The sequence below is a fragment of the Bacteroides sp. 1001136B_160425_E2 genome (assembly GCF_015559655.1).
Lineage (GTDB): Bacteria > Bacteroidota > Bacteroidia > Bacteroidales > Bacteroidaceae > Bacteroides > Bacteroides luhongzhouii.
On sequence record NZ_JADMQH010000022.1, the window covers coordinates 57,672 to 104,347 of the forward strand.

30 protein-coding genes and 1 tRNA gene (1 of these 31 only partly in view) are annotated in these 46,676 nt (G+C 40.9%); 9 read left to right on the forward strand and 22 right to left on the reverse strand.

Annotated elements, in window-relative coordinates; all coding sequences use genetic code 11:
- Window positions 1-543 carry the 3' end of an FtsX-like permease family protein gene (locus I2I04_RS19430; RefSeq protein WP_195655721.1) on the forward strand. The gene continues 684 nt to the left of window position 1, outside the view, so 543 of the gene's 1,227 nt are visible here — the last part of the coding sequence; the start codon falls outside the window, past its left edge; its stop codon occupies window positions 541-543.
- 165 nt (window positions 544-708) lie between these two features.
- On the opposite strand, the gene I2I04_RS19435 is transcribed toward I2I04_RS19430, so the two are convergent.
- Together I2I04_RS19435 and I2I04_RS19440 are read right to left on the reverse strand one after the other, a co-directional pair.
- Complete coding sequence (locus I2I04_RS19435; RefSeq protein ID WP_143259286.1) at window positions 709-1,719, reverse strand: 2-oxoacid:ferredoxin oxidoreductase subunit beta; 1,011 nt, start codon at window positions 1,717-1,719, stop codon at window positions 709-711.
- Between the two features lie 4 nt (window positions 1,720-1,723).
- Window positions 1,724-3,574, reverse strand: coding sequence for a 2-oxoacid:acceptor oxidoreductase subunit alpha (locus I2I04_RS19440; RefSeq protein WP_195470735.1), 1,851 nt, complete (start codon window positions 3,572-3,574; stop codon window positions 1,724-1,726).
- A gap of 203 nt (window positions 3,575-3,777) precedes the next feature.
- Between I2I04_RS19440 and I2I04_RS19445 the strand changes: the two genes are divergently transcribed.
- Window positions 3,778-3,849 (forward strand) — tRNA-Arg (locus I2I04_RS19445).
- A 171-nt stretch (window positions 3,850-4,020) separates the two neighbouring features.
- Here the strand turns inward: I2I04_RS19445 and secDF are convergent.
- The 5 genes from secDF to I2I04_RS19470 form a co-directional block, all read right to left on the reverse strand.
- Window positions 4,021-7,038 (reverse strand): protein translocase subunit SecDF, encoded by a 3,018-nt coding sequence (gene secDF, locus I2I04_RS19450; RefSeq protein ID WP_195655722.1) that lies wholly within the window; start codon window positions 7,036-7,038, stop codon window positions 4,021-4,023.
- A 165-nt stretch (window positions 7,039-7,203) separates the two neighbouring features.
- Window positions 7,204-9,288 carry a M3 family metallopeptidase gene (locus I2I04_RS19455; protein WP_195655737.1) on the reverse strand — a complete coding sequence of 695 codons (2,085 nt, stop codon included), beginning with the start codon at window positions 9,286-9,288 and terminating at the stop codon, window positions 7,204-7,206.
- A gap of 31 nt (window positions 9,289-9,319) precedes the next feature.
- A complete protein-coding gene (locus I2I04_RS19460; protein ID WP_195470733.1) occupies window positions 9,320-10,405 on the reverse strand; it encodes an endonuclease/exonuclease/phosphatase family protein in 1,086 nt (361 codons plus the stop codon).
- A 4-nt stretch (window positions 10,406-10,409) separates the two neighbouring features.
- Window positions 10,410-11,315: a rhomboid family protein gene (locus I2I04_RS19465; RefSeq protein ID WP_195655723.1), complete on the reverse strand. Its 906-nt coding sequence runs from the start codon at window positions 11,313-11,315 to the stop codon at window positions 10,410-10,412.
- Window positions 11,296-11,973: a rhomboid family intramembrane serine protease gene (locus I2I04_RS19470; RefSeq protein ID WP_143259311.1), complete on the reverse strand. Its 678-nt coding sequence runs from the start codon at window positions 11,971-11,973 to the stop codon at window positions 11,296-11,298. The genes I2I04_RS19465 and I2I04_RS19470 overlap by 20 nt, the downstream gene beginning before the upstream one ends.
- 221 nt (window positions 11,974-12,194) lie before the next feature.
- Between I2I04_RS19470 and I2I04_RS19475 the strand changes: the two genes are divergently transcribed.
- On the forward strand, window positions 12,195-12,467 hold the full coding sequence (locus I2I04_RS19475; protein ID WP_004296482.1) for an HU family DNA-binding protein: 273 nt from the start codon (window positions 12,195-12,197) through the stop codon (window positions 12,465-12,467).
- A gap of 83 nt (window positions 12,468-12,550) precedes the next feature.
- Window positions 12,551-14,368: an arginine--tRNA ligase gene (gene argS / locus I2I04_RS19480; protein ID WP_143259281.1), complete on the forward strand. Its 1,818-nt coding sequence runs from the start codon at window positions 12,551-12,553 to the stop codon at window positions 14,366-14,368.
- 437 nt (window positions 14,369-14,805) lie between these two features.
- Here argS and I2I04_RS19485 read toward each other — a convergent pair whose 3' ends face one another.
- Both I2I04_RS19485 and topA read right to left on the reverse strand, forming a co-directional pair.
- Window positions 14,806-16,890 carry an LruC domain-containing protein gene (locus I2I04_RS19485; RefSeq protein ID WP_195655724.1) on the reverse strand — a complete coding sequence of 695 codons (2,085 nt, stop codon included), beginning with the start codon at window positions 16,888-16,890 and terminating at the stop codon, window positions 14,806-14,808.
- Window positions 16,891-16,970: 80 nt separating this feature from the next.
- Window positions 16,971-19,316, reverse strand: coding sequence for a type I DNA topoisomerase (gene topA / locus I2I04_RS19490; RefSeq protein WP_195655725.1), 2,346 nt, complete (start codon window positions 19,314-19,316; stop codon window positions 16,971-16,973).
- 339 nt (window positions 19,317-19,655) lie between these two features.
- Between topA and I2I04_RS19495 the strand changes: the two genes are divergently transcribed.
- Both I2I04_RS19495 and I2I04_RS19500 read left to right on the forward strand, forming a co-directional pair.
- Window positions 19,656-20,261: a DsbA family protein gene (locus I2I04_RS19495; protein WP_004323869.1), complete on the forward strand. Its 606-nt coding sequence runs from the start codon at window positions 19,656-19,658 to the stop codon at window positions 20,259-20,261.
- A 58-nt stretch (window positions 20,262-20,319) separates the two neighbouring features.
- A complete protein-coding gene (locus I2I04_RS19500) occupies window positions 20,320-21,243 on the forward strand; it encodes an Rpn family recombination-promoting nuclease/putative transposase (RefSeq protein WP_195655726.1) in 924 nt (307 codons plus the stop codon).
- Window positions 21,244-21,345: 102 nt separating this feature from the next.
- Here the strand turns inward: I2I04_RS19500 and I2I04_RS19505 are convergent, their stop codons facing one another.
- The 3 genes from I2I04_RS19505 to I2I04_RS19515 all read right to left on the reverse strand — a co-directional run bounded on the left by I2I04_RS19505 (window position 21,346) and on the right by I2I04_RS19515 (window position 26,697).
- On the reverse strand, window positions 21,346-23,067 hold the full coding sequence (locus tag I2I04_RS19505) for a TonB-dependent receptor (RefSeq protein ID WP_195655727.1): 1,722 nt from the start codon (window positions 23,065-23,067) through the stop codon (window positions 21,346-21,348).
- Window positions 23,068-23,087: 20 nt separating this feature from the next.
- Window positions 23,088-26,105: a tetratricopeptide repeat protein gene (locus I2I04_RS19510; RefSeq protein WP_195655728.1), complete on the reverse strand. Its 3,018-nt coding sequence runs from the start codon at window positions 26,103-26,105 to the stop codon at window positions 23,088-23,090.
- A gap of 70 nt (window positions 26,106-26,175) precedes the next feature.
- On the reverse strand, window positions 26,176-26,697 hold the full coding sequence (locus I2I04_RS19515) for an NUDIX hydrolase (protein ID WP_143259274.1): 522 nt from the start codon (window positions 26,695-26,697) through the stop codon (window positions 26,176-26,178).
- A 212-nt stretch (window positions 26,698-26,909) separates the two neighbouring features.
- Here I2I04_RS19515 and ahpC point away from each other — a divergent pair, with 212 nt between their 5' ends.
- Together ahpC and ahpF are read left to right on the forward strand one after the other, a co-directional pair.
- Complete coding sequence (gene ahpC, locus I2I04_RS19520; protein WP_143259273.1) at window positions 26,910-27,476, forward strand: alkyl hydroperoxide reductase subunit C; 567 nt, start codon at window positions 26,910-26,912, stop codon at window positions 27,474-27,476.
- A gap of 85 nt (window positions 27,477-27,561) precedes the next feature.
- Window positions 27,562-29,112 carry an alkyl hydroperoxide reductase subunit F gene (gene ahpF / locus I2I04_RS19525; RefSeq protein WP_195655729.1) on the forward strand — a complete coding sequence of 517 codons (1,551 nt, stop codon included), beginning with the start codon at window positions 27,562-27,564 and terminating at the stop codon, window positions 29,110-29,112.
- 198 nt (window positions 29,113-29,310) lie between these two features.
- Here ahpF and I2I04_RS19530 read toward each other — a convergent pair whose 3' ends face one another.
- The 10 genes from I2I04_RS19530 to rbsK are packed head-to-tail and all read right to left on the reverse strand — an operon-like array spanning window position 29,311 to window position 45,042.
- Window positions 29,311-30,288, reverse strand: a complete 978-nt coding sequence (locus I2I04_RS19530) for a fibronectin type III domain-containing protein (protein ID WP_195655730.1) — start codon at window positions 30,286-30,288, stop codon at window positions 29,311-29,313.
- A 23-nt stretch (window positions 30,289-30,311) separates the two neighbouring features.
- A complete protein-coding gene (locus tag I2I04_RS19535) occupies window positions 30,312-31,319 on the reverse strand; it encodes a GRP family sugar transporter (RefSeq protein WP_008642584.1) in 1,008 nt (335 codons plus the stop codon).
- A gap of 18 nt (window positions 31,320-31,337) precedes the next feature.
- Entirely contained in the window at window positions 31,338-32,858 is a 1,521-nt protein-coding gene (locus I2I04_RS19540) for an alpha/beta hydrolase-fold protein (protein ID WP_195655731.1), read from the reverse strand.
- 1 nt (window position 32,859) lies between these two features.
- Complete coding sequence (locus I2I04_RS19545) at window positions 32,860-34,458, reverse strand: alpha/beta hydrolase (RefSeq protein ID WP_195470723.1); 1,599 nt, start codon at window positions 34,456-34,458, stop codon at window positions 32,860-32,862.
- A gap of 12 nt (window positions 34,459-34,470) precedes the next feature.
- The gene (locus I2I04_RS19550; RefSeq protein ID WP_195470722.1) at window positions 34,471-36,018 is read right to left on the reverse strand and encodes an ADP-ribosylglycohydrolase family protein; all 1,548 of its coding nucleotides are present in this window, start codon (window positions 36,016-36,018) and stop codon (window positions 34,471-34,473) included.
- A 6-nt stretch (window positions 36,019-36,024) separates the two neighbouring features.
- Window positions 36,025-37,632, reverse strand: coding sequence for an ADP-ribosylglycohydrolase family protein (locus I2I04_RS19555; RefSeq protein WP_195470721.1), 1,608 nt, complete (start codon window positions 37,630-37,632; stop codon window positions 36,025-36,027).
- Between the two features lie 12 nt (window positions 37,633-37,644).
- Window positions 37,645-39,609 carry an ADP-ribosylglycohydrolase family protein gene (locus tag I2I04_RS19560; RefSeq protein WP_195655732.1) on the reverse strand — a complete coding sequence of 655 codons (1,965 nt, stop codon included), beginning with the start codon at window positions 39,607-39,609 and terminating at the stop codon, window positions 37,645-37,647.
- 19 nt (window positions 39,610-39,628) lie between these two features.
- Window positions 39,629-41,158 carry a RagB/SusD family nutrient uptake outer membrane protein gene (locus I2I04_RS19565; protein ID WP_195655733.1) on the reverse strand — a complete coding sequence of 510 codons (1,530 nt, stop codon included), beginning with the start codon at window positions 41,156-41,158 and terminating at the stop codon, window positions 39,629-39,631.
- A 15-nt stretch (window positions 41,159-41,173) separates the two neighbouring features.
- Window positions 41,174-44,107: a SusC/RagA family TonB-linked outer membrane protein gene (locus tag I2I04_RS19570; RefSeq protein WP_195655734.1), complete on the reverse strand. Its 2,934-nt coding sequence runs from the start codon at window positions 44,105-44,107 to the stop codon at window positions 41,174-41,176.
- A gap of 20 nt (window positions 44,108-44,127) precedes the next feature.
- Entirely contained in the window at window positions 44,128-45,042 is a 915-nt protein-coding gene (rbsK, locus tag I2I04_RS19575; protein WP_195655735.1) for a ribokinase, read from the reverse strand.
- A gap of 143 nt (window positions 45,043-45,185) precedes the next feature.
- On the opposite strand from rbsK, the gene I2I04_RS19580 reads away from it, so the two are divergent.
- Window positions 45,186-46,202, forward strand: a complete 1,017-nt coding sequence (locus I2I04_RS19580; protein WP_195655736.1) for a LacI family DNA-binding transcriptional regulator — start codon at window positions 45,186-45,188, stop codon at window positions 46,200-46,202.
- Window positions 46,203-46,676 lie beyond the last annotated feature (474 nt).

The window sequence follows — 46,676 nt, forward strand, 5'->3', positions numbered from 1 at the left end:
TCTGCGATGGAATTGAAATTAAAGCCTGATGCAAATACTTCATCGGTACAATCTGAAATAGAAAACATGCTGGGTGATGATTTTGTTGTTCAGAATCGTTATCAGCAGCAGGCAGATGTTTTCCGTATTATGGAGATAGAGAAACTAATCTCTTATTTGTTCCTCACTTTTATTTTAATGATAGCCTGTTTTAATGTGATAGGTTCCCTTTCTATGTTGATCTTGGATAAGAAGGATGATGTAGTAACCTTGCGGAGTCTTGGAGCTAGTGATAAACTCATTTCCCGAATATTCCTCTTTGAAGGACGTCTCATTTCTCTTTTTGGTGCTATTTCCGGTATTGTCTTAGGCTTAATCCTATGTTTTATCCAACAGAAATTCGGTATAATTTCATTGGGAGGCGGTGGTGGTACTTTTGTTGTAGACGCCTATCCTGTCAGCGTTCACGCTTGGGATGTCGTATTAATCTTTATCACAGTTTTGGCAGTTGGCTTTCTCTCTGTATGGTATCCTGTACGTTATCTAAGTAAGAGGCTTTTATAGTTAAAGATGTTTTGAATTGTCTTGAGAAACATAGTAAGAATATTTTTAGTTATTCTGTGAATGCTTAAAAAGGTAAAGCAAGTTGATGACGGCTCATAAATAAAGGCGTAGAAAGAAAACTAACTCTCAATCTACGCCTTTACTATTTTATGTGTTAAAGCAGTGTTATTTTACTTCCCAAGTATCATTAGTCATCAACAGCTCTTGGAAATTATGATATTTCTTTTTGCCTTTGATTTCTTCGATTTGTTCTGTAACTGCATCGTTGTAGGTCGGAGCCTCTACATCGCGGATAACACCAAGTGCAATCGGGAAGTCGGGACCTTCCATTAAAGCCAGTTTCAATTGAAGAGTATTATCCTGGCAATGAGCGTCATGAACCAGAATATCTTTTTCTGTAATGCCGTTCTCACCCAATTTTACTACTTTCAATCCAAATCCTTCCTGCATCAATCCGAACTCCTTGTTTTCGCCAAATAACATCGGCTGTCCATGTTCCAGATAGATAGCATTCTTGGCACGTCCTTCTTTTGTTGCAACGCTGGCGTGAGTCCCGTCGTTAAAAATAACGCAGTTTTGCAGAACTTCTACAACAGAGGCACCTTTGTGATTAGCAGCTGCTTTCAATACTTCTACAGAAGCAGCACCATCTACTGCAATGCAGCGTGCAAAGAAACGTCCGCGGGCACCAAAAGCTAGCTCTGCCGGATGGAACGGGTCTTCTACTGTTCCATAAGGGGATGATTTGCTGACGAATCCACGTTCTGAAGTCGGTGAATATTGTCCCTTTGTCAAACCATAGATACGGTTGTTCAACAGAATCATGTTCAAGTCAATGTTGCGGCGAACGGCGTGGATGAAGTGATTGCCACCAATTGCCAAACCGTCACCATCACCGGAAATCTGCCAGATAGTCAAATTAGGGTTGGCTACTTTAGCTCCTGTTGCAATGGCAGCAGCACGTCCGTGAATCGTATGGAAACCATATGTATTTACATAGTAAGGCAGACGGGAAGAACAACCGATACCGGAAATGACGGCAATATCGTGCGGAGCTACTCCCAGTTCGGCCATAGCTTTGTGCAGTGAGTTCAGGAAAGCGTGGTCACCGCATCCCGGACACCAGCGAGGTTGGCCTGATTTATAATCTTGTACGGTATATACTTTATCGCTCATCTTTTTATTCCTCCAATAATTTAGTAAATGCATCTATCAATTCTCTCGTAACGAAAGGTTGTCCTTTCACTTGGTTGAACTGGCTGATGTTCAATCCGGGCACTTTCATGCGCAGGTAACCTGCAAATTGTCCCAAATTCTGTTCAGCTACTACGACCTTCTTATATTTACGCAATACATCGGCAGTGTTCTTAGGCAACGGATTGATGTACTCGAAGTGTGCGAATGCCACTTTCTTTCCATGATCACGCATAAAGTCCATAGCCAGACGGAGATGGCCATAAGTACCACCCCAACCTACAATCAATAAGTCTGCATCTTCGTCACCCAATACTTCGAGTTCGGGGATATAGTCTGCAATCTTATCCACTTTAGCTTGACGCAGGTGGACCATCTTATTGTGGTTTTCCGGTTCGGTAGAGATAACACCTGTTTCGTTGCTCTTTTCAAGACCACCGATGCGATGCATGAATCCTTCGGTTCCCGGAATTGCCCAGTAACGTACACCGTTTTCTTCATTGCGTAGGTAAGGAGTCCATTTCCCGGCCATGTCCGGAGTTACATATGGAGGATTAATGGCAGGATATTCATCCAGATTAGGAAGTTTCCAAGCTGCGGAACCGTTGGCGACGAAAGCATCAGTCAGCAATACAACCGGAGTCATGTGTTCCAAAGCTATTTTGGCAGCCATATATGCAGCATCAAAGCAGTTGGTTGGTGAAGTTGCGGCAATAACTGGCATCGGGCTTTCACCATTACGTCCGTAGAGGGCCTGCAATAAGTCTGTCTGTTCAGATTTTGTGGGGAGACCGGTAGACGGACCACCACGTTGTACGTTTACAATCACCAATGGAAGTTCACCGATCACAGCAAGATTCATAGCCTCACTTTTCAAACAAACACCAGGGCCGGAAGTGGTTGTTACAGCCAAGGCACCGGCAAAAGCGGCACCAACTGCAGAAGCACAACCTGCGATTTCATCTTCGCACTGTACGGTTTTTACTCCCAATGATTTATGTTTAGCTAATTCGTGCAGAATATCAGTGGCCGGAGTGATAGGGTAAGAACCCAGATAGAGTTCCAGACCAGCTTTTTCTGCTGCGGCAATCAGTCCGTAAGCGGTTGCTTTATTACCGTTGATATCTGTATAAAGTCCTTTTGATTTCGGAGCTTTGCTTTCAATCTTATAAGTAGAGACAGAAGCATGAGTGTTGGCTCCGTAGTTGAAACCATCGTTCAATACCTTAATATTAGCTTCTGCAATTTCGGGTTTCTTGGCAAATTTCTCACGCAGCATTTTTTCAGCTGCGGCAAGGTTACGATTGAACAACCAGCAAACCAATCCGAGTGCAAACATATTTTTGCAACGGAGAATCGATTTGTTATCCAGTCCGGAGTCTTTCAGGCTCTCTTTGCACATGGAAGAGATCGGAACTTCCAATACTTCCTGTTTTACTCCTAATTCTTCAAAAGGATTGTTGGTTTTGAATTGTGCCTTTTCCAAATCTCTGGCTTCGAATGAGTCGGAGTCGGTAATGATAAGTCCTTGCGGTTTACAAAATTTGATTTGTGTTTTCAAAGCGGAGGGGTTCATAGCCACCAATACGTGGCAACGGTCTCCGGGAGTGTAAACTTGTCCGGCACCGATGTGGACCTGGAAACCGGAAACACCGGTTAGCGAACCTTGCGGGGCGCGGATGTCTGCCGGATAGTCAGGGAATGTACAGATGTCATTTCCTACTGTAGCCGACACGTTCGAGAAGATGTTGCCGGCCAGCTGCATACCATCGCCGGAGTCGCCGGAGAAACGTACTACTACTTCCTCCAATTCTTTAACCATCATTTCGTCTGCCATAACTTTAATTACTATATTTAATTTAAAAACTGATTTTACTTTCAATTTGTGAGCGCAAAGGTCGGAAAGTTAATCGAATTATCAAAATAAATCGTACTTTATTGTCCTATTGACGCCAATTATTTGAAATATCTGAAAGGAACCTGTATTTTTATTCTTGTTAAATCGACAGAAACCGTTATCTTTGCAAGCAAATTTGAAGCGGCCTTGTAGTTCAACGGATAGAATAGAAGTTTCCTAAACTTTAGATAGGGGTTCGATTCCCCTCGGGGCTACTACAGAAGAATCTATGGGAGTGTTGTTTTGCTTTCATGCTGTATCAAGTTTTAAGTGTAACAATAGCTTCTTTTAAGATGAACGTCTTATAGCTTCTATTTGTTTTAATAATCAATAGAAAAAGCCTCTACCGAATGTTCGGAAGAGGCTTTTTCTATTTCTGGAACTTATTATTCTTCCGTAGTTGCTGCTACGACTTTTTTATTCTTCATCATGTTGTATGCAATCGGAGATGCAATAAACAGTGAAGATAATGTACCGATAACAACACCCAGGATCATTGCGAATGCAAAGCTGCGGATTGAATCACCACCAAGGATGAAAATACACAGCAACACAATCAATGTACTTAATGATGTATTGATGGTACGAGCCAGAGTTGTGTTCAGAGAGTCATTGAACAACACACGCTTGTCACGTTTCGGATATAAACCGAAGAACTCACGTACACGGTCGAAGATTACCACCTTATCATTAATAGAGTAACCGATAGCTGTCAGGATAGCACCAATAAATGTCTGGTCGATTTCCAATGAGAACGGCAAAATACCCCAGAATAAGGAGTAAGCACCGATAATCATAATGGTATCACTTGTCAGAGCTACAATAGAGCCTACACTATAAGCAATGTTGCGGAAACGGATCAAGATATATAAGCCGATGGCGATCAATGCCAGAACTACAGAGTAAATAGCACCTGTCTTGATGTCGTCTGCGATACTCGGACCTACTTTTTGTGAGCTTACGATACTACCACCTGTATGATTGTCACGGTCAATGAAAGTCGCTAAAGAAATGTTCTGCGTCAATACCGGTTTCAGAGTCTCATATAGGTATGATTCGATTTCAGAGTCCACGTTGTTACCTGCATCTTCGATACGGTAGTTCGTGCTGATACGTACAGTTTTCTTATCTGTACCGATAGCGATAACGCTTACATTAGCATCGCCAAATTTACTAGAGATCAATTCACGAACTTGTTCCGGTTCTACAGGGTTCTCAAATTGTACCTTAAAATTACGTCCACCGGTGAAGTCGATACTCTGACTTAAACCACGGATGGCAAATGAACCGATACAAACGATGATGACTGCACTGACGATAATAAGGGATTTTTTGTTTGTACCCATAAAATCGAAATGTGTATTGGTCATCAAGTTCTTTGAAATCTTGGTTGTGAATGTCAGGTTCAACCACTTGTCTTTACTCATGAAGTGTTCATAAACCAGACGAGTCATGAATACAGCAGTAAAGAAGGATACAAGAATACCGATAATCAAAGTCGTAGCAAAACCACGAATCGGACCAGTACCAAAGTTAAACAGGATGATACCTGTGATGATAGATGTCAAGTTAGAGTCGAAAATAGCCGAGAATGCGTTGGAGTAACCATCGGCAAGTGCTTTTTTCACACCTTTACCTGCGCGAAGCTCTTCTTTTGTACGTTCATAGATAAGTACGTTCGCATCCACTGCCATACCCAGTGACAATACCATACCGGCAATACCGGACATTGTCAATGCAGCTTGGAAAGACGAAAGAATACCCAGTGTAAAGAAGAAGTTGAGGAGTAGTGCTCCATTGGCTACCATACCCGGGATGAATCCATACATAGAGCACATGTAAATCATCAACAGAATCAAAGCAACGACGAATGAGAAAATACCTGCGTTGATAGATTCCTGACCCAGTGACGGACCAACGATATCTTCCTGTACAATATGAGCCGGAGCCGGCATTTTACCTGATTTCAATACGTTTGCTAAGTCTTTTGCTTGTTCAGGAGTGAAATGACCTGTAATCTGTGAACGTCCACCTGTGATTTCAGAGTTTACGTTTGGTGCAGAATATACATAGTTATCAAGAACGATAGCAATTGAACGACCGATATTTTGTTTGGTCAACTGTGCCCAGCGACGTGCGCCGTCAGAGTTCATCGTCATGCTGACAGCCGGTTTGCTGTATTGGTCGAATTCATCTTTCGCATCTGTTACTACGTCACCTTCCAACGGAGCTTTGCCGTTACGTTCGGTAGACTTGATAGCGTATAATTCGAAAGTCTGTCCTTTCTTGTCAAATTCAGAAGGAGAAACGCCCCATTTCAGACGAAGGTCTTTCGGAAGTTCTGCTTTGATTTCCGGCATAGCCAGATACTTGTTGATGTCAGCAGTATCTTTATAGTTAGCGTAACCGATAACAGGTCCCTGTCCGCTAGAGTTCAACTGCAGGATAGCCAGGAGAGGATATTGCTTTTTAACTTCTTCTAGGTTGGCTGTAGATTTGTCATCAGCGGCAACGTCCCCTTTCAAAGCTGCGGCAAGGCTGTCGGCGGCACTTACGTTCTTAGCCGGAGTAGCTTCTGCGAGTGCAGCTTCTTTGGTAGAGTCTACGGCAGTAGAGTCTGCAGTTGTTTCCTGCGCTAATATAGCACGCAATTTAGCATCAGCAGATTGCATGGCAGGAAGAACTTCTCTAGCTGTATAAGTTTCCCAGAATTCCAGGTTGGCAGAACCTTGGAGAAGTTTTCTCACACGTTCCGGCTCTTTGATACCCGGCAATTCCACCATGATACGACCCATTTTGTCTTCCAGACTCTGGATGTTCGGTTGAACAACACCAAAACGGTCGATACGGGTACGAAGCACGTTATATGAGTTTTCAACAGCAGCTTTTACTTCTGCTCTCAATACTTTTTCAACTTCTGCATCCGATGATTTCTGGTTAACTTTGTCTTTCAACTGTTGTGTTGCGAAGAGTTCGGAAAGTTTTGCGTTAGGAGCAGCTTTGTGGTATTCTCTGACAAACAGAGTGATGATATCATCCTGACTGTTTACAGCTTGTTTTGCAGCTTCTGCCAATGCTTTGTTGAAAGCCTCATCCGGCTTGTTGTCAGCCAGTGCTTTAATAACATCAGGTACAGAAACTTCAAGGATAACGTTCATACCACCCTTTAGGTCCAAACCTAAACTAATCTCCATCTCACGACATTGTTTCAGCGTCCAGTTACCCAACCACACTTTCTCATTTGAGAGAGAGTCGAGGTAGTCTTGTTCTACTTTCGGGTCGCCATTCGCAATTTCTTTCGCCTTATTGGTATAATGGCGTGTTGCGAAGGAGAAAGAGAGATAGAACACACATACCAGTGTGAGTAATACCGCAAAAACCTTTACAAATCCTTTGTTTTGCATTTTACTTTTAATTTATGATGATTACTTTTTTAATTTAATTTTCAGTTAAATTCTGTCGTACACAAGTTCTTTTTGCCGCATACAAGGCTGCAAATATAGTTTTTTTTTCACATTCATGTGTAATAAGCCCTCAAATATTTGATGTTTAAGGGCTTTTTTGCTGAATTATTTCATTCCTCTGTTTTTCAGTAGCGGTTCCAAGCTTGGTTCCGCTCCACGGAAATTCCGGTAAAGCGTCATTGGGTCTTCGCTGTCCCCTTTCTCCAATACGTTGTGGCGGAAGAGGTCGGCGGTGTTTTTATCAAAGATTCCATGTTCTTTAAAGGCTTCGAAAGCATCGTTATCCAGTACATTGGCCCATAGATAGCTGTAGTATCCGGCTGCATATCCGCCGATGATATGATTGAAGTAGGTCACGCGATAACGTGGTGCTATTTCGGGGATCAGATTGAGCTTGTCCATCGCTTCTTTTTCGAATGCAAGCATGTCTAGATTCTTTACATCTGTCATCGTGTGCAAATTCATGTCGAGGATGGCGGCAGCCAATAATTCAGTGGTCATGAAGCCTTGATTGAAAGTCTTCTGTTGCAGTATCTTTTCAATAATATCGTCGGGTATCACTTCTCCTGTCTGATAATGTTTGGCATACATTTTCAGCACTTCCGGCTCAGTTGCCCAGTGCTCATTGATTTGAGAAGGAAGTTCTACAAAATCGCGTACTACATTAGTGCCTGATGTTCCTTTGTATTCGCATTTTGTCAGCAGTCCGTGCAGAGCATGACCAAATTCGTGGAACAAAGTTTCTACTTCATCCATTGTCAGCAGGGAAGGGGTGTCGCCTACCGGTTTGGTAAAGCTGCAAACGTTGCATACTAATGGGCGGGTATCTCCTTGTTGTTCGCGGTAGTTGCTCATCCATGCGCCGCCACTTTTTCCGGAGCGTGGGAAATAATCGACATAGAAGATTCCTAGTTGTGATCCGTCTGCGTCTTTCACTTCAAAGACTTCCACATCAGGATGATAGGTAGGGATACCTTCGAGCTTGGTAAGGGTGATGCCATATAGCTTGTTGGCTACGGCGAAAGCACCATCGCGCACATTCTCCAGTTTGAAGTAAGGTTTTGTATCCTCTTCAGACAGGTTGTATTTTTCTTTCCGCAGTTTTTCGGTATAATACCACCAGTCCCATGCTTCCAGTTTTTCTCCTTTGCCCTCTTTATCCATTAATTTTTGAAGTTCGGTAGCTTCTGCCTTTGCTTTTGGCAGTGCATAGCTCCAAAGGTTATTCAGAAGGCTCATTACGTTGTTGGCGTTCTTTGCCATCGTTTCGTCCAGAACGAAGTTTGCATAGCAGTCGAAACCTAATAATTTAGCTTTTTCCAGACGGAGAGAAACGATCTTACGGATATTTTCCTTGTTATCGTTTCCGTCATTGTTGTTACCACGGTTGATGTAAACTTTGTATATTTTTTCCCGAAGCGGGCGATTTTCTGAATATTGCAGGAAAGGCAGGCGGCTGGCATTATGTAGGGTGAATAGCCATTTTCCCGGTTGTCCGGCTGCTTTTGCTTCTTCAGCGGCGCTTTGGCGGAACCATTCGGGTAATCCTGCCAGATCTTCTTCTTTGTCAACAAAGAGTTTGAAAGCATTATTTTCATTCAGTATATTGTTGCTGAAAGTAATGCCAAGTGTAGAAAGTTCCTTGTTGATTTCGCGGAGGCGGGTTTGGTTTTTGGCATTAAGGTTTGCTCCGGAACGGACAAATCTTTTATAAGTTTTGTCCAGCAGACGTTCTTGTTCTGACGTCAGGTTCAGTGAGTCCTTCTTTTGATAGACATCGTTTACACGCTTAAATAGCTTCTCATTCAGGGAGATATTGTCATTATGTTCCGAAAGAACCGGTGCCAGTTTGATGGAAAGTGCGGTCAGCGAATCTGTCGTTTCCGCATCTGTCATATTGAAAAAAATGGCACTCACGCGGTCCAGGATAGGCGCGCTGTTGTCCAAAGCTACAATTGTATTTTCGAATGTCGGAATTTCCGGACTTTCGATGATAGCTTCGATGTTTTGATTCTGCTCTTCTATACCTTTCAAGAAGGCGGGCTCATAGTGCTCCAATTTAATCTTGTCGAAAGAAGGAACACCATACTGGGTTTGAAACTCTGTAAAGAAAGGATTGCTTTCTGTTTTCGTAGCACAGGAGTACATCATACAACTTACTGCTAAAATGGTTAGTGTCTTTTTAATCATCATAAGTGTTTTTTATTAGAGTTTTCAGTTCTTATCGTTTACTGATATAGCACCAGATCGGGTAGTGGTCTGATGCTTTGATAGACCGGTCTACAGTGCAATTGTAGGCTTTCAGGTTGGGGCTGATCAAGATATTGTCTATGCGGAAATAGAACTTGTTCAGATTGTAGGAGATGCCCAATCCTTTACCGGACTGTGTGAATGCATCGTCTAGCTTCTGAGTCAGGATGCGATGCGTATACGAGATAGAACCGTCGTTGAAATCGCCGCATACTATGGTTGTCGGATATTTACATTCTGCAATGGCTTTAGCCACAGAATCTGCTTGTGAAGCCCGGATAGCCGATGCTTCCGCCAGTTTTCTGATTAATTGCCTAAGTCCGGTTTTTACTTTCTTGGCATTCGGGTCTTTAATCATATCCTCATACATCCCTCTGTCTTCTTTGGTGAGTTTGTTGGATTCCAGGTGGTTGTTGATTAATGTAAGAGTATCGTTATTTACATTCAGTACATATTTCATGGAACCGTTATAATTGCTTTCATATTCGATGGGATGTATTGAAAGTATAGGAAACTTGGAGAAACAGGCTAGTTGCACATCTCCTTTCCCTTGTTGGTGGATGGATTGGTAAGGATAAGCTTTCAATGCTTTTTTAATGTCCTGTTCCGTCAGGTATTTCTTGTTGGTAGCAGTGTTATATTCTTGCAGGCAGATAATATCGGCGTTGCTATCTACAAGATAAGATAATACAGGGTTCTTTCCATCTTTCTTCTCCAGATTACTGAAACTCATCACGTTGTAAGATAGGATTTTGATGCTTCCTTCCGGTATGGTTTTAGAGGTGGAGTTAAAAGGAATATAAGTCCGTATCTGCGGAATACAAATCAGAAAACCGATGGCAGGCAAGAGCGCATACCGGTAATTGACGAATGCCCAGAAGCCGATAAAAATCAGATTGATCGTCAGGAATATCGGAAATGCAAGTCCCAAGCTGGAAGCAAGTGGGTTTATTTTCGGGTTAAGGTAAGGGCTATAAGCGCTTAATATCAACGTTCCCACAAAGAGAGCGTTGACAGCAAGTATCAGATATGTGACAAATTTGCCAATATGTTCCATTCTTTTATCTTTTGCTTGCGTCGAACAAGCTTTTCTTTTCTTCAGTTGTCAGACTGTCGTAACCGGATTTTTTTAGTTTTTCCAGGATACGGTCCACTTCATCAGACTGTGCTTTTTTGTGGGCATTGTAATCATAATCCTTCTCGCGACCGGTGGCACTATTTCCATAGTGTACTTTCATTTTCGGTTTCCGTTTCCATGTTTTCTTCTGAAACAAGGAGACGAAACCATCCAGAATCCAGTTGATCCAGGAAGTTAAATCAGTTCCTTTATTTAGGCTGGCGGCAAACCAAAGTCCTGCAAGAGCACCGCCCAGGTGGGCGATATGTCCTCCGGCATTACTTGAGGTAATGGATAATACATCGATTCCGATAACAATCAGTGCCAGGTATTTGAGACGGATAGCGCCGAAAAGAAAAAGTTGCACTCTGTAATTAGGCTCACGATAAGCCGTAGCAGCTACGATGGCTAGTACGGAAGCCGACGCTCCTACCAATGTTGAGCCCGCCACTTGCGAACTGAATAAAGGAAATACATTGTAGGCGATCATATACAGTAAACCTCCGCAGATACCTCCCAATACATATAGTCCTCTTAAATGTTTGGCCGAGAAAAAGTAGAGAAACAAACTTCCGAACCAATACAGCCAGAGCATATTGAATAAAATATGCAGGATGCCGGCATGCATAAACATATAAGTAAATAACGACCACGGCTGATGAATAAATCCGATAAGGGATGCCGGTAAGGCAAATATACCGAATATATCGGGTGTACTTACTTCAAAAAGTCGTAAGAAAACGTTAATCAACGTGCCGATCAGAAAGATGCCTACGTTGATATAAATCAGTTGGATGAAAATATTTCCTCTTCTGAATGTCTCCTTTAAATCAGCTATAATATGTCCCATTGTTATTGCTTTTTTTTCTCCAGTACAAAATCAGGATCAATCCGAATAACATTCCTCCCAAGTGAGCAAAGTGAGCGACATTATCTCCGACGCTATTGGCAAGTCCTGACCATAGTTCAATTGCAGCGTATCCTATAACGAAGAACTTCGCTTTGATAGGGAAAGGCAGCGGAAAGATGAACAACCGGTTGTTGGGAAACAGCATACCAAATGCCAGCAAAATGGCGTAAACGGCTCCCGAAGCACCTACGGTGGTCATCATGTTCAGATATTCTTTCATTGGGATAATGCCATAACCTATCAAATTCACTTGTGTATGTTGGCTGAGTTCCATCACATATCGAACATACTGCACTCCTTCCTGGATAAGTCCCGCACCGATACCGCAGAGAATATAGTAGAAGAGGAAACGTTTGGGTCCCCAGGTTTGTTCGAGAATCGGTCCGAACATGAAGACAGCAAACATATTGAAGAAAATGTGGCTGAATCCGCCATGCATAAACATATAAGTGATAAGTTGTGCCGGATTAAAGTCACTTGCGAGGAAAAAATGTAATCCCAGATAATTCGTTAAATCCAGGCCGTAACGTTGGGCTACGATTGTCCCGAAAAATACTAGTACATTGATAATTATCAGGTTTTTAGTTACAGTTGGCATCATTTTAATTTCTGAATATTTAGATAATAGACGCAAAAGTACGAATAAATTCTGTTTTAAAGCATGAAAAACGCTTCCTATTAGCTCTTTTTCAATAATTTGCTGCGTTTTTTTTATGTTTTTATTTGATATGTTGTTTTGTTCGGCTATATTTGTGGAATCAATCCATTGTGGGATAATCTTTTGTGTAACATATATATTAATTAATCATTTTACGTATTATGAATAAGTCTGATCTTATTAGTGCAATGGCTGCTGAAGCTCAAATGAGCAAAGCCGATGCAAAAAAAGCACTTGATGCTTTCATCACTTCAGTTACTAATGCTATGAAAGCTGGTGACAAAGTATCTCTCGTAGGTTTTGGTACTTTCTCTGTAAGCGAAAGAGCTGAAAGAACTGGTATTAACCCTTCTACAAAGGCAACTATTACTATTCCTGCTAAGAAAGTAGCTAAATTTAAAGCTGGTGCTGAATTATCTGCAGCTGTTGAATAAGATAGATAGTTGAAAGAAATTAGGAGAGGAGACGTGATGCGTCTCCTTTTTTTGTATCTTTGCGCGCAAGAAATAACTTGATTATGAAGATAGAAGATAAACTTGTAGCGTCCGTCATCAGCGGACTGAAAGCACTCTACGGTCAGGAAGTCCCTGAAAAGATGGTGCAGATGCAAAAAACGAAGAAAGAATTTGAAGGACATTTGACACTGGTCGTGTTCCCTTTCCTGAAGATGTCAAGAAAAGGACCGGAACAGACGGCACAGGAGATCGGTGAATATCTGAAAGCCAATGAACCGGCTGTAGCTGCCTTTAATGTGATAAAAGGTTTCTTGAACCTGACTATTGCATCGGCTACTTGGATTGAACTGCTCAATGAGATTCAGGCTGACGAACAATATGGTCTGGTAAAAGCTACCGAAACTTCTCCGTTGGTGATGATCGAATATTCTTCTCCGAATACAAACAAACCGCTTCACTTGGGACACGTGCGTAACAACCTTTTGGGTAACGCGTTGGCTAACATTGTGGCAGCAAACGGCAACAAGGTAGTAAAGACTAATATCGTAAACGACCGTGGTATTCATATCTGTAAATCCATGCTGGCATGGAAGAAATATGGGAATGGCGAAACTCCGGAGACTTCCGGAAAGAAAGGCGACCATTTGGTAGGCGATTATTATGTCTCTTTCGATAAACATTATAAAGCGGAACTGGCAGAACTGATGGCTGGATTTACAGCACAGGGAATGAGTGACGATGAGGCTAAGGCGAAAGCCGAGGCAGCATCTCCTTTGATGCAGGAAGCTCGTGAAATGCTGGTGAAGTGGGAAGCCAATGATCCCGAAGTACGTGGATTGTGGGAAATGATGAACAACTGGGTATACGCCGGATTCGACGAAACCTATAAAAAGATGGGCGTCAGCTTCGACAAGATATATTACGAATCCAACACCTACCTCGAAGGAAAAGAGAAGGTGATGGAAGGATTGGAAAAAGGCTTTTTCTTCAAAAAAGAGGATGGTTCTGTATGGGCTGACCTGACTGCCGAAGGACTGGATCACAAATTACTCCTCCGTGGTGACGGTACTTCTGTGTATATGACGCAGGATATCGGTACGGCTAAACTCCGTTTTGCTGATTATCCGATTGATAAGATGATTTATGTAGTGGGTAACGAACAGAATTATCACTTCCAGGTACTTTCTATTTTGCTTGACAAGCTCGGTTTCGAATGGGGCAAGAGCCTGGTCCACTTCTCTTACGGAATGGTGGAACTGCCGGAAGGTAAGATGAAGTCCCGTGAAGGTACTGTGGTGGATGCCGACGACTTGATGGAAGAGATGATTTCCACTGCTAAAGAAACTTCACAAGAACTAGGAAAACTGGATGGTTTGACACAGGAAGAAGCGGATGATATTGCCCGTATCGTTGGTCTGGGAGCATTGAAATATTTCATTCTGAAAGTGGATGCCCGTAAGAACATGACGTTCAATCCGAAAGAATCTATCGATTTTAATGGCAATACGGGGCCATTTATCCAATATACTTATGCGCGTATTCAGTCAGTACTTCGGAAAGCGGCAGAATCGGGTATTGTTGTTCCTGAACAGATTCCGGCTGGTATTGAATTGAGCGAGAAAGAAGAAGGCTTGATTCAGATGGTGGCTGACTTTGCCGCTGTTGTAAAACAAGCCGGTGAAGATTATAGCCCGTCTATTATCGCCAATTATACCTATGATTTGGTGAAAGAATACAATCAATTCTATCACGATTTCAGCATTTTGCGTGAAGAGAATGAGGCGGTGAAAGTATTCCGTATCGCTCTGTCGGCTAATGTAGCCAAAGTTGTTCGTTTGGGAATGAACTTGTTGGGTATTGAGGTACCTTCCAGAATGTAAGACTTTCTCCGAACAAAATATATTTCTGCGGGGTTTCTTTTTATATATAAAAGGAACCCCGTATGTTTTATTCCCCCCATTTATTACTTCAGAAGAGAGAAACGGAAACTGCTACTGTCTCTTCCTACTATGGATTATGGCTGCAATCTGCGACTATACCGCCCCGATGCACGGATTTGCCTTACCTCGCTTAGGTTGTTCGGACAGCGGTTAGGAATGGACTATTGAAGGACATCATTTGGTGGAACGTTGTCAGTAGTTTGTCATCATAGCTTTTGGAGAGACTTTATTGATGACGGGAGATTCTTTGAGCGACACCACAGTTTAAAATAAAACACGGATTATATGGATGATAAAATTTAATTCATATAATCCGTGTTAGTTGCGTTTAAAAAGGTCTTTCGGTTACTTTTCAGACGGCTTACTTTATTGGTTTATTATTTTTGTATATACCAATCTTTATCCTTTGTTCCATTCGATTTAGCCCATGATGTGAATCTTGGATATAGTTCGTCTATTCTTTTGCCTTCGTTCTTGGAATCTTTTAACTTGGTTATTAATTCACGTTCGATTTCATCACTTACAGGCATATTGATAGCAAATGGCATCATGTCTATTGAAACGTAATAGAGTCCTTCTGCCGGTCTGGAAAGATCTTTTCCTGTACCGAAGAGTGATACGTCAGCTTTGTCGGTAGGAGGATAGTTTACCAAATGTACTTCTTTTCCTCTGCCTTCATTCGAACTGATAAAAATAAATGGGTTGTAAGGAGGAACTATTTCCTTTTCGTTTATTCCATCAAGCTGTACTTTTACAGTATATTGCCTTTTAGATTCATCTGCAATGCCTTTGAACACAGTCATGTCGTCAAATAGCAGGATAGTAGGATGAGTCTGTCCGGGTTCTACTCGTTGCCCTGCCATAAAGCTGGAAGTTGGATTATCTTCTGGAGTTATCTTGACGCTCTTGATGTTACTATTGGATAGATTATGGAATTGGTATCCGAATCCATTTCTCAGATAACCTCCACAATGTTCTACAGTAAATTTGTCTTCTATTTCATAAATCCGGTTGTCCAATACCATTCGAGACAGAGTACTGGTATAACGGACTATTATATCATTCATATCATAATCACCTTCTTTCGGCCATAAGTCTTCAAAGGTCAGTGTGCCGGAATAAGTAATGGTATACAGATCTTTATCCCCAGGAACCGTTTCACTTGGGGGGAGTTCCGGTAGATTCGGGTCGGCTGCGTCTTTTTCAGAAGTAGTGATATAGAAGAGTGCGTCGCAATAGTCCATATCAATATTATCCTCAAATCCTATGGCTACAATTTTTCCGGAAGTCTTATCACGGAGAGATACTGTTCTCTGTTGGTTGTCCTTATTAAAGGCTCTGGTAGAATAGCGTGGTCCCATCCCTTTTACGATATCACCGATCTTTTCTGAATTGCCGGTAAGTTTACTTTTGAATCCCATTCCTTGCAGGCACCATCCGATAGTAACACCTTCAGGGAATTTATCCTCATATTTTTCTGTTGTTTCATTCCAATATTTTAGCTTCACAGCTTCACCGCATACTAAAGCGCCTTTCCCTAGTGTCTTGTAGACTGGAGAAACATTTGGAAATGCAATTGTCTTTTTAATTGTGTTTACATCTGGTGTAGTACCTGTTTTATATGTATAATATCCTACTGTATTATACCATGCGGCAGAACTATTAACGAAAACAAGGCTGACTTCGGTCGGTTTTACAATAGGAATGTCCGATGTCATAGCTATTGAACCATCGAAAAATTCCGGATAATTATAGCTGATGTTATGAATTTCATTCTTCCCATCTACTTTGACAGTTTTTTTTCTAAAAACATGTTTGATATTGTAAAGAATATCAGCAGGAGGGATATTTAATCCATCTTCCAAATTGTTAGGTCTCCCGTTTTCGTCCCAGTCAGCTCCGGGAAGAAGATGCCAATCATCAAGATATGTATGTTGGTTAGTCGTTATTCCTCTGGTTTTTGATGCAGCAAGTGCTTGTTTAGCTTTGATATACGCATCTTGGTTGAAGGTAATTCGGTTGCCTTCAATCGTTAACTCTAAGGGAGATACCGTACCCAGATAATCAGAATATAGCCATACCTTTGATATATTAGCTGAAATAGCCATTTCTCCAGAATATTTACCATTTTGATCTGTTGCGCCACGGTAAAGTGGTTCTATATTTTTCTTTTTCCAACTAGTAATAGCATCAGTACTTTCGTCTAATTCGAGTGGATTCTGATCATAAATCTCGAAAAGAATACGATAAGAGCCTGAAAGTCTTGTTTGGTTACCAAAAGTATAATCAATGTCTATGGCAACAGCTTGGTTCATGTCATAGTCAAAGAATTCTTCTTTGGGGATTTTTTTTGTTTCTTCTTCTGAAGAAAGATTTCGTTCATTATCTACGCAGCTACAAAAGGAAGAAATTAAAAGCAAGCCTATAGTCATGCTTTTCAAATGGGATCTTGTTTGTTTCATAAGTTTTTGAAAATAAGTAGAATAAATGGCAAATATATAAAAAATATATATATATCTGCCATCATTCTTATTTTATTTTCTTACTTCTTCTTCGAGAATTTCTTTTTGGGTGCTGGATTCGCTCCTTTTTCGTCTTGAAGCTTGATTAAGTCAAGACAGCTTTTTAACGTTAAATCCTGTGGGACAATATCTTTAGGGATTTTATAATTAGAACCTTTATAGGTAATATAAGGTCCATAGCGTCCGTTCAAAATCTCGAGTTCCGGTTCCTCTTCAAACTTTTTGATGTGGCGTTCCACTTCTTTCTGGCGTTTGTCCAAAATCAGTTGTTCCGCCTCCTCCAGAGTAATTTCCATCGGGTCGAGTCCTTTCGGCAGCGATACATATACCTTATTATGCAGGATATACGGACCGAAACGGCCTACACCGACACTGACTGTCTTTCCTTCATATTCGCCCAATGTACGAGGCAATTTGAATAATTCCAGTGCTTCTTCCAATGTAATGGTTTCCATGGATTGACCTTTCTTCATTTGTGCAAAGCGTGGCTTTTCTTCATCTTCTACAGTACCAATCTGTACAACAGGACCAAAGCGGCCAATCTTAACGGAAACGGTTTTTCCTGTTCCCGGTTCTTCTCCCAAGATGCGTTCGCCTACTTTATGTTCCGTCTTGATAGCCAACGTGCTTTCTACAGACGGGTGGAACTTATCATAGAAATTCTTCATGATAGAAGTCCACTTTACTTCTCCTTCTGCAATTTCGTCAAATTCCTTTTCTACGCTGGCGGTAAAGTTGAAATCCAGAATGTCCGGGAAATACTCGGTCAGGAAATCATTTACTACTGTGCCGATGTCTGTTGGAAGTAACTTTGCCTTTTCTGCACCGGTAATTTCAGTATGATTCTCATCCTTAATCTGATGATCCTTTAATGTCATGACATTAAACTGACGTTCTTCTCCGTCTTTATTACCTTTCTCCACATACTCACGTTGCTGGATGGTAGAGATGGTAGGTGCATACGTGGACGGACGTCCGATACCCAGTTCTTCCAACTTGCGTACAAGACTTGCTTCCGTGTAGCGCGGAGGGCGTTGGGTGAAACGTTCGGTTGCGATGATAGGTCCATGTTCCAACTTCTGACCTTTTTTCAGAGGAGGAAGCAGGTGGCTCTCATCTTCCTGTTCATTGTCGTCATCATAAGATTCACGATATACACGCAAGAAGCCGTCGAACTTAATCACCTCACCAGTAGCTGTAAATACATCATTGCTGCCACTGATTGTTATTGTAGCAGTCGTCTTTTCCAGTTCCGCGTCTGCCATTTGTGAAGCTATGGTGCGTTTCCATATCAAGTCATATAATTTTTTCTCCTGCGCTGTTCCTTCAATGGACTGGTTCTCCATATATGTAGGACGGATGGCCTCGTGAGCTTCTTGTGCGCCCTTGGTCTTTGTCTCGAAATGGCGGGGATGTACGTAGCGGTCGCCCATCATTTTGATGATAGCGTCTTTACTGCCTGTCGTTGCAAATTCCGAGAGGTTGACAGAGTCCGTACGCATGTAAGTGATGAATCCCGATTCGTATAAACGCTGCGCGAGCATCATGGTCTGCGCTACGGTGTATCCCAGCTTGCGTGCGGCTTCCTGTTGCAAAGTAGATGTTGTAAACGGAGCAGGAGGCGTTTTCTTGATCGGGCGGGTGGTAATATCATCGATTGCAAAGCTCGCTCCCTGACAAGCGTCGAGGAAAGCCTTTGCTTCTTTTTTTGTTTTGATACGGCGAGCTAGTTCAGCTTTCATTTCCACCAGTTTCCCATCCGTGTCCGGGACGAGGAATACGGCAGTGACGCGATAAGCAGCTTCCGTTTTGAAAGCATGTATTTCACGTTCACGTTCAACGATCAGACGGACAGCAACTGATTGAACACGTCCGGCAGAGAGTGCCGGTTTCACTTTTCTCCAAAGTACGGGAGAGAGTTCGAAACCTACGATACGGTCCAGAATCCGTCGTGCTTGCTGTGCATTTACGAGGTTGAGGTCAATGTTGCGTGGTTGTTCAATAGCTTTTAAGATAGCACTCTTCGTAATTTCATGAAATACGATTCGTTTTGTGTTTTCCGGTTTTAGTTTCAAGACCTCATACAGATGCCAGGCAATCGCCTCTCCCTCGCGGTCCTCATCGGATGCGAGCCATACGGTTTCTGCCTCTTTAGCTTCTGTCTTCAGTGTGCTAACCAGCGCCTTTTTGTCTGCCGGGATTTCGTAACTGGGTTCAAAATCATTATTTACGTCGATACTGAAATCTTTTTTCTTCAGATCACGTATGTGTCCGTAACTAGAAAGGACTTTGAAATCTTTCCCCAGAAACTTTTCAATCGTTTTTGCTTTTGCCGGAGACTCGACAATGACAAGGTTTTTCTGCATAATTCTTTCTTTTATAATGGCTTGTACCATAATATTCGGGGACAAAAGTAAAAAAAAAGATTCTCCCTACCTTATATTATAAGGAGAATTTAATAAAATCTTAAGATTTACATTTTATTGCAGGAAATAAAATATCAATTGGTATAGGTTAGTTTCTCTATATTCTACGTACATTTGTCTCATTAGTAAGTTAGTTTTCGTTTGACAGTTGTCAAACGAACGCCTGACAACTGTTGAGCTATCGCTTGACAACTGTCAAACGGAAATTGAATAGTAAATTGAATAAATAATATATTGGAAGAGAGAAATTAATCTTTTCCAATGAAAAACTAATAAGTAATGAGTGTTAATTATGACCTTTATGAGACTCCCAACCCTGATAAGAGTGGAGAAGAACTACCACTGCATGCACGTGTCGTTTTGAAAGGCAGTTATACAGCCGAAGAATTTGTAGAACAAGTGACTGCATTTCAGCATATGCCTCATGCGCAAGTGGTAGGTGTCATAGAAGCTATTTCGAAAGAATTGAGACATTTGCTTTTGAAGGGATTTTCCGTTGAATTGGGTGATATTGGTTATTTTACTCTTTCTTTGAATGTGAACAAAGAAGTGACTGATTCAAAAGACTTGCGTTCACCGTCAGTATCTCTTAAAGATATTAATTTGAGAATCAACCGCCAGTTTAAGAAGGATATTGAGACTGAATTGGTATTACAACGTTATCATTCGCCTTTTCGTGTGAAGAATCCTTTAGCAGAAGAAAAGTGTTTGCAGCGATTAAATAAATTCTTGGAAAAGAATCCATGTATTAACCGGCAGGATTATGCCTTACTTGTTGGAAAGACAAAAACACAGGCATTGCAGGATATTAATGCATTTATTGAAAAAGGGATTTTAAAAAAGTATGGAGCGGGACGATCGGTAGTCTATATAAAGGTAGGATGAGCCATTTTATCAGATATATATACTTGATATTAAACATTTTCTGCTTACCTTTGTTTGCATGAAAAAAGAAAATGGGAAAGGAGACGAACCTATGGCCAGTAATTATATTCGTTTCGATTGGGCTATGAAACGCTTATTGCGTAATAAAGCCAATTTTGCAGTTCTTGAAGGTTTCCTGACTACTCTTCTCAATGAAAAGATTGTCATTCAGAAATTGTTGGAAAGTGAAGGTAATCAAGAAGATGAGTTTGATAAGTATAATCGTGTTGATATGCTTGCGGAGAACTCTAAAGGAGAACTTATTCTGATTGAAGTTCAGAATAACAATGAGTATGCTTATTTTCAGCGTATGTTGTTTGGTACTTCTAAATTGGTGACCGAGTACATCAATCGTGGAGAAGGTTATGATAAAGTACGTAAAGTGTATAGCGTCAATATTGTCTATTTTTCATTGGGCAATGGAAAGGATATAGTATATCATGGTAAAACGGAATTCAGAGGGATTCATCAGAATGATGTGCTGGAGTTGACTCCGTTCCAAAAACAGACGTTTAAGGTCGATGCTGTCAGCCAGCTTTATCCTGAATATTATATACTAAAGGTGAATGACTTTAATCAGGTTGCCAAGAGCCCGTTGGAAGAATGGATTGGTTATCTGAATACAGGTGATATTCCTGATAGTGCTACTGCTCCCGGTTTGACGGAGGCCCGTGAACGATTGAAACTTGATAAAATGACGAAAACCGAACTTGAAGCATATTATCGTCATTTGGATAATATTGTAATATTGAAAGATAATATATTAACAGAACGTGCGGAAGGCCGTGCAGAGGGTCGTGCAGAGGGGCGTGCGGAAGGCCGTGCGGAAGGTCGTGTGGAAGAAAAAAAAGAAACAGCACGTAATATGAAGATTTTGAATATTCCTATTAATACTATTTCACAGATAACAGGTCTGTCGGTAGAAGAAATACAAGGCTTATAAATCTATTGGTGGCGGATTTGTAGTGACGACAACAGAATAATTGAAGTTTAAGTTTTTTAAGAAGGGGCGTTTCCATTTCCGGATAACGCCCCTTTCATTAATTTAGAATCGGAAACTCAATCCTCCTAAGAAATTGAATCCTTCCGTAGGATAACCTAAATAATATTGATATTTCTTGTTCAGCAAGTTATGTACTTGAGCATAGACAGATACGCCTTTGAACACATTGTAGCTGGCTCCGATATGCAAATCATTCACTGCAGTCATTTTCGCATACTCTTTTACTTCTTTGCGGCTGATAGATTCATAACCCAGATTTATGTTAAGAGCAGAGATCGGATGAATACGTACATTGAAAGACATTTCACTGACTGGTTTCACAGCCAACAGATATTCCCCTGTTTTGCTGTCCCAATTACGGTAAGTATATTTAGCTGATATTCCGAGGATATCTTTGTAATCGTAACTGATTTCACCTCCAAGGTAAAGATTATCTGTATTATCTTGAGCAAAAGAAAGATAAGAACCTGAATGAATATTACTTGGGTCAAAACCTAAATAAGATAAGTCGTTCTTTAGATTCTGATAACCACCGAACACGTTGAACCAAAGTCCCGGATAAGGGCTTGCTTTGAATCCGATACTACCGTTGATTTGCTCGTAAGTATCATAAGGACGTTGTACATATCCCAAAGTGGCAGTGGTATTTGCCTCCGGCAGTTCACCGTAAGGACAGATACTTTCTAATCTGCGGAAATCATTCAGTTGCTTACCGCCAGTTGCTTTTGCATAAACAATGTAGCTGTCAGAAAAAATATACTGTGCAGTGATATCGGGTGAAATACGGAAAGACTTATCAAATCCGAAAGATAAATCTACATTGGCTCCGATATGCAATTTCCAGTCATCATTATCCAGTTCATAATATGGATTTAAAAGAAGTGTTGTGTAGTTTTTGAAATATTCATCTCCGGTAGAAACATTCTTTGTATATCCGTTGTAGAGAAGATTGTTCATTTCCAAAGCGATAGTTATTAATTGTTGGTCGCCGATAGCTCCCGTGACATCGCCTTTGGTACGTATGATTGTTTCCTTGATACCTGTATTGGTTTCAAATTCATTGAACATGTTATGCTGGCGTTCATACATCAACAGATTTGTTTCTGCATTGAAACGCAGTGGTGCAGTCTCATCAATGAAATGAATGCCCGCATGGAAGTCACCGGATGTGAATTTCTGCTTGCTGTTTACGCTTTCCGGTTGGAAGTTGAAGTTGCTCAATCCGAAGTTTCCGGCAATATTTAAATCCAACTTATCGAATTGATGCGTATAATCCACATTAGCACGTGTGCGGTAGTAGAAAGCATTCCATTTCTCTCCATCTGTGAAGGGAAGAGTTAACTTACCATCCATTCCATCCATTTGGAAACGTACATTCAATTTGTCTTTCTTTGACAGACGGAATAGATAATTGGCAAGAATGTCCAAATTGCCATAATTACCATATCCGGCACGTACATATCCCGGGGTAGTGCCGGGCTGAACTTCTTTTCCGGTATAGGGGCGCATCAGACCTGCCGGAACGGAAGTGGCCGGAAAGAATGTTGTGGCATACTCTACCTCTTTCTTGCTCACTGTCGGTTCTTCTACTTTAGGCAGGACGTTTACTTTCGAAGCGTCCATAATGTCCGGGTTATATTCTTGTTCCACAACGACCGTACGGTTCATTGTTGTATCCTTCGGTTGGGTAGTTTGGGCTTGAAGGCTGGATGGCATTGACATTGCCAATGCGAGTCCCCCTATTATATAATGAGATCGTTTCATATTTTTCTATTTTTTAATTCTCAATTCTCAACTTTCAAATTACGAAGTCTGCTTTCAATCATGCTTTCAATGTCGTCATTGCCTTGGTAATTTTGTTGCAAACTTAACAGATACTGACGTGCGTCCAGATCTTTACCTGTAGCGTGATAAACATCGGATAGAAGGACAAAGCTACGTGCCAGCCAATAAGCATGTGGTGTACTCTGTTCTATATAGTTGAGCAGTTCTTTCTCTGCAGCGGCATACTCTTTTGCGTCGTAGAGTGATTGTGCAACCTGGTATTTCGCTTCGGCACCGTAAGAGTTACGTGTGTCTTTGGTCAGTTCACGATAGTCTTCCATTGCTTTTTTGTCAGCCTTTTGTTTGGTATAGGCTTTAGCACGGTAATAAAGAGCTTCATTTCTCAGCTCCGGACTAAGTTTGGCTTCTGCAAGCAGATCGGTAGCTGCATGGATGGTTTCTATATCATCTCGTAGCAGGAAGGCACAACGCAGAATACCCGTTTCAGCAAGTTGGCGACGCTCTACGTTGGTTGCTTTTTCTTTCAGCATTTTGTAGCTAGCCAATGCTTCAGTCATCTTTTGCTGGTTGAATTGCACTTCAGCACGCAAGATCAGTGCTTCCTCTGCAAACGGATTGTTAGGATATTCCAGCAATTTACCGGAGTGGAGAAGAATCATATCATAATTCTTCTGCTCGTTTCCGATCAGGCAGAGATAATAATGTGCGTTCAGGCTGAAGGCTCCTTCCGGGAAGGTCTGCAGGTATTTGTTGAGGCTTGTCTTGGCTTCTTCCATTCTGCCTCGTGCATAGATCTTTTCTGCGGCGGCATACGTAAGCGAGTCTTGTTCGTTAGCATCGAAACGTATATGCCCCGGCATGGCATTTGCTAAAGCTGCAAATTCATCGATACGGTTGAGGTCCACATAAATAGATTTTAAGTCACGCATGGCAAGGCGGGCTTCTTCACTACCCGGGTATTTTTCAATAACCTGTTTGTAGGCTTCGATCGCTTGATTGTAATCTCCTTTTTGGTAATATAACAACCCGATTTCGGCGGCAGCTTTTCTGCTGACCGGGCTTTCAGGATATTTAGTAAGTAATTCCTTGAAGGAGGTGATGGCTTGATTGTTGTTATCCATCAAAACATAGGAACGCCCTTTCTCATAAATAGCATTTACTGCATAAGGAGAAGCAGGGTACTTTCCTACCAAACGGTTCAGTAAGGTAATCTTACCGGTATAGTCTTTCTGCAGACCGGATACAAGAGCCAGTTGATAGAAAGAATAGTCTCCGGAAGAGGTATTCATCTGCTCGGCTTGCGAATAATAATGTTTGGCCTCTTCAAAGTTACGTACATGCAGGTGGCAGTCACCAATACGATTGTATGCATCGGCAAGTGCGGTTGCATTTTCACCTTTCTCCAGTTGAACGTATTTTTGGAAGTAATTGCTTGCTTGCGTATAATCTTTCCGGTGGAAAGCGATATATCCTAGGTTGTAGTTGGCAAGCGCGTACATTTCGTTATTGGGTTGGGTGGTAAGTTGCAGATAAGCATTGAAATCACGTGTAGCTTCTACCATTCGGTTTAGACGGTAATAGGATTCTCCACACCAATAGTAAGCGTCTGCCTTGGTCTGACGATTGTATTGTCCGATGGCAATGGATTGGTTCAGATATTTCAAAGCTTGTTCAAAGTCAGCGTTAGCGAAAGATTGTGTACCTAATTGGAACAGTATCTTCTGTTTGGCTTCCAATATTTGCGCACTTGGTTTGGCAATCCGGTCGATTGATTTCAAAGCCGCATCGTAGCTACGCGTATTCATGTACACTTCCACCAGGTAACTGCTGACTTTTTCAGCATAAGGAGAAGTCGGAAATTCATTCAGGAATTTCTCGAAGGCAGTAACTGATTCACCGAAAGCGGAGAAAGAAGTCTCATGCAGGCAAAGAGCATAATTGTAGGCTGCCTGTTCTTTGATTTGCATATTGGCATTGGAGGCGGCTGCTTGTTCGAAAGCCATTCGGGCCTTGCTTTTTTCTGCCAGTTGCAGATAAGAGAGCCCCATGTGGAGATATGCATTTTGGGCAAGGGCATCGTTGGCAGTTGTCACCTGCCCTAATGTTTCGGCTGCTTTGGAGTAGACTTTTGTTTGGTAATAGGAGAGACCCAGCATATAAAGGGCGTCGCGGCGGGGAGCCGAACGATCTTTATTCAAGTAATTGTTGAATGCTTCTACGGCTTGGTGATATTGTCCGAAATGGTAATAGGCATCTCCCAGGATGCGGTACATTTCTGCTGCGTGCTCATTGTTCGGATAGGCTGACAGGTAGTTTTGTGCTACAATCTGTGCTTTATCGTAGTTTTTGAGCTGCACATAAATTTCGGCTATATAATAGGGGACGAGAGCTTTGTACTTTGGATCGTCCTGTAAGGGAAGGAAACCTTTCAACGCTTCGGTATAACGCTTTTGCGTATAGCGGATATAAGAGAGGTAGTAATCACAGTCTTTGGCATATTTGGAGCTGTTGGCACGCAACGTTTCAAACCAGATTGCTGCTTCTCGTAGGTTATCGGTTTTCAGATAACAAGTAGCCAGTTGGTAAGTGCAGTCATCTCGTTCTTCATTGCCTAACAAATCAAGGTCGGCAGAGTTGAAAAGCGCCAGTGCCTCGTCATATTTTCCTTCGTAGAAATAGCCGGAGGCTAACAACGAATAAATACGGTTGGCATAAGGAGTGTCAGGATAACGGTCGAGATATTTACGGAGGAGTTCGATACGGTTTTTGTCTTTCAGTTCGTAAGCCGAACTGACCAGCATATACTCTGCGTCCTGAAGAAGGCTGGCTGCGGGCTTTTGTTTTACAAATGCTTTCAGAGCCGGCAAAGCAGCTGCATAATTCTTTTCCTGGAAAAGTTCTTTCCCTTCTTTATAAAGGTTGTCAGCCGAAGTGAACTTATCACCTGTCTGAGCAAATCCTATAATGGGCGTGCAGCAAATGGCCGCACAAATGAGTCTAGTAATTTCTTTTTTCATAATCGGGTGTTTATGCAAAAGTACAGAATGAAAGGGGATATGTTTCTGTAATTTGTTATATTTTAACGAATTATCTTTCGGATAAGAACTTTTTAAGTCCTCGCCGGACAGAATCCAGTCCAAAATCTTCCGGATTAATCTCAGAAAGAGGCAGGAAGAAAGAGTCTGCTACATCATCCATTGCCGAAAAATGGCTCATGTCTTCTACGATGCACAGGAAAAACATGTCGAGTGTATGCACAGGAAAACCCGAGTAGACATAAATATTGGGAAGTGTAAACTGGTAAATAGTTTTTTTTACCTTCAATCCTGTTTCTTCCAGCACTTCACGGGCTACACCTTCTTCACCTGTCTCGTTCATATCTATAAATCCACCGGGAAGGTCAAGAGTCCCTTTAGCCGGGGCTTTAGCACGTCGGCAAACAAGCAGTTCTTTTCTTTCGTTCAAGATGAACGCCACAGTAGCTGCGGAAGGGTTAAAGTAATAGACAAAGCCGCAATCTGTACATTTTTTGGACTTTTCGTTATTTACCTCGAAATGCGGAGAACCACATTTGGGACAATATAGGAATTGAGCTAGAGGATGTTTCATAATCGTATATACTTCCAGTTTTTTTGTTTATGCATGCAAAGTTATAAAATGCTTTTATTAATTTCATCTATCATAGCATAGAAATATTCGATTGGACTTTTTTTGCAAAGGCGGGGGAGCTGCCTTTATCTTTGCACCAGAAACAAAAAACAAAACGTTGTTTCTGATGTTATAAGTCAAATCAATTAATAACAATAAAAGCAATAAAGATTATGGAACCAATTTTAAATTCTCAACTTCCTGAATTCAGCGTTCAGGCTTTTCACAACGGAGCTTTCAAGACTGTAACCAACAATGACCTGAAAGGTAAATGGGCGATTCTTTTCTTCTATCCTGCCGACTTTACTTTCGTATGTCCTACTGAATTGGTGGATATGGCTGAAAAGTACGACCAATTCAAAGCGATGGGTGTAGAAATCTATTCGGTAAGTACTGACTCTCATTTCGTGCACAAAGCTTGGCATGATGCTTCTGAAAGTATTCGCAAGATTCAATATCCGATGTTGGCAGACCCGACTGGCGCTTTGAGCCGTGCACTGGGTGTATATATCGAAGAAGAGGGTATGGCTTATCGTGGTACATTCGTTGTCAATCCGGAAGGAAAGATTAAAGTGGTAGAACTGAATGATAACAATATTGGCCGTGATGCAAGTGAATTGCTTCGTAAGGTGGAAGCTGCACAGTTTGTAGCCAGCCACGTCGGAGAAGTTTGCCCGGCTAAATGGAAGAAGGGTGAGTCTACCCTGAAACCAAGCATTGACCTGGTAGGTAAGATTTGATAGATCTTGATAATGGTGATTATGGGAGGCCGGTAACGGGAGACGCTGCCGGCCTTTCTTTTAAAAAAATGAAAGGAAAAAAGGTATGTTAGAATCTGCATTAAAAGAACAACTAAAGGGTATTTTTGCTGGGCTGGAGGCAAACTTTACTTTTGATATATCCGTATCATCCAGCCACGAAAACAAAACAGAATTATTGGAGCTGCTGGGAGATGTAGTGGATTGTTCCGATCATATCACTTGCTCGGTGAATGAGGGAGAAGCATTGAAGTTTACTTTATTAAAGAATGGTGATCGTACCGGAATCACATTCCGGGGTATTCCTAACGGACATGAGTTCACGTCATTGCTTTTGGCTATCCTGAATCTGGACGGCAAAGGAAAGAACTTTCCCGATGAGGCCGTTTGCAACCGTGTGAAAGCACTGAAAGGCCCGATACATCTGACTACTTATGTTTCGTTGACTTGTACGAACTGTCCTGACGTGGTGCAGGCTCTGAATGCAATGACCACTTTGAATCCGGCTATTACGCATGAAATGGTAGACGGTGCGCTTTATCAGGATGAAGTAGATGCATTGAAGATACAGGGAGTACCTTCTGTATTTGCCGATGGAAAGCTGCTTCATGTAGGCCGTGGTGAATTTGGCGAATTGCTTGCCAAGTTGGAAGAACAATATGGTATTGACGAAACCAAAGCGAATGCAGAGGTGAAAGAATATGATGTGATTGTAGCCGGTGGAGGACCTGCAGGAGTATCGGCAGCTATTTATTCTGCCCGTAAAGGACTTCGTGTAGCTATCGTGGCCGAGCGTATTGGCGGACAGGTAAAAGAAACGGTGGGTATTGAAAATCTAATTTCTGTTCCGGAAACGACAGGAAATGAACTTGCCGATAATCTGAAAACTCACTTGTTGCGTTATCCGGTGGATTTGCTGGAGCATCGTAAAGTGGAAAAAGTAGAAGTGGTTGGAAAACAAAAGCAGATCACTACCTCTGTTGGTGAGAAATTTCTAGCTCCAGCACTGATTATTGCAACCGGTGCAAGCTGGCGTAAACTGAATGTTCCGGGAGAAGCGGAGTATATCGGCCGTGGTGTTGCCTTTTGTCCTCATTGTGATGGCCCATTCTATAAAGGAAAGCATGTAGCAGTAGTAGGTGGAGGAAATTCCGGCGTTGAGGCAGCCATTGACTTGGCTGGTATCTGCTCCAAAGTGACTGTTTTTGAATTTATGGATGAACTGAAAGCGGACAGTGTACTTCAAGATCGACTTAAATCATTGCCGAATGTGGAAGTGTTTGTAAGTTCACAGACTACGGAAGTGATAGGAAATGGTGATAAGTTGACTGCCTTACGCATTAAAGACCGCAAAACGGAAGAAGAACGTTTGGTTGAGTTGGATGGCGTATTTGTACAGATCGGGCTTTCTGCGAATAGCAGTGTATTCCGCGACATAGTGGAAACCAACCGTCCGGGCGAAATCATGATTGATGCACATTGCCGTACGAATGTGACGGGTATCTATGCAGCCGGAGATGTTTCTACGGTTCCTTATAAGCAAATTATTATCTCTATGGGCGAAGGAGCGAAAGCTGCGCTTTCTGCATTTGACGATAGAGTGAGAGGGATTATCTGATTGATATATTCAGATATAAAAAGCACATAGACAAAACATTGGTGAGGCCGCGAAGGTATGAATCCATATCTTTGTGGCTTTTTATTTTTTACTTTTAAGGTATTTAGCATTATCTCTTCCAAAAAACATAAAAAATGATGGAGGCGCGCCAGACTTTTAGACACACCTCCATAAATTAGTTATTTCTAAAAGATGGTGCTACTCGGAGAAATATGTATAATAGAAATTCTCTATATATCCGTCATAGTTTTTGCTTTCCTCTTTGATACAACTGTTCTCGTCATATTCGAATGTGTAAGTAGCTGTACTAGATAAATGTTGCCAACCACTGCTCGTATGGCAGTTAGCCGAAGCTTTTCCAAAGAGACCTGTTTCAACCAGCCAACGACTGGCTCCACTACTTTCCGCATAGATACAATGTGCTCCGCCTACATTAGGTACGGCAGAATAGGTCTGAACTTTGAATTGCTCTACTCCATCTGAAAATCTGGTCCATTGCGTAATATTTCCATTTTCTATGGTGATGTTAGATGCAATATTGCCATTCTTTTCAACTTTAGTCATGTAGCCGTTTTTATCATACGTATATTCGTAAGTGTCTGAACCACTTATAAAAGTAACAACATAACCTTGGTTATTTAATGTCATACTATATGAGTCTCTTCCTGTCACTGTGACATTATTTCCGTCGTAAGCAAAGAGCCATTCTCTATCCAACTCTTCTCCATTTAGCCTGTAGACACGTTTTACAGTACCATTTTCATTATATTCGTAATACCATTTATCCCAGTCGTCCGCAAAAGTGGCTATTCGATAAACTGTTACTTCAGAGGTCGTTGTAAAAGTGATTTCTGCATAATCTGAATCTTCAAAATAGATAGATCCGGTTTTTTGAGCTTTTACTTTGAATGTGTAACTTTTTTCCGGCTCTAAACCTGTCAGTTGAATCGTATTTTGGTCAGTACTTTGTTCACTACCGTTATTCAAACTATAAATATAAGCTGTTGCGTTTCCTATGGCTTTCCATGTAATAACAGCAGAACTCTCTTTTACATCAGGAACAGTAACTTCCGGTTTATCCAAAACGTTTGTACTGGGATGATTGTCGTCATCACTGCAAGCAGTCGTACCTAGTACTACTGCCAGCATAGCTAATAAGTAAAAATACTTTTTCATGTTGTTCTATTTAAGGTTAATAATTAGTTTCCGGCAACTACTATCATTCCCAAACCAACTAGGAAGAAGATAAACATCAAGGCCAGTAGTTGATTAACAGATTTCGTTGAACCTTTAAATTCTTTCCAGATAAATACTCCCCAAATAGCGGCAATAAGTGGTGCGCCTTGTCCTAGTGCATAAGATACCGCCGGACCAGCTTCGCCTGATGCGATATAGCTGAACGCAGAACCAAGTCCCCATATCGCTCCACCAAGCATTCCGCATATGTGAGTTTTTGTGTTTCCTTTAAAGTATTCGGAGTAGCTGACTTTTTCTCCAACAAAAGGATATTTCATTACTAATGTGTTGAAAACAAAATTGCTTAGTAATACGCCTATTGAAAAAACAAAGATTGCAGAGTAAGGAGTCATCATTCCTATAGCGGGTGAATTGAAGTTTTCTACGTCCATACCTTTCACTACGAACCTGTAGAATAAGGACATTAGTACACCGGCGATTAATGCAATGATAATTCCCTTTTTGTTGTTTTTCCTGCTTTCTTCTCCCTTTTGCATTTTTCCGGAGGCCACTCCATTACAAATGATAGCAATAACAATGAGAGCTACACCGCCAAATAAAAGCAAAGGATTACCGGTTGGAATTCCCAGATAATTGACAATGACCCCTAATACCAATGCAATGCCAACCCCTAAAGGAAAAGCTACAGACATACCAGCCAGGGAAATAGATGCTGAAAGAAGAATGTTTGAAGCATTAAATATTACGCCACCCAAGATAACCCAGCCAATGCTGTCTCCTGATGCTTGTCCCAGATCTTCCAGAAATGAACGTCCGGTATCTCCATGACTACCCATTGTGAAGCCTAGTAAGATGGTGAACAAAACCATTCCAATCACATAATCCCAATAAAAAAGTTCATAACGCCAATTTTTGGAAACTAGTTTTTGGGTATTACCCCAGGAACCCCAACAAATCATGGTTACGATGCAGAATATAACTGCCAATAAATAACTGTTTACTGTGAACATACTATTAGTATTTAATTGTTAAACATGAATTCTGTTATTTAAATATATAATCCAATCTTCCCAATAAGTGAAAACATTGGCTTCTTTACATTTTCTTGACCGGAACTCATGTTCCAGGTCCGATTCCTTCAAAAGGATGTGAATGCTACTGTTAAAGTTATATCCTTTTGATTCCGGCAATACTTCTATCCAACATCTGGGATATCTTTTATGAGAGTTGATTGCTTCTTTGAAATTTTGAGCATCATTTTCATTAGCGATGGCATTTACGCAGACTATACCGGTGAATAAATTCTCTCTCTGAATGGCTTCTATGCTTTTTTTGATGTTATCTCCTAAAGTGATTAAAGCCCGCATACGTTGGGAACCCCTGATTCCGGAGCGTTGCTTCTCTATATCAGCAATTGTTTCTGACAGGTCTGTGTTGGTTTTAACGAAACAAAGAACAGCCGGCCATGTTTTATTGTCATCTACCATTTGATGAAACTGATCGACGAGAGTCTTTTGTTGTTGCTCGTTGATTTCTCCCTGTACATAGATAATAGGATATTTTCTTGTGCTTCCTTGAGCTTGTTCCGGATAATAAACCGTTGCGTTAGCCATTTTGATAAGCGGTGTCTCATTCAGAAGACTTCTCTCATTATTTCCCGGCTGGTTCCCATTGAAATATTTGTTTATGAATCTGAATGCTTTCGGCAGTGCTGCATTCCAACAGGTAAAATCATGTCCTCCTGAGCGTACTTCCCATTCATGAGGTATTTGTCTTTCCAGTAATAATCGGTGCAGTTCTTCGTTACTTTCGCATAAAGTACCTTCTTTATCTCCAATATCCAACATGATGCCAAATTCTTTTAGATCGGAATTGCGGAGGGTAGAAAGAAGGTGATACGGTGAATGTTGCTTATAGTAACTGGTTAGGCGCTGGCTGCCATTCTTTCCTACTCCTCCGAAAATCCGTCCCCATTGATTGTCCCATCCTGTTTGTGGTTCTTCTATTAGATATTGTTTTTCTGTACGGATAGATGGCGATAACGCAACGACAGAACCGAATAAGTCACGGTTGCGCAGGCTAACGGACAATGCTCCGAATCCTCCCATCGAGAAACCAATGATTGAACGTGCACTAACATTCTTGCGGGTGCGATAGTTGTTGTCAATATATGGAACCAGTTCTTTAATAAAGAAAGTCTCATAAAGGAAACTGCCATCATAGGTGTCACTGTAATAAGACAAGTAGCCGTCAGGAATAACCATAATGAAAGGTTTAATCTCTCCTTTTTTTATCATTTTGTCCATTACACGGGCAACATTGCCATATTCGAGCCAACTGGTGTAATCACCCCCTATTCCATGAAACATGTACAAGACAGGATATTCTGTATCTGAATGTTCATAACCTTCTGGTAGGATGATAGAATAGGAGACTTCTTGTTTTAAAGAGGGACTATAAATACTCATCCTTTCTTTTTCTATGGGAAGTGCCCAAGCTCCATCTATACCTGACAGAAATAGGATAATATATAACAGTATCTTCCTCATATCATTTCTTTATTAACTGTTCACCAATATAATAACTCATTGAATAAATACCTGTTTGGGCAGACTGTTCACTATCCAGTCCGTTTCTTACACGATATTGCACCGGAGCTTCGGCATCCCGCAATCTATTGAACAGAGTAAACATACTATTATAATTACTCCCCTCGTCTGTTATATCCAAATAGTATATTTTAGCCCTGTTCTCGTCAGAAAGGTTGACAATATCCGCATCTTCTGCAAAGAAATAGTGGATGGCAGGGGCATTGCCTGTTGATTCATTGTATAAGTAATCTGCTTCTGAGCCGTATGCTAATCCTAATCTGAAATCTGCATTGCTTTCAGTATGAATCGTTTTCTCCACTGCATTGGTAATAGTTGAAAAATTTATTTCATTTTGGATTACCTCCTTTACATCAAAGCCGGCGATTATCATACGTTTGATTTGCAACAGAGAATCTAATGCGACTGTTACCTTCTCTGTTGTAAGATTAACATTGCCTTCTCCTTTACTGTAATAAAGCACTTTGTAGGTTAGGTCGGAATTATAGTCATCCGGTAACCATAGTTCGATATTGGAATTACCTACTTTTATATTTTTATTTGTAGCATGTAATTCCTCTGTGAATTTTTTCAGAGTTTCCTGCGGATAGCTCTCTCCTTTGAAAGAACGTTCGATAAAGGGCAGTGCTTCTTTCATAGATTCACGCCAATAACTGTCAGTGTGGGCGCCATTCCGTACACGATATTCGTGCTTGATATTCTTGTCTCGTAATAGAGAATGTAATTCACCATTCCCCGCATATAGTCTTTCTTCATCATCACCGCAGTCTATGTAGTAACGTATTGTTTGAAATGTGGAGTTTGGTTTATCTTTGAAAAAGTGTAGCGGACATTGGCTTTTATAATAACTTGTCAGCCTGCTTGTTCCTGTCTGCCCGCTTCCTCCGAAGTTGTTTCCCCATTGAAGATTCCAACCGTCTTGTGACAAAGAAATGTATTGTTCATCTGTATTTAGAGAGGGACTTAATCCTATTGATACCGAGAAAATCTCAGGATGTTGAGATGCTATACTCAATGCTCCGAAACCTCCCATGGAGAATCCGGCAACGGCTCTTTCCGTTTTACTGGCTGTCGTTCGGAATCGCTTATCAATCAGGGGTACGAGTTCATTAATGAACATATCCATATAGTTGAACTTTCCGTCATAGCGGTTACAAAAATAAGAGTTGAAACCTTCCGGCATGATGTAAATCAATGGACGAATGCTGCCATTACTAGCTTGTGCATCTGCTATGGTTTGAATATTCAGACCTGAAGGTCCCCATGAATTTTGATTCCCACCCCAGCCATGTAAAAGGAAAACTACTCCATATTTACCCGTATTTTCCGATAGATATTCTTGAGGCAATAATACGGAATATTTGATTTCTTGTCCTAATAGTTTGCTGTAAAAACTTTGATCGGGATTATAGCGTTTGGTAAACAGTTCCGGGGTCTCGGTCTGTCCATCTTCGGACGGACTGTTATCATCAGACGAACATGATGACAATCCGTAGAAAATTAATAATAAGGCAAATAGTAGGAGTAGTTTTCTATTCATGGCTTTTCTCTTTTATTTATAAGGATTGATTGGTTCTGCCGGTATGGATGAATAAACCACCATGTCTTTACATTGAACGGCATATTTTTCATTTGGATTAATCCATTTAATAACCAGTTTGTGAGGTCCTTCCTCTAAACCATAATTATAGAAAATGTCATACTTTCTTTTTATATAGTCATAAGGCATTTCTATGGTTTCTACTTTCTTGCCGTCAATGTAGGCTTCCAGGATGGCGATGTAATTGTCATTACTATCTTTAACATCTTGTCTGATCAGCCCCATTAAAACAACTCCCTTGCCATTGAACTCAAATGTTTTTTCTGTACCGAGATCATATTTGATAACTCTTCTTTCAGAAGGATATAAGCCTTCAAAAGAAACTTCCCATGCTACGGTTTTTGGCTTCTGAATCGTGGTATAGTATTTATCTCCTTTTATTTTTCCTCCGTTTGCTTTTAATACGTCACTCAATAGTTTGAGATTAATGTCGTATACAGAACTTAAGGAGATGTCTGTGTAGGGGAACTTAATATTTTCACATCTTTCGAGTGCCGGTTTCCAATATTCGGGGATAGCCTTGTATCCTTGTATCACTCCAAGAATTCCTGCGGCAGTTGCCGGGTTACAGTCGGAATCTTGTCCGCAGCGAGTGGCTATATCCATTGTTTTGAAAAAGTCGCCGTTGCCATACAAAAGTCCCATAACACAGTAAGCCGCATTGATAGTGGCGTCAATGTTAAATGCATTGAATACCCCTTCCGGGCAGCCAATCTCAAAAGCATGACGGTTTTCTATTTCCAGCCAGCATTTACGCCAGTCATCGGGATATTGTTTCCAATATTTAATCACGTCTGTGATGCAACGGTGAAATTTACTTTGTTCGGGTATTGTTTTAAGAGCTTCCGTGACAATTGTATAAATGTCGTTATTTACATAAGCCAATGCATACATTGCTCCCATGTATACACCTCCATACCATCCGTCGCCGTAGTTCATGATATGTCCTATCTTGTCGGAAAAATCGGATGCGGTATTTACCATCCCCGGACATATCATTCCAATGAAGTCTGCTTCAATCTGGAAATCAATATCGTCAGCGTGCGGATTATTTTTCCAATGTCCGGATGCCGGCGGCATAATACCGTGTAATATGTTATATCTGGCTGCTTGATTGGCATGCCATAATTTGTAATCTGCGTTTGCAAAGGCTTTGGCAAATGATTCGGCAGGAGCATTTATTCCTTCTTTTTGCATTACTTCCAGAAAGGTAAGATCCATATATACATCATCATACAATCCCGGATCTTCTGCAAAGATGTCTTTGCAATAGTCGTCATACCAGATTATTGGAGTTTTCTCATGAATGATTGCTCCTCTGTATTTAAATTCTGTAGGACCGCCATAGGTGCATCCTATGGTTTGTCCGGCCCAACCTCCTTTAATTTTGTCGAGCAGTACCTCTTTACTTATTTCAACTGTTTTTCCATATTCTATTTGTGCCGTTCCCGATATGGAAAAGGTAAATAGTAGAATGATGTTAATCAGGACCTTTTTCATCTTAACTTATTTATTAAAGTAAAATCTATCATGTTCTTTTTTCTCAGAATAATACATTATGTCGTTGATGCGAATAATGTAATCTTTTTTGCGGTTCAGCCACTTCATTTTAACGTGGTGTCTTCCTTCCTTCATGAGGTATTTCCAGGCTGGTTCTACTTTGCGGTCTGTATTTCTCATGGGTAAAACTGCTACATGGTCCAGCTCTCCGTCAATCCATATTTCCACTTTAGCAACGTAAGGGTCATTGGGTTCTGCCAATCCGAAGACTTCGGAACCGATGTGGCGTGTAGATACACGATTGATATAATCGGGAGTAATACTTCTTGTGCAGCAAATGTTACCCCAGATAACAAATCCGTTACCATTGAAATCAAATTCGAACGTATCTGTCAGGAAGCAGTCTTTGCGTTCTCTATAAAGTGGATAGGTATTTTCGAAATTTTGTTCTAAAGGAAGTACGTCCGCCTTTTTGATCGGAATTTCTATTTCCTCGCCGGATACTTTCCCACCAGTTTTGACTATGAGCTGTTTGGCTTGATCGAAACTCATTTGGTAGGCTTTTGTCAGTGACATATCTGTTCCTTCAAATGTAAAGTCTTCTACTTCTTTCAAAGGGTTTAGCCAGAATGAAGGGATTTTATCATATCCGTACATAACTCCAAGTACACCGCCGACTGTAGATGGATTACAGTCAGAGTCTTGTCCGCAGCGTGCTGCAATATCGACAGAGTTGGTGAAGTCTCCTTTACCGTAGAGCATGGCCAATGCCACGAAAGCGGAATTGAGTTTGGCATCAATGTTAAAGTTTAGAAATACACCTTTCGGACATCCTACGTCACAGTTCCATTTTTCTTGCAGGAAGTACCAGCAATCTTTCCAGTTGTCCGGGTGCAAAGAGTGGAAGTTGATTACATCCTGAATACATTGATGGAATGTGCTTTCTTCAGGTATAATGGAGATTGCGGTTTTTAGAATCGCTTCAGGACTCTTTTCATAGAAAGCGGAGCTATAAAGAGCAGCTACGAAAGCGCCACCATAAAAACCGTCACCGCTGTTCATAATATGACCTACTCTTGAGGCGATATCCAATGCCTCCGGCAGCATTGCCGGAGCCATCAGGCCTATGAAGTCTGCCTCGATTTGGAAATCCAGATCGTCTGCATGTGGGTTATTCAACCAATGGCCGGAAGCCGGTGGCATGATGCCTTGGCGGATATTATATCTACCTGCTTGGTTAGCATGAGCCAAATGATAATCAGCGAATGCAAATCTTTTGGCAAGTTCTTCCTGTGAACAATCCAGCCCAAGTTCGTTAAATGCCTCAACAAACGTGCAATCGTTATAAATATCATCGAACAATCCGGGTTTCTTTTCCCACCAATATTTTACGTAACCTTCCGCCCAGGGGATCGGCTGGTAATCTTGAATATAAGTTCCTGTGAACTTAAATTCTGTAGGTGCTCCGAAAACGACACCAATGGTTTGTCCAGCCCATCCTCCTTTAATCTTATCTAAAAGTTCTTTATCAGATAACTTTAGGGTTGTTACAGGCTGGGCTTGTATGTTGAGAGCAAAAAGCCCTATGATACATATCGTAATTATTTTCCTCATTTTTCTTCTCCTTTATTTCTCGTAAACTCCCAACTCGGTGATAGAGATGAATGATGATACATTCTTTGTGTATTTATGCCAGTGTTCCTGTACTTTTGCATCCATTAGTATGCGTATTCCCTTGGTTTTTACTGCTGGAAATTCCAAAACATATTGTGCAAAAGGAGGTTGGAAAAATACAATATCGGTTTCGGGAAGTGCCGGAGTTGATTTGAATTTGCCTACATCATACCAATGTCCGTCATTTCCAAGATACTGAATGTTTAGAGAGGTAAACCATCCTCCGAATTCCTCCAGGCAGCCCATATCTAAAACAAGCATATTGATGTTATGCTCTTCTTTCCAACCGTATCCGAAATAGTCTATTTTAGGTAGATTACTTTTGGCCGCTAATGAATAAAACACAGATCCCACGCCATCTTTGATTCCGTCATTAATCACTTCTACATTTGTTGCGTACATCGGTTTTCCAAAGGTAATCCAGCAAGAATCGAGTACTTCTTCGTTCAGTTTGCGGATATTGGCGTAAATGGTGTCAGCTTGGGAGGCTATATTTTTGGTTTTAACCAATAACTCAAAGTTTTTAGTAATTGAGTTCCTGTTATTTGCGCTTAATTGTAGGGTAATCGGATATTTTCCGGCTTCTGTAGGAGTTCCTGCCAGTTTACCGTTTTGGAATGTAACTCCTGCCGGAAGTTTACCTTTTACCAATTCCCATTTGAAATCTGCATTTGTTCTGCAGGCAAATGAGTAATCGGTCGGCTGTCCGATTTCCAAGTCCGGATTCGGGCCGATACAGAATTCCATAGGGGGAATGAATTGTGCTTTGGGGTTGACATATACCATATCACCTTTCACTTTTCCTCCTTTGGCACAAACCAGTTCGATTGCTTTGTTGTAAGTACGTTCAATCATATCTTCAATGGAAGCATCGGGCATATCAAACCTGGTGATATTGATATATCGGTCGTTGAAGGGTTTTTCCCAGCCTTCGATAGGTTTGGTCAAACTTTCGGGGAGTGACTTTGCGCCATACATTACTCCTAGAAGTCCGGAGATGGTGGCTGCCTGATTATCGCAGTCAAATCCCATTGCACAACTTAAATCCAGTGTCCGTTGAAAATCTCCTTCACCGTACAGCATGGCCAAAATTCCGCATAGTCCGTTCAGATTAGCATTCCAGATTGTTTTTGTCATGGCCGGTTCATCTATGTAATATTTTTTAGCCATGATTTGACGTGCTTTTACCCAATCTTTGGGATATTTGTCATATAAAGCAATCATCTCTTTTACAGCTATTGCATATCTGTCATCAGCTGGCAGCTCTTTTAAAGCGCGTGTAATGAGCTTGCGGATATCCTTGCAGAAAAAAGCGTCAGCGTACATTGCACCATATAGGACAGTGGGAGATACCGCCCACGAATCACTTGTGATACGGGCCGCCCAGTCACTTTTTCCTGCAGCGTATGAAATCATTCCCGGTGCTGTATACGCCCATATCTCATTGATTAATTGAGGGTCGATTTGATACCAGTGGGGATTCAGATTTTCGTCACCGGTGAACGGAGGGGTGAATCCAAGATGCATTAATCCGAGTGCAGCCCTATTGGCCAACCATACACGGTCACGGATATGATACATCCATCCCTCGCGCATATTGGCATAAGTAGGCTCTACACCATATTTCTCCATTAATAGTAAATAAATATACTCAACATCAGTATCGTCATCAGAGAATGCACCGTTATACTTTTGCAATTTATCTATGTTCTTAGTGTAACCGAATGGAAATCTGGATTCCGGGGCAGGTTCATCTACAAACTTGTTCTCAAAAGGAAGTCCATATATGTTTCCTACCATTTGCCCGATCCAAGCTCCGGCTATTTTGTCTTTTAGCTCTGTCTTTGAAATTTTTTGTGCAGAGATAAATAAGATGTTGGTAATTAAAACAAGTAAAAAGATGATTGGTTTTTTCATATTTATCAGGGTGTTGTGGTTAATAATCTTTGTTTTGAGATAATTTTGGATTTGCATTTAAAATATCCGTAGGAATTGGAAATACATTTCTAAAAGTTTCTGAACTTTGGTCAGGGTGTGCCCAATATTTTTTCAGATATTTTCCGAAACGTATCATATCTTCATGGCGCCATCCTTCCCATGCCAGTTCCCTGCCTCGTTCTGCATAAAGTTCATCAATCGTTAGCTCGCTTGTAGTATATGCGTTAAGACCAGCTCTTGTACGAATCTTCTTGAAGTCTGCCAGTTGGACAGCTTCACTTGTTCTGTTTTGTCGTACCAAAGCCTCTACGTACATTAATACAACATCGGCATAGCGGAAGATGGCAAAGTCGTTGTCCATACTGACTGTATATTCTTTTAAAGAGCCATCAGTCTGATAATGCCATTTCCAGCAGCGTGCACCGTCGTATGTACTACGTCCACCGTTGCTATTGTAATATTTTTCTTCGGGGAAGATTGGGGTATATTCAAAACCAAGATCTTTTCCGCTTAAGTCTACTTGAGGGCCGTATAACCAACTTTGGCTTCTGCGAATATCTTGTTCATCGTATGTTTGGAAAAAGTCCGGTTGGCAGAGAAAACCTGACCATGGGGCTGCCGGAATATTAAATGTGGCTTGTGATGCAGCTTCCAGTGTCAGCGTATGTAAATAGAATGAGTTACTGTCACCGCTAGTATATACTCTGTCATAAAGGATCACAAAGATATTTTCTTTGGAGTCTTCATTCTTAATGTCAAAGTTAGTAGAATAGGAATCTTCAATGCTGTAAGCGTTTATATCCATAATGTCTTTACAGGCTTTCTCTGCTTTGTCATACATTGGAGTACCAAACCATGCTTCTGCATTCAGATACATTTTCGCAAGAATGCAATAAGCGGCAGCTTGTGTGGCTCGTCCATAATTAGTATCTGAAGGCTCCCTGTCCAGGAACTCGATATTGTCATTAATTTCTTTTTCCAGATAGTTGAAAATATATTCACGACTTTTTTGTTCCGGGTATCCAGTTTCCGTGTAGTCAGTTGTGAAAGGTACGTTTCCCCAACAAGAAATGGCTTGATAATAGTAGAAAGCACGTAATATTTTCATTTCAGCTATAATCTTCTCTTTTCCTTCAAACTGGATAGGTGATAGTTCCGTTTCGTAAATAATTTCATTACATGCAGCAATACCATTAAATATCCAGTTCCAGCCCTTTGTCAATAATTTATTTGCAGGTGGAATTTTATTCGTTTGGATTTCTTCATAACGTCCATTGCTGTACCAGGAACCACCACTAGCAGGAACGGCACATTCATCAGAAGCTTGTAAAAGCAGTGTCCATAAACTTTGTTCAGAATTGTATCCTTGTAATTTCGTATATGCCCTACCTGCATTGGCTACCAGTTCCTTCTCATTTTTAAAGAAGTCATTCATCGCTACTCCTGTGTAAACAGTTTCGCTAAGATCGGTACATCCGTATGATAATATACAGATAACGAAACTTAATATTATATTTGTCTTTTTCATGGTAATCTTATTTTTTTAGAATACTATATTAACTCCAAAAGTAAACTCTGTTGTACGCGGATAATAGCTCAAACTTTCCATACCGGGTTCCAGTCCGGAAAGGGCAACTTCTGGGTCGACACCAGAATAACCAGTGATGCAGAATACATTCTGTGCAGTAAGAGATAATCTTAGTCTTTTTATCATTTTAGATGTGAAATCCCAAGTATATCCAAAGGTAACATTATCTAGTTTTAAATAAGAAGCGTCCTCTATATATTTGGAAGAATATTTATAGGTCGTACTTGTGAAATTCGTTTGAGATAACCAGTTTGATGAGATATTTCTAAGTCCGATGCTGCTTAAATTTTCATATTCCATCGCGTAGTTGTTCAGAATTTCTCCACCGATAGATGCACGCAGTGAGAAACTCAAGTCGAATTTCTTATATCTGAAGGTATTACTCCAGCTAAGAGTGGCATCCGGATAAGCACAGCCAATCTTTTCCCATTGTTCTTCCGGTACGGAACCTTCCGCATTCTGTCCTAGCAGTACATCTTTTCCATCTGTATCAGTCCCTAACCATATAGGACCATAGAAAGTACCCAATGACTGTCCTTCTATCAGACGTTGAGTGTAGCAGGCTGCACTTGTAGACCATCCCACTTTGTATGTTCCGTTAGTGAATTCATCGTTGGTGAATTTTACCAATTTGTTTTTATTGTGCGAAACGGTAAGTGAGGTATTCCATGTAAAGTCCCTAGTGTTAAAAGGGGTGCCGGATATTGTTAATTCAACTCCTTCATTAGTAACTTTCCCAACATTCGTAAACAAAGTATTATATACATAAGGAGGCGTCGGCACGATGTAGTCATACAACAAGTTTGATGTAGTCCGTTTGTAATAATCGAAAGTGAATGAGAGGCGGTTGTTAAACATTGTCATATCAACACCAACATTGAATTCTGCTTTTTTCTCCCATTTTAAATCCGGATTTGCATTACTTGCAGGTTGATAAGTATTGATCCATTGACCATTGTAATAGAATTTGCCGGCTGTAGTCATCATCATCAAAGATTTGTAGTTTGAGAAATCCTGGTTACCGGTAACTCCGTATCCGGCTCTCAATTTTAAATCATCGATCCATTTGACATCCGAGAGAAATTTTTCTTTATTTATACGCCAACCTACACTGACAGCCGGGAACCATCCCCACTTATTATTGTCACCGAAACGGCTGGAACCATCACGGCGTAGAGAAGCAGACAGAAGATACTTATCATCGTAGTTGTACATGAAACGTCCGAAGAATCCGATATATGTATTATCTTCTTTGTTGGACGACATGCTGGCTTTGCCTTCAGTTAGATTCGTTCCTGTTCCGATGTTATGAGTCTGGTTGTCATCGAAGTCGAAACCGGAATTAGTCATGGATGCAGATGTGCTATAAGTATATTGGTATGTATATCCGAGTAATGCCTGAATAGAATGTTTTCCGAAAATATTTGAGTAATTTAAAGTAGACTCATACTGTGTATCATTTTCCTGATAGTTTTCAATATAGGCTTGCCCATTTGTTCCTATTAAGCTTGGATAATAATGTGTGTAGTATTCACGTGTCTCGTATTGTTCCTTGTCGTATGAAACGAAGTTTTCCCATTTTAACCCTTTTATAGGCAATATGTTTAGAGTAGCGCGGATATTTGCACCATAATTATCATTCTTACTCTCCATGTTCCTTTCGTTAATGATCGCTACCGGATTGTAATATTCCATTGCTTTGATACGACTATATCCTCCGGCGTCCGGATCGCTGTCGTCATAAACAGGCTCTGTTGGATTATGGGTAAATGCTTGCATAAAAGCACTTGTAGAGGAGGGGCTGTATTTGCGATGAATGATATTCAGGTTATAATCCAAATCGACCCATTTGTCTAATAATGACTGGCGAATATTGGTACGTGCCATTAGCTTTTCGGAGCTATTATGCTTTTGCAAGCCATCGCTCTTTTCATAATTGAAAGATGTGTGATGTGAGAACTTCTCGGAACCTCCGGATATAGACAAGTTGTGCTTATGACTAAACGGAGTTTGTGTAATTTCTTTAAACCAATCGGTATCACTGTCAAAAATATAACTTTCCAATTCTGGGCGATACTCCTTGATAACAGATTTGTATTCACTTGCCGATAAAGGTTTTGCTCTGCGTGAAACGACTCCCACGGTGAGTTGTCCATCATAAGAAACTTCCGTTTTGCCACTTCTTGCACGTTTAGTTGTGACGATGATTACTCCATTCGTACCTCTTGTTCCATAAATAGCAGCTGCCGAACCATCTTTTAATACGTCAATTGATTCCACTTCCTGAAAATTGATATTTCTGATATCTGCGCCTGCCACTCCATCAATAATAATTAATGGACCCTGACCTGCGGAAAGCGTGTTTGTTCCGCGAAGTAATACTTCGTATTTGGCTGTCGGATCAGCACCGTTCGGATTGATAATTTGTAATCCTGCCACTTTTCCTTGCAGCATTCCCATGGCATTGGTGAATGTTCCGGGATTGAGATCATCTTTCTTCATGCTGGTAACCGATCCTGTAAGCTCTTTCTTAGTGGTAGAGCCGTAGCCGATTACTACAACGTCATTAAGCACTTTCGAGTCTTCGCGGAGGTGTATTACAAGCTGTGTCTGATTTCCTACTTGCTGTTCAACAGTTGCATAACCTACATAAGATATAACCAGTACATCAGAAGGATTAGCTTTTACATTGAAGGTTCCGTCAACTCCTGTAATAGAACCATTTGTTGTGCCTTTAACAAGGACACTGGCGCCGATAATGGGGTCATTTGCTTCATCGAGGACTGTACCTCTTATTGCCTTCTGGGCAATAGCATCATTGCTCATCAAAGAAAATACTATTAACAACATACTTGTCAATAGACCGTGGATTGAACATTGTTTTATCATAATAACAGAATTAAGGATGATTATTGTATTTCTTTTCTCAAAGGTATAGATACTTGTGCTCCCATTCTGGTGACAGAAATAGAAGAGGCTTTACTTGCAAATATAATTGCATCTTTTAGATTCTTGCCTTCAGACAGAGCTACGCACAGTCCGCCACAGAATGTATCTCCGGCAGCAGTTGTGTCTATTGCTTTTACTTTGAAGGCTGGGATGTGAATAAACTCATCATTTTCATAAGCGAGAGCTCCTTTGGCCCCCATCGTAATAATGACAGTTTTTATGCCTTTCGAACTAATATAACGAATCGCTTCTTTTGCCGATTCATCATCTGTAATGTGCATTCCCGAGATGATTTCAGCCTCTGTGACATTCGGAATAAGAATGTCGACATTGGCTAATAAATCGTCAGGCAGTTGTTGGGTAGGGGCAGGTGCAGGGTTTAATATAACGGTAATTCCATCTTTTTTCGCCATTTTGGCTGCGTAAGTGACGCTCTCGATTGGAGTCTCAAGCTGCATGATGACGATGGATGCCTGTTTAATGGCGGGTTCTGCATTTTGTATGTCATCAATAGATAAAGTCCCGTTGGCTCCGGAAGCAACAACAATACAGTTCTCCCCTTTTTTGTCGACATTGATAAGAGCTATTCCTGACGGTTCCTGCGAGGTAATTCCTACATAAGTAGTGTCGATTTTTTCTTTGTGAAACATTTCCAAGGTTTCATCTCCGAAAATGTCATTCCCTATTTTGCATATGAAAGTGACATCTCCTCCTAGTCTTGCAGCAGCTACGGCTTGGTTAGCTCCTTTGCCGCCATGATTCATTAAGAAGTTTCCTCCCAGAATTGTTTCTCCGGGTTTGGGTAGACGGTCTGATTTAATAACCATGTCCGTATTACTACTACCTATCACTACGATTTTCTTCTTTGTGTCCATATAATGAGTATTAAGTATTAAGGCGAATTGAATCATAAACGATGCGCAATCGTTTGCGCAAATATAGAAATTTTTTTCAAAACAAAATATTTTTCTTGCTTTTTTCTCAAATAAAATGTTATTTTTGCAAAAAACAACCAGTAATGAAAAAAACTCTGATTGATGTATCAAAGAAAACGGGGTACTCTATCTCTACGATTTCCAGGGTGTTAAATGGAAAATCGGAGAAGTATAGAATAAGCCAGTCGGCTAAGGAGGTTATTTTGCAGTCCGTTAAAGAACTGGACTATCAGCCTGATATAGTTGCGCAAAGTTTGCGCAACAACACGACATATACTATAGGCCTTCTTGTACCGCACATAGATAATCCCTTTTTTGCCAATATAGCAAGTGTTGTCATCCGTGAAGCACAACGTTATAATTATACTGTTATGCTTATCGATACCCTGGAAGATCCTGTTCAGGAAAATAAAGCTATCGATTCACTTCTGTCACGTAAGATAGACGGAATTATTTTGGTTCCAACCGGTGAGAATCCTTCTAAACTGGAGGAAATTAGTACTAAAACTCCGATTGTGCTGATTGACCGCTATTTTGAGAAGCATAATTTGCCATACGTAGCTACTGATAATTATATAGGAGCTTATCAGGCAACGAAATTATTATTAGAATCGGGGCATAGTAAGATTCTCTGTATTCAGGGACCGGATATTTCTATAACAACTAAGGAACGTGTGCGCGGGTATCTTGATGCGCTTCGCGAAGCTGGTTATCAGGATAATGCAATGATAAGAGGAAATGAGTTCTCGATTCAGAATGGTTATATTGAGACTAAGTTGGCTCTGAACTCTACCACAAAGCCTACTGCTATATTTGCGTTGAGTAGTACGATTCTTTTGGGGGCAGTCAAGGCATTGAATGAGCATAAAGTAAGAATTCCTCAAGATATGTCTATCATTTCGTTTGATGATAACTTATATTTGGACTATTTGAACCCTCCTATAACTCGTATTGCACAATCACTGGAGAATATTGGCATTATTGCTGTAAAAATGTTGATGCAGAAGATTTTGGAAGAAACTGAACTACATTCGGAGATTCTTTTGAAACCTAATATTATAAAACGGGATTCGATAAAGGTGTTAACTGATCGAAAGTAGTATTTTAGATAATAGAAAAAATCGGGCTTGAACAATGTCAAGCCCGATTTTTTACATATTAATACCGTTTCTTATGCTGCCGGATCCGGTGCTTCACCACCGCCTTCATTTCCACCTTCTCCGTTGCCTTCATTTCCATTGTCAGGCGTACTTGACACCATTGCCTTTTGACACCAACTATATGAATTTATAAGTATCAAGAGTTCTGGGCTCAGTTGTAATTCTTGGGGATTGGGGGGATTTGATTCAGGGCAATCACATCCCTAAAAATTGATTCATTCCCGCACAGTTTTGAATAAAATAATGGAGTATTCTGAAAACGTTGTGGTAAATTTGAAAAAGACGATTGAGTTTTTAAGATTCCCCGTTATCTTTTTATTATAAGATATGGGTCAAGGGTGAGGGGTGGTGAGGGTAGATTTATAACCTTTTATTTTATTATTTTCTATACTATCTCCTTTTTTATCTATAAAA

Bases quoted from the DNA above. Each gene is read 5' to 3' on its own strand.
- I2I04_RS19545 (WP_195470723.1), bottom strand. From the start codon at position 34,458: ATGAATAGAAAACTACTCCTACTATTTGCCTTATTATTAATTTTCTAC.
- I2I04_RS19440 (WP_195470735.1), bottom strand. From the start codon at position 3,574: ATGGCAGACGAAATGATGGTTAAAGAATTGGAGGAAGTAGTAGTACGT.
- I2I04_RS19465 (WP_195655723.1), bottom strand. From the start codon at position 11,315: ATGGGACATATTATAGCTGATTTAAAGGAGACATTCAGAAGAGGAAAT.
- I2I04_RS19435 (WP_143259286.1), bottom strand. From the start codon at position 1,719: ATGAGCGATAAAGTATATACCGTACAAGATTATAAATCAGGCCAACCT.
- I2I04_RS19485 (WP_195655724.1), bottom strand. From the start codon at position 16,890: ATGAAACAAACAAGATCCCATTTGAAAAGCATGACTATAGGCTTGCTT.
- topA (WP_195655725.1), bottom strand. From the start codon at position 19,316: ATGCAGAAAAACCTTGTCATTGTCGAGTCTCCGGCAAAAGCAAAAACG.
- I2I04_RS19555 (WP_195470721.1), bottom strand. From the start codon at position 37,632: ATGAGGAAAATAATTACGATATGTATCATAGGGCTTTTTGCTCTCAAC.
- I2I04_RS19560 (WP_195655732.1), bottom strand. From the start codon at position 39,609: ATGAAAAAACCAATCATCTTTTTACTTGTTTTAATTACCAACATCTTA.
- I2I04_RS19540 (WP_195655731.1), bottom strand. From the start codon at position 32,858: ATGAGGAAGATACTGTTATATATTATCCTATTTCTGTCAGGTATAGAT.
- ahpC (WP_143259273.1), top strand. From the start codon at position 26,910: ATGGAACCAATTTTAAATTCTCAACTTCCTGAATTCAGCGTTCAGGCT.
- I2I04_RS19530 (WP_195655730.1), bottom strand. From the start codon at position 30,288: ATGAAAAAGTATTTTTACTTATTAGCTATGCTGGCAGTAGTACTAGGT.
- I2I04_RS19535 (WP_008642584.1), bottom strand. From the start codon at position 31,319: ATGTTCACAGTAAACAGTTATTTATTGGCAGTTATATTCTGCATCGTA.
- I2I04_RS19565 (WP_195655733.1), bottom strand. From the start codon at position 41,158: ATGAAAAAGACAAATATAATATTAAGTTTCGTTATCTGTATATTATCA.
- I2I04_RS19515 (WP_143259274.1), bottom strand. From the start codon at position 26,697: ATGAAACATCCTCTAGCTCAATTCCTATATTGTCCCAAATGTGGTTCT.
- I2I04_RS19500 (WP_195655726.1), top strand. From the start codon at position 20,320: ATGAAAAAAGAAAATGGGAAAGGAGACGAACCTATGGCCAGTAATTAT.
- I2I04_RS19455 (WP_195655737.1), bottom strand. From the start codon at position 9,288: ATGATTAAAAAGACACTAACCATTTTAGCAGTAAGTTGTATGATGTAC.
- I2I04_RS19475 (WP_004296482.1), top strand. From the start codon at position 12,195: ATGAATAAGTCTGATCTTATTAGTGCAATGGCTGCTGAAGCTCAAATG.
- I2I04_RS19550 (WP_195470722.1), bottom strand. From the start codon at position 36,018: ATGAAAAAGGTCCTGATTAACATCATTCTACTATTTACCTTTTCCATA.
- rbsK (WP_195655735.1), bottom strand. From the start codon at position 45,042: ATGGACACAAAGAAGAAAATCGTAGTGATAGGTAGTAGTAATACGGAC.
- I2I04_RS19470 (WP_143259311.1), bottom strand. From the start codon at position 11,973: ATGCCAACTGTAACTAAAAACCTGATAATTATCAATGTACTAGTATTT.
- ahpF (WP_195655729.1), top strand. From the start codon at position 27,562: ATGTTAGAATCTGCATTAAAAGAACAACTAAAGGGTATTTTTGCTGGG.
- I2I04_RS19570 (WP_195655734.1), bottom strand. From the start codon at position 44,107: ATGATAAAACAATGTTCAATCCACGGTCTATTGACAAGTATGTTGTTA.
- secDF (WP_195655722.1), bottom strand. From the start codon at position 7,038: ATGCAAAACAAAGGATTTGTAAAGGTTTTTGCGGTATTACTCACACTG.
- I2I04_RS19580 (WP_195655736.1), top strand. From the start codon at position 45,186: ATGAAAAAAACTCTGATTGATGTATCAAAGAAAACGGGGTACTCTATC.
- argS (WP_143259281.1), top strand. From the start codon at position 12,551: ATGAAGATAGAAGATAAACTTGTAGCGTCCGTCATCAGCGGACTGAAA.
- I2I04_RS19460 (WP_195470733.1), bottom strand. From the start codon at position 10,405: ATGGAACATATTGGCAAATTTGTCACATATCTGATACTTGCTGTCAAC.
- I2I04_RS19505 (WP_195655727.1), bottom strand. From the start codon at position 23,067: ATGAAACGATCTCATTATATAATAGGGGGACTCGCATTGGCAATGTCA.
- I2I04_RS19510 (WP_195655728.1), bottom strand. From the start codon at position 26,105: ATGAAAAAAGAAATTACTAGACTCATTTGTGCGGCCATTTGCTGCACG.
- I2I04_RS19495 (WP_004323869.1), top strand. From the start codon at position 19,656: ATGAGTGTTAATTATGACCTTTATGAGACTCCCAACCCTGATAAGAGT.